Below are 57,671 nucleotides of genomic sequence, written 5' to 3' on the forward strand. Positions count from 1 at the left end.
AGGATGGTGAACATCCAGCTTTTGAGGCTGGTTCCGGGCGTGAAATGATCCAGATGCCCCAGGGCCCTCAAGACCGTTTCCTGTGCCAGATCCTCGGCGTCGGCATCCGATCTGGTAAATCGATGAGCGAAGGCCTGCATTACAGGACGTAAGGCAACGATTTCATCTTCAAGGGAAGGGCATTGCATGGCGGTTCCTCCGAGCACCAACCGTAATGGATACGCGCACTAATGGTTCCCGCTGTTCGCCCACCGTCCGATATCGAACCAAAGAAGGTATCAATCGAGTTTGATGACATCGCTCAACCGAACGACTTCTCTTCCACCCCCTTGGCCAGATCTCTCTTGAGCGCACGTTTTCGCTGGGAAGCCTGCTCGATTTTCAAGACTCACTGCTGGGGATTATTCTGGATTGGGCATACCTTTGGAGAGAACGTCACCCGTGGGCCTTGGCGATCTCGGAAGCGTTGTGGAGAGCTAGTCCGAGGCCGTCCTGCCTGGCGCCGGCTCGCCGCCGCGGAAGAGGGGCTGGAACAGCCGCTCCATCGTCTCCGGCGGAATGGCGTCGCCTTCGTTCGAAACCGTGATCGTCAAGAGTCCTTGCCGATGCGTGCCGCCAGGCCGAGGGGTAGATCGGGCGAGCCATGCGCAGCGCGTCCCTGCGCGAGGTCGTCCGCATCTGACGCGGATCGTTCAAACGTCATCGCGAACCTTGACGGCGGGTATCAATGCGAGCTGATCTTCCAGGGTGGCGCATGCCAGGACAGCCTCGTTCATGCCGTTCTTCCCTTGGGCGGCAACAGGGGAATGAGCGGAAATGCTATGCGTTCCGGCGTCGGCCTGTTATGGTACGAAGTTCATTACATGCCGGCGTGAACTCCTTGCGGTTGCACAGTCACGTGCGGATAGTACGATGGCGGTCCCAACTGTAATAGCGCAGACGATCGGAATGCTCTGCGCTCGCTGTACTGGAGAACCGCGATGCTTCAATCCGCTATCCGCAATCACCTGTTGTCAGGTCTGTCCGCCGACGCCTGGAATGCGATCCGCCCAAGGCTTGAACCCATCGATCTTCCCCGAAACTTCCATATCGCCGGTTTCGACGCTCCTATCGCGCACCATTACTTTCCCGAAGACGGAGTGGCGTCGATGGTCGCCGTGTCTGCGGCCGGCGAACGCACGGAAATCGGGCTTGTCGGAAGGGACGGTGTCACGCCGCTCGTAGCGATACTCGATGCGGAGCGGCATCCCTTCGAATTCATGATGCAGGTGTCCGGAAAAGGTCATCGGATAAAGCGCGAGGCCCTTCAGGAACTCGTGGCGGAAAACGTCGAGGTCAGACGAATCCTGGAACGCTTCGCTCTTAGTCTGTTCACCCAGACCGCCTATACCGCGCTGTCGAACGCCGTCCAACGCATCGACGCTCGCTTGGCGAGGTGGATTCTCATGATCGACGACCGGGTCGACGGCCACCGGATCGACGTGACGCACGAGTTCCTCGCCGTGATGCTGGCCGTCAGACGACCGGGGGTGACGAACGCTCTTCATGTCCTTGAGGGGCAGAATCTCATCTACTCCGACCGGGGTGTCATCAGAATTCGGGATAGGGGTGCGCTGGAGGCTTTCGCCGGTGCCGCCTACGGGACGCCCGAACGGGTGATGAGCAGAATGACGATCGAAGGTGGATCCTGAACGCACGTGCTCCACCGTAAGAAGGCCCGGTGGCGCGGAACAATGCGAAGATCACGAGGTTCGACCGTTATTCGGACAGCAGGAGGCTGCTCATAGCGCGCTACTTTTTTCAGCGTAAGAGCGGCCGGGTAAAAAGGGTTGATGATTGCGGTTGATTGGTCGCCGGCTTTGGGCCGGCTTCGGCTCTAACAGCATCAAACACCCGTTGCACCAACGCTAAGTCCCGGTTGAGAAGCGGCAAGTCCTTCGGATGAATATGTTATTTGCAGCATCGCATGCGTTGATTTAGGTCCCGGGTCGGCGCGCCATAGTGATCAACCGACCTCGTTGGCGCACCTCCCGTTTCCGTCACCACGCGCCGGCAATCAGGCGGCCTGCGCGTTGACGGTTGCTTTGGCGATCTCGGTAAGCCGTTCGTCTGTCGTTTCTTCTTCGTCAAGAGTCTCCGCGAGGAGGTCAGCTACGTCATCCAAACCGAGCGTCTCGGCCCAGGTGACCATCGTGCCGTAGCGGCTGATCTCGTAATGTTCCACAGCCTGCGCAGCGGCGAGCAGGCCCGGATCGAGGGCGGCCGTCCCCTTGAACGCCTCCATGACTTCCTTGCCATCGTCGATGATGCCGAGGATGGCATTGCAGGTCTTCGGCTGCGCTGGCTTGCCTATCAGTTCGAAGGCCTGTTCGAGGCGCGCTACGTGATCTTCGCTCTGACCGAGATGTGTTTCGAATGCCTCCTTGAGATCAGGCGATTGCGCGGCTTCAGCCATCTCGGGCAGGGCCGTCAGTATCCGCTTTTCCGCGAAGTACATGTCCATGAGGGTCTCATAAAGGAGATCGCTAAGATTTTTAGGTTCTGCCATGTTCGTGTTCCTCGTGTTGAGATGATTATAGGTTTCGGCCGCGTGTATATTCTTCAAGGATGGGGCCTGGTTTCGTGCCAGCTACCCCCCCGAACCAAGCTGCAATCACGCCGAGAACGAGTGCGACGAAGCCGAGCAGGGCGCCGCTGGACACGACCTTCGTCGTGGTTTCTGCCGCCTCCAAAGCCTGCTGCTTTGCCTGATCGACGGATGCCCTGTAGTTTGCCTCGTATTCATCCACCTTCGCCCGCGCCTGGTCGACAGGGATATTCTGAGCTTTCGCCAGAGCGTCGGCGGCCCGTGCCTTGGCGTCCTCGACCTTGCTCGGGTCGCCCGTTGCCACGGCTTTCATCGCCGTGACTGCCGCCGCTTGAAGGGCTTGCGGGTCGGAGCCACCGCTGGCCTCGCGAATTTGCCGTTCGATATCGGCCATCGGATCGGTTGCTGCGGCAATCGAAGACACTCCGGTGGTCGCCGCAGTTGCTGCAGTCTTGCCGACACCGCCGACCACGCTCGAAAGGCCGCTGAAGGCGCCGCCGACGAGTACGCCAACCGAGGTGGTCAGGAGGTAGAGAATGACTAGCGTCGTAACGGCCCAGGAGGTGATGCCGTGGAAACCGCCTGTGGACTTGCTGGGACGGCCGGACAGCCGGCTTGCAGCATATGCGCCGATAAACGAGGCGACGATGCCGGAAACGACGAACCAGAGGCCGCCCATGATGGAGAAACTGGTCGCTGTAGGATTGTCCGACGTGGTAGGGTCGAGAACTGCAGCGCCAATCCCGACACCGAGAAGATTAAGCAGGAACTGGGCCGCGAGTGCGAGAACGACGCCGGCGAACACTGCACCCCATGATATCTTGTTGATGGTGGCCGTAATACGCGGGTCTACCGGGTTAACCGCATACGGAGTATCGCCCGGCAGGCGGGAGATGGATGGTTGGGACATGGTAGAAGCCTCCAGAGATTTTTTTCACCGTTCTTTGAATGCGCTCCCAACTCCCGCTTCACCCGAATGTTCCAGAAGTATTTTCGCTTCGGCTAGCTGTCCCTTGAGCGACACCGATGATGCTGTGCAGGACGCAAAAAACGTGTCGAATACCCTGAAACCTCGTGCCTGATCGCGAAGAACCTGGCCACAATCGAATTCCGGAGCAAGACAGTGAGAGGCCCACCGCCGTTTAGGCGATCGACTCCGCGCCACATCCTGTCTAACTCGGATGTTCACGCGACGGCTCGCCCTCATAGCTGTCAGAAACCGCTCCATCTCGGCCTTCCTCGCACCGATCCTTGGTAGCGGTTGCCGCTCTCGTTCATAGGTAAAATCGGTCTCGTGGAAGCGCAGTTGAAGGAACGGCACAAAGACCCCGCAGAGTTGACCGCGGGGTTTCTTCGATGAGCCAGATTTTACCGGCAATTGCCGGCGGCATCTTTGACTTGGCCCTGAATGCAGTCGGAAGAGTCTTGCTTGCCGGTCGAATCTTTGTCTTTATCGGAAGCGCCCGTGCCGGAGGTGGAAGTGCCGGATCCGCTATCCGACATGCTACCGGATCCTGAAGCGCCGCCGGACTGGCCAGAACCACTGGTTCCACCTGTGCCGCCGCTGGCCTGAGCCATGGCCGAAGTTGCCACACCGATCGAAAGTACCGAGACCGCGATGAGTTTCAGAAGCATCGGATTCTCCTATTTTGCTTCGTTTCACCTATCCCGAACCTCGTTTATCTTTTGATGTTCCAGATCTAGTGTAAGAAAAGTGGTCGACGTTGAGCTGCGCGGCTGTGTCGTCGGCCTCCTTGCGGGACAAGCCGCTGAGTTCGCGTCCGGATGCCTCTAGGCACGCCCCTTTCCTTGTCGAGAACGGACTAGGAGCGATCTGCCTGTTGCACGGACCTGGCCTTCTAAGCTGTCCAACTTAATGGGGTCAGTTCATTCGGCGGGGCTTCTTTTGTCCGTACGCTAGATGAAGGGAACGCCCGTAACTGGCTCGCTGAAGGATGTGCCGCGCGGCAGTCTTCCTGCTCAACCACCAGTGATGAGGCGCACTGCATTCTGATGCCGCGAGGTCACGGTTTCCCGAACATCGTCGGGAGTCGGCAACGAGTGATCCTGATCGATATTCTGGAAACTCGACTTCGCGGGGTTGCCGACGCATCATCTTGATTTTGCTGGGGTTGGCGTCCAAAAGCGAGCACGTTCAGGCCGCACTGAGGCACGCCATTGCACTTGTTAGCGCAGGCATCCAGTCGCCGGATGCTGTGGTCGTAAGGCCCGACGAGGTTTGCGCGCCACCCGCTGGTCACCGTTCGTCCGTTAGGGGGAGCTAAGAGCGAACCAACGACAGCCGGTTTGCGCGGAAATTCGGAACTTACCGACACCGCCGGTGTTAGCCGCTCATCAGGTGCGGCTATGGACGACGGAGCCTGGACCACCATTGTTGAATTTGCAATTGCGGCCGGATGGCGTTGCCGCCGCGCTGATATCGTCGGTCGTCCCGTACATGTTGAAAACCGATCCCGACGGTACGCCTCCGAACGTATTCGATGGGTAAAGAGCGATCGCCGGATCAGCCACGGAATCGATCTTGTGAAAGTAACTGCAAGGAATGGTCTGCGGCATGGGTGGACGGAGTGGCGTGAATTGAACAGGGAATATTTAACCAAAAAGCGTCTTGTCGTTATCAGCGACTATCAGGCCGGCTGGTACGAGCCGTCCTCGCCGCTTTCTATCGAGGAATTGCGAGGTCAGTGGGCCAGCGGAGCGCGGGGAAGTCCTTCTACTGCCGAACAGCCAATCCAGGATGTAATGGTGCGGGGCGGCTACATTGAACGCCTGCCCCTTGCTTGCTTGAAGATGGGCATAGTCGACATCGTCGAAATTTGGTCGCATTGGCGCGGCGCCCGCCCGCCCCCAGAGGATCTGACAAATCCGTTTCTTGTTCACCGTTCATTCGCAATGAACGGCCCAGAGGCGCCATTCGCGTCGAATGATATGCTGGCCCACATCATTACGTTTGGTGCTCCCGATATTCTCTGCGTGTGGGGGCTTGGCGTTTCCGAAGATGTACTTGTCGCATGCAAGAGCAGCTATAAAATCTACAATTCTATCGATGCTCCCACGTGGCGAGTTCCACGTTCAATCAGCCAACATTTCGACCTCGTGCTTACCGGCGCCTTGTGGCAGTCGCAGGAGGTGAAGCGGCGACATCCGAAAATGAAGACGGCGGTCCTTCCGATTGGACCGGAATTTGCCTCTGACAGCACATTTTATCCACTCGATGGCCCTCGGCGATATGACGTTATCTATGTCGCCGCCGCTCAAGCCTACAAGCGCCACGATATCCTTTTCGATGCGCTCGCTAAGCTTCCGAGTGGTATCCGTGCACTTTGCGTCTGCGGCTATGGGGAACTCGGGGATATTCTGCGTGCACAAGTGCAAGCCTTGGGAATTGCCGTCGACTTTGTTGGTCCGCCCGGCGTGCGATATGCAGACGTCAACCGTCTAATGAGCCAGGCAAAGATCGGTGTGGTCTGCGGCATCAATGACGGTGCGCCGGCGATCCTAACCGAATACATGCTCGCTGGCCTGCCTGTTCTCGCTAATAGCGCACTCGTGTGCGGCCTTCAGTATATTACGCCACGAACTGGAGCGACTGCAGCAGCGGATGACTTTGACCATGGCATTTTGAGCATGCTTGAAAACCTCTCAAACTATTCCCCGCGGAAGGCTGTACTCGACAATTGGACGTGGCCACATTCGGTCCGCAAGCTTTGCGAAGTCATGGATTCGCATGCGGGGCAGAAATGACTGCGGAACAAACCGCCGGAGTGGAGGTTAGAAGGCCTCTAATAAAACGGCGGATCCGCAATGAATCTCTCCAGCTCATTCACCCAAGGGCTCCATAAAGCCCTGCAACGCAAGGCGCCGATCATATGTTTTTCCCATTTGCGCTGGGATTTTGTGCTGCAGCGTCCGCAACATTTGATGGAACGTTTCGCCCGCGATAGACAGGTCTTCTATTTCGAGGAATTCATCCCCACAGATCATCATTTAGCCTATCTGGAGATCCATCCGTTTGAGGGGACGGCGGTGAAAGCCATACGTCCTCGAATTCCTCACTGGTTAGGCGAGGACGAGAGGGAGCGCGAACTAAGAAAACTGTTGGATGAACTGCTGTCGATCTATGGCGTGGCCCGCCCGATACTGTGGTTCTATACGCCGCTCATGTATGGGTTCGCTCGCCACATCGATGCGGCGGCGGTCATTTACGATTGCATGGACGAGTTGGCCAACTTCAAGTTTGCGCCGCCAACTCTCAAGGACGCCGAGGCTGCACTCCTTGCACGCGCCGATGTGGCCTTCACGGGCGGCTACAGCCTGTATGAGGCTAAGCGGCATCTCCATGACAATATTCATCCTTTCCCGTCTAGCGTCGATGCAGACCATTTCCACGCTGCTCGTGGAAACCTCGAGGAGCCGGCCGATCAAAGGTCTATCAGCAGTCCAAAGCTCGGATATTACGGTGTCATCGACGAGCGCCTTGACCTCGGCCTAATAAGCGCTGTAGCCAACGCTAGGCCGGACCTCTCTTTCGTATTTATCGGGCCAATCGTCAAGATTTCACCCGACGACCTCCCCAAAGCGGCGAACATCCATTACCTCGGCCGAAAAGCATACGGCGAACTGCCAGCGTATGTGTCGGGCTGGAACGTCGCACTGATGCCGTTTGCTCTGAACGACGCAACACGTTTCATAAGCCCTACCAAGACTCCGGAGTATCTTGCTGCCGGTCGACCAATCGTATCGACGCCTGTCGCTGACGTAGTGCGTCAATACGGGGGCGTTTCCGGTGTTGCTCTTGCGCGAGATGCCGAGGGGTTTGCCACAGCGTGCGACGACGCGCTTGCTCTCAAAGAATTCGACAGCGCCTGGCTGAGATCAGTTGATATCCTTCTCGCCGCTTCGTCTTGGGACGACACGTTTGATGCGATGAACGTGCTGGTTGAGGAAGCCATCATCCGTCGGTCCGCATCTCCGCATTCCCCCACACAGTTCCCCTGTTCACAGTCAAGCGTCAGGTCAAGGCCATCCTACGACTACCTGATCGTCGGTGCGGGCTTTGCGGGCTCGGTGATGGCAGAAAGATTGGCGTCCGATGGGAAGCATGTACTTTTGTGTGATAAGCGTCTGCATATCGGCGGCAACGCGTACGATTTTCACAACGAAGACGGCATCCTCGTTCATCGATATGGACCGCATATTTTTCATACCAACAGTCTGGAAATTTTTGACTACCTGTCACAATTTACGGCTTGGAGACCGTACCAACACCGTGTGCTCGCCGATATTGGCGATCGTCGATTGCCTGTTCCCATCAACCGAACGACCCTCAACGGGCTCTATTGCCTCAATCTGAAGGACGACGCAGAGGCCGCCTTATTTTTGGCCGCTCGTGCGGAACCTTGCGATCCGATCGAAACGGCGAAGGATGCGGTGGTCTCCCAGGTCGGTGACGATCTCTACCGCACGTTCTTCCAAGGATACACCCGCAAGCAATGGGGTCTCGATCCGACCCAGCTTGACAGATCGGTGACGTCGCGTGTCCCGGCACGGGTTAGCGACGACGACCGATATTTCCTCGACACCTACCAGGCCATGCCGTTGCATGGTTACACTGAGATGTTCGAGAAAATGTTGGACCACGAGTGCATCACTGTATTGCTCGGCACGGAATTCGCGGACATCCGAAAGGACAATCTGGCGGCGCATACGATTTTCACAGGCCCGATCGATGAATATTTTGATTTTCGCTTCGGTCGTCTTCCATATCGTAGCCTTGAGTTCCGCCACGAAACACATGATGCCAGACGGCTGCTACCAGTCGGCGTGATCAACTATCCCTCGGAGACGGTGCCGTATACGAGGATTACCGAATACAAGCATCTGACTGGTCAGATCCATCCGAAGACTACCATTTCCTATGAGTTCGCCGGTAGAGAAGGGGAGCCCTACTATCCCATCCCTCGACCGGAAAATCAGGCACTCTACAAGCAATATGAAGCTGTTGCGCGACGTTGTAGCGACGTAACTTTTGTCGGTCGGCTCGCGACATACAAGTACTATAATATGGATCAGGTGGTGGGCCAGGCTCTGGCAACATACCGGAAGATGTCAAAGGCGCGCGCGAGCACCATTGCTGCGAGCGTGAAATGACAAGTCAATTGCACCACATCGTTATCGCCACCGACAGCCGCGAGCCGTCCGGGATGGGCGAGCACATGCTTACGCTCGGGCAGGCGCTTGGAACACACTACAAAGTCACGCTAGCGGCTCCGCCGAATTCCGCGTTGCTGACCCGCGCCGTCTGCCGCGGCTTGGCGATCAAGGACGCCGATGATCCCGCGGCATTTGAGGAATGGCTGTGTTCATCAGGTGCGTCGCTGCTTCACATCCATGCCGGCATCGGGTGGGAGGGACACGAGATCGCCCGTGTAGGATGCGTTTGCGGAATTCCCGTCATACGAACGGAGCATTTGCCATATTTGCTGACAGATGCCGAGCAAATCGCGCAATATCATAGATCGATTTTGACAGTTGCCCATCATATCGTAGTTTCCGAGGCATCTCGCAAGAGTTTTGAAAGAAATGGTGTGGATCCGGCTCGGCTGACGGTTGTCCGCAACGGGATATATGCGTTGGAGCGGGGGGAAAGCGACGCAGACGGCATCGGCGAACGCGCGCTTCAATCCCGACCAACCCTGCTTACGGTGGCGCGCTTTTCAAAACAGAAGGATCACGCTGCTCTCGTAAGGGCAATGCCAACCGTTGTTGCAGCCCATCCCACCGCCTTGCTTCTTCTGGTGGGGGAGGGCGAGGAAATGAATGCTATCCAAGATCTGGTCGACGGACTGGCACTTCGCGATCATGTCCAGTTTCTAGGACACCGAAACGACGTTGCCAACCTCATGATGAATGCCGACCTCTTTGTCCTGCCCTCGCGCTTTGAGGGCCTGCCGTTGGCGGTACTCGAAGCAATGTCTGTAGGCCTGACGGTCGTCGCAACCCGAATTGGGGGGACCATCGAAGCCCTTGGCGAAGATCACCCATTCTTGGCTGAGACAGAAAATCCCTCCTCCTTAGCTGATGTTTTGATCGACGCGCTCTCTGACCCCATTCGCGCCAGGTCAATAGGTCAGTCTGGCATGGATCGATTTCACAGCGCCTTTTCAGCGGATCGGATGGCCACCGAAACGGTTGCCGTCTACCAACGGTTTCTCCCCGCCAAAACAGAAGTCGAAAGAGGACATCCTTTCATGGAGAAGACACGGATTGGCTTCATCGGCGTCGGAGGAATCGCGCGCCGCCATCTCGACATTCTTACCGGATTTGACGATGTGGCGCTCGTCGCTTTTGCGGATCCTGATTTAGGTCGCGCAAGCGAAGCTGCATCGCGCTTTGGTGCGAAGGCGTTCACCAGCCACCAGGCAATGCTGGACGACGAAGCGCTCGATGCAGTTTATATTTGCATACCTCCCTTTGCGCACGGCGACGCGGAAAGGGAGCTGATCCGACGCGGCGTCCCGTTCTTTGTCGAGAAGCCTATCACTCTCGATTTGGCCCTAGCTGAAGAACTTGCAGCCATGATTACGGGAGCGAAATTAATCACGGCCGTGGGCTATCACTGGCGGTATCTCGATACTGTAGAGGAGGCCCGCCGGTTGTTGGTGGAAAACCCGGCGCAACTTCTCTCCGGCTACTGGTTGGACCAGACGCCTCCACCCCAATGGTGGTGGAAGATTGATCGATCAGGTGGGCAGATGATCGAGCAGACCACTCATATCATTGACTTGGCGCGTTACCTCATTGGCGAAGTAACGGACGTATATGGTCGTGTTGGCTTTAAAGATCGGTCAGAATTTCCTGGCCTCGATGTGCCCGCAGTTGCGACTGCGACAATGACCTTCGAGTCCGGTGTCATCGCCAACATTTCGTCGACCTGCCTTCTCGGCTGGAACCATAGGGTCGGGCTCAACATCTTCGCCGATCGTCTTGCGATCGAATTGACAGATCATGACATCATGGTCGATGTCGGAGCAGGACGTCCGGTGCGTCAAGCCGAAGGCGATCCCGTCTGGCGCGAGGATCGCGACTTTGTCGACGCCGTGCGCGGGCAAGAAAACCACATTCGCTGTGCCTACTCGGACGCGCTCGCAACGCATCGCATCGCGCTGGCTGTCGCAGCCTCAGCCCGACAAGACGAACCCGTAAAACTCGATCCTCCTGTCTTCGAGCGCAGGCCAATGGCTCCTCTTCAGCATCAATCCCGTAAAGAGGAGCCGCAGAGCCCGCCCCCCGGCCATCGGCGAATTCGTTCGCTGGGCATAGAACGTGCTGGGAAAGCATTCTTTTTGGAATACGAAGAGGGCCCGCCCGCCGACGGCCATATCCGGTTGGAGACGCTGTATAGCGGATTTTCAGCAGGTACCGAACTCACGTTCATGAAAAATACCAACCCCTACTTCCGTTCGAGGTTCGATGGGGAGAGAGGCGTATTTGTGGAAGGCGAGGCTGACCTTCACTATCCAGTTCCCTTTCTGGGCTACATGGAGGTGGCGCGCGTTTCGGAGACACGGGCTGCCGGCTTCGCGAATGGCGATGTTGTCGCGACGACTTTTGCGCATAAGAGCGGTCACACTGCAGACCCCTGCTATGACTTGCTGGTGCCGCTTCCCATCGATATCGATCCCGTGCTTGGAGTGTTCGTCGCTCAGATGGGACCGATCGCGGCTAATGGAATTTTGCATGCCGATTCAGAGGCGTTCGGAAGCAGCGTGCCCTACCTGGGCGCTGGCATTGAGGGACGCAACGTCGTTGTCCTGGGTGCGGGAACGGTGGGTCTGATGACTGCGCTGTTTGCGCAGAAGTGCGGAGCTTCCAACGTCATTGTCGCCGACCCGTCGCAATTCCGTCAGAACAGGGCGCACGATCTTGGCCTCGCCGCGATGGAGGAGGAACTAGTGTGGCAGTACGTGAAGGCGCGTTGGCACAACGGCGGCAGAGACCGCGGTGCCGATGTAGTGTTCCAGACGCGTGCGCAGGCGACCAGCTTGCATACTGCGCTCAAAACGTTGCGCCCGCAGGGAACAGTCATCGATCTCGCCTTTTACCAAGGTGGAGCCCAGGCATTGCGGCTTGGCGAAGAGTTTCACCACAATGGTCTCAACATCAGGTGTGCACAAATCAATCGTGTGCCGCGCGGATTGGGGGCGTCGTGGGACCGATGTCGGCTTGCCGAAGAGACAGTTGGCCTTATGCGGAGCCACGGCTCTGCTATCCGGGACCACATGATCACGCACGTCGTTCCATTTGATGATGCGCCGCAATTCTTGGCCGATCTCGTTACGAACCGGCCGGAATTCCTGCAGATTGTTTTTAAGGTTCAGGAATGAGCTCGCGCAAACAACCAGTCCGAATCCTTTTCGTATTCGCATGGTTAGTCGTTGGCGGTGAAGAGACGGAAGTGCGGCTCCTTGCCCGAAATCTCGATCGAAACCGCTATCGCATTGACGTCGTGGCATGTTTCCACAAACCGAGCATGCCCGATCAGACACACGAGCAGTTAACGGCGTTGGGCGTGGATGTCGATACGACCCCTTACACATTGTCGTTCAAGGATACGATAACCTATCTGGCAACGAAGATCCCAGGCTATGACGTCGTGGTCTCCTGTCAGAATGTCGCCGATATTTACCCGGCGCTTGAACGTATCCACCTCCGCCCGCCGCTGATTGAACATGGCGGGCTGGTGTCGGAGGCGCTTGCGGGGCCGAAGCACTTCACAAGTCGCTACGTCGGCGTCTGTCGATCAATCCGCGATGCCGCAGCCTCCGTGATGCCCGGTCGTGAATTAAGTGCTCTTGAAATCCCGTCGATGGTCGATTTCTCGGAATTTGACGTCACCCGGCGTGCCGAAACCCGTTCGTCACTCGGCTTGGCCGAGGATTCGGTCCTTGTCGGCTGGGTCGGACGGCTTGATCCAAAGAAGAACGTCGAAGACTTCATAGAAGCTGCGGCGATTGTGCACAAGGACGTTGCGTCTGCGCGTTTTGTGATTGTAGGGGGGGCCGACGCGTTCCACCCGGAATATGCGATACAGTTGCATTCGCTTGCTGCTCAGCGGGGATTGGGTGGCGTGCTTTCCTTTCTCGGAGATCGAAAGGATGTTCCCAACCTTCTGTCAGCCTTCGATATTTTTACCTGGCTCTCGCGCGACGAGGGGATGCCGCACGTTCTGGCGGAGGCGGGTGCAGCAGGTCTGCCCGTAATCGCGACGCCTGATAACGGGGCGCTCCAGCAGGTCGAGGAGGGGACTTCGGGTCTCTTCGTGCCCTACAACGATCCCGCCGCTGTCGCTCAGGCCATGATGAAGCTGATCATGTCAGCCGAACTGCGTGCCCGGCTGGGCAAGGCCTTGATGTCAAAAGTTGAAAACGACTACAGCGCCGCTACTATCGTGCCGCGATGGGAAGGTCTTTTTCTGGATGTTCTCAAAGATCGAGCGCGAGCCGGGCCATCTGGTTTGTTCAAATCCTTCATTCAGGGTGGTTTCGAGTGTTCAACGCACCGCCTCCGTCCAGGCGAGGGCGAAACTGCTGGGACGCGTCTCGATGTCCTCGCCTCTACTGGCCACGACTCGCATGCGCGACAGGACTACGATCAACTGAAAGCGCACCGGATCGAAACCGTGCGCGACGGCCTCCGCTGGCATCTTATAGAGCCGTCATCTGGCCGCTATGATTGGTCTAGCTTTCTTCCGATGCTCGAAGCAGCGAAAGAGGTGGGCGTTCAGGTCATCTGGGACCTTTTGCACTATGGCTGGCCAGACGATATCGATATTTGGGGGCGGGATTTTGCGCCTCGGCTTGCAAATTTTGCGGGTGCTGTGGCAGCAGTGGTGCGGGAAAACACGAGCGAGGTTCCGTTCTATTGTCCCGTAAACGAGATCTCGTTTTTGTCGTGGGGTGGAGGAGACGTCGGCTACCTGAACCCTTTTGCAAACGGACGCGGCTTCGAATTGAAAGTCCAGCTCGCGCGCGCTTCTATCGCCGCCATGGATGCCATCCTTCTGGTCGATCCCCGGGCACGTTTTGTGCACTGCGATCCCGTTATCAACGTCATCCTAGATCCGTCGCGACCCTGGGAGAGGCAACTTGCCGAGGGACATCGCCAGTCGCAGTTCCAGGGGTGGGATTTACTAGGTGGAAGGCTATGGCCCCAAATCGGCGGTGCAGATCGCTATCTCGATATCGTTGGGGTGAACTACTATCACAACAATCAGTGGATCCACGGTGGTTCACCGATCGACGAAACCAACGCGCTTTACAAACCATTTAGGACCATTCTGATCGAAACCTATGCCAGATATGGCAAGCCGATATTCGTTGCCGAAACCGGTATCGAAGCTGAAAGGAGACCTGGTTGGATCATGTATGTTTATAGCGAGGTCGTTGCTGCGATGGATGCCGGGGTCCCGATCGAAGGTATATGCTTGTACCCCATCGTAAACCATTCCGGATGGGACGATGATCGACCCTGTCAAAACGGTCTTCTGTCAGCGGAGATTTCTGACGCAACTCGTGTCGTATATCAACCTTTAGCAGAAGCGTTGGAACGTATACAACAAGACGTTATCGGAAGGAGCGGGCGTTCCTAAAGTTAACTTGATAATCGAGGACGGCGCCATCGTCGGTCACATCGAGTTCAGCTTTGTAGCCACGATGGCCACCCAAGACCCCAGAGGCGCGGAGAAGAGGACCGGCCCCACGGTCATACGGGCAGAAGGACGTTCGCTGGAGGTTGCGTTAGTCGTCGAGCCAGGGGTGTGTTTTCCTGAACGGTGATTCGATGAGTCGCAAAGGCTCCGCGCTCAACCGTTCGTGACAAATAGCACTAGCTTGCCCTCTCGAGCTCGCCTACCCGCTCCCGGGCCTCCACGAAGATGCGGCCGTCCGCCGGACCGGCGCCGTGTGGTAGCTTCAGCAGCGATCCATAATCGAAGGACTACCCTCCAGAGCAGCCGGATCGGCATGCACGCTCGTCTGCAAGGATTCCCCGGCTGTTGGAATTTTCACCGACGGCAAGGATTCCGTCCCGCCAGATTGGAAATACCGTTCCGCCGGTCATCGGTCAGGCATCGGGCTTGCGCCATCCCGGATGACGACGTGGTTCCGTCGCGCTTCGATCCTATCTTGCCCATCTTTCCACCTGTTGCTGCCAAGATCGTTGATCGCGTCATTCGTCCGCACTCGGGAAGGCCGGAAATGCGGCTATAGCGTCTGCGCGCATGCCGACGATCAAAATCCGGCTTTGTTCCTGTGGGATGCCGTGTCCTTCGGTTTCCACGCGATGGATCTGTACCATCAAGCGGCCGAACGGGTAGCCCTCCGGACGGGGCGCTCGCGGTGAGTACGCCTCCCAAGGCCAGCGAGAGCTGCTGCCACAGCGTGTCCTGCTAAAAATCGGCTTTCGAACGGCCAGAACGTCCGCGATGCTGTCGCGGTAGCCGGTCGCGGACTCCGATGGAATCTTTCGGCTACTCAGCTCGATGACTTTGGCTTCTGACTGTCGGCCGGAGCTTGCGGGTTGCCGCTGATGCAGACGCCAAGCATTCAAACGGCATCAATCGCTCTTTCTCATCTGGCGTCTGGCTCATTGCTTGCTGCTCGCCGGCCCCTTCGATCGCAGCTCCGATCCTGGCGCTTTTCGCCGTCCCCGCTGGCCGCATTTACTATCCGGAGCAGACCCACACGCCAGGGAGAACTCGGCGCCTTTTCGAACCTTTCTTTCGTTAAATGGGAACAGTTGCGCCAAATCGAGGTTGAGGAGCAGAGAGCATTTCCTTTTCATAAAGGAGCTCAAAATGCCACCTACAAGCGGACCACAGACAAGCAAAGCCGGCTCGAAGTCTGGCGGCAGCAAAAGTGCTTCGACAACAGCTCGAGTTCGACCGGCAGCACGGCTATTCATACGAGCCGCATGCCAAAGCTGGCGAACAGAGCCATAAAAATTCGAAGTGAGATGGCCAGAGCATTCGCGGGCTCTGACTCGCTAGCGGATCGGCCGATGCCACCGTACGACAGGATTTAGGTGCTGAAGGACCCAACCAAGTCGACCAAGGGGATGAGCTTGGCGGAAATGATATTGGACGATATCGAGAGACGACGGGCGCGCCGCGCGGAGCGCCGAGAAAAACAGCGGCTAGCGAATATCGATCGCGCAGTGAAAATGCATCAAGTCCGGATCGCGAATGAGCACAAAGCGGCAGTAAGACCCGCCGGCGGGCCATCGAATGCTGTCCATATTGGTTGTTCGGGTTGGTATTATTGGCATTGGAAAGGCCAGTTCTATCCAGCAGACGTTCCTTCCAGCGAGTGGTTTTCGCTGTATGAACAACAATTCAAGTCTGTTGAGTTGAACGCTCCCTTTTACTCCTGGCCGACCATTGGGACGGTCAAAACCTGGCTGCGTCAGGCGAAGAGCGACTTCATTTATACGATCAAGGTGTGCGAGCTCATCACCCATATCAAGCGGTTTGAGAACACGGGCACCCTCATTAAAGATTTCGGTTACATCGGCGATCTTCTTGGGGACCAAATGGGATGCTTTCTCTTTCAGCTCCCGCCAAGCGTCCGCTTCAGCCCGGAAACCTTACAATTGATCTTAAGCCAACTCGATGAGCGCCGACGCAACGTGGTTGAATTCCGGCACAAGAGTTGGTGGAACGACGATACCTTCAAAGCGTTTCAAGCCGCCGGCGCGATATTTTGCTCTTGCAGTGGTCCCCGCCTTCCAGACGAGCTGGTAAGGACTGCCGATGATATCTACATTCGTTTCCACGGGACGACGCGTTGGTATCGTCACGACTACAGTGAAGCAGAGCTTAGAGTATGGACCGACCGCGTAAGCCAAAGCGGCGCGAAAAGAGTTTGGGCATACTTCAACAACGACCGTGATGGCAATGCGATCAGGAACGCAAAGCTCTTTACGAGGCTTCTGCACCCCTCGGGTAGCTAGCTTCCAAATCGACACTCCCGAGGCGGGGTTCACGTCCATTCCACGAAGTGGGCCGGCTCCGTGCCACTGTTCGCTATTGCCTTCAAGCTGACGGACCTTCTCAAAAAGCTCGCCATCGATGATCGCCGCACATGAATAACCTTGACCATCAATTTTGGGTTTTACCTCGTAGTCACCACCGGAAAGCGTCATTTCTCGTTGCCGCTCGGGGTCGTGATCTGTGTAGATACGCCACCCTTTCCTGTAGGGATCGGGTCGCGGTCGGAGGGGGCGACGTTCCGATGCTGGATTACTGTTAAACGTTCCACTTCCTGCCGGGATGTTAGCGACGGGTCAGCGCTTGTAGAAGCTGTTGGCTCCGCGTCGCCATGAATGCTTTCCAAAAGGTTCACGGCATCCTCTTCCGGGGTGGTGTTTCGGATGCAGTTTTGACGCTCGTTTGGCTTTCTTGCTTACTCACTCAACGTGACCAATCGGCGGTCCGCGAAGGCACGACCACCCCCTCGCGGACATCAATGTCCGATGTGCCACACCGGGAAGCCTAGATCGTTTAACGAGACTTCTTGTACAGCTTCTCAGCGATCTCGAACATCTCCTCCGGCGCGTAGTCCGGGGTGAAGGCTGATGGCACTCCTACGAACTGCTGGATCTTACCGCCTTCCGGCATGCCTTCAACAACTTCGAGCTCGCCGGGCGGATCGCCAGGGAGCGCGACTTCGTCATTGCTCCAGATGCCGGCTATCTCCTTATAGTCCTTGGGGCTCCAGGTGTAGAGGCGGCGATGCGATCCCTCGTCAAGGTACTTCTGGCATTCTGGAATGTTGGCCAGCGGAATGTTCGGGCACGGTAGGAACTTCTCTATCTCGACGCCCGTGATCTTCTTCAGCGCAAGAGCGTAGGCGTGGGCATGAACCGAACCGCGCACCAGCAGGTAGCCGCAGACTTCGCGGCCGGTCGGATCGTTCAGCGTCTCGAAGACACGCAGCTTATGAAGGCGTGCGCCGCATTCCAGGTGGAAGTTGTGAAGCAGGTCGACGACAACGTTACCCGTCGTGGTGATGAAGTCGTTATTCCAGGACACGCCGTTGCTGTTGACCGGCATCGCACCGCCGCCGCCCGAAAGGAAGGCCGCTGCCAGACGGATGTCTTTCATATCTTCGAAGGGCGCTCCGGAGATGTCGCCGCCGTCGCCGGCGTCTCCGTCAGGGATGTCAGGACCATTGTTAAGCATGGCCACGCCGTTGCTGACCAATTCGACGTGGCCAAGCTCTTCGGCGGTGATGCTCGCGACCAGGCTGTAGAAGGGCTGGAGCTTTTCTTTAGAGCGGAAATTGAAACTCTGGAACATGTAGTTTCCGAGTGTGGACATCTCGCCATACTTTCCGCCAAGAAGCTCTTGAAGAGCGGCGGCGGCGTTCGGATCGGCCCGTTTCGGGGCAGGCAGCTCGGCCTGGAGCTGGTCGACTCGCATAAACATAGGATCGTCCTTTTGTTGGAGACCTACGGCGAACCACAACCAGAGCCGATTGTTCCTTTAAGTTTTTTCGATGGTGCCTCTGACGTCGGTGTGCTGGATAAAATCTGCATCTACCGCAAGAAGATCAACGTCTCGACCGTGCTGACCGGACAGAAACTGGGCTCGGCAACTTCATCACTAGGATCTGGGATATATCGAGTTGTAGCAAGGGACTTTGCAAACCATCGACAACCCGTTCGGCACGAGATTGTTGTTGCGCCTATTGATTTCTAAGATCACTTCCCGGAGCCGAGTGTCTACTTTGCGCCCCATATCTGGGCTTTCGCGGTCAGTGAAACGAAGGTCGCGTCTCGGACCCTTTGAGACGTTTGTCATTCGTGGCCGCCATTTTACGGCGAAGCACACTCCGGCAGGCGCAGCGGCTTCTTTATCTTCGCGAGCTCTTCCGCCTTGGCGCAGTCCGGGAAGGCGGCGAGCCGCATGGTTTCGATCAACCGCTGGCGCTCCGCTTCATTGAATCCGGGAATATTGACAAATCCCTCGACCGTCAAATTGGGAAACCGCCTGAGTGCGTCCGTTACTGAGACCTTCGCCTCTTCAGTTCGGCCAAGAGCCGCAAGCGCGCCAGAACGCATCACCCAGTGTTTCCTTCCATAGTTTTCCGGCGTCAAGCGGTCCAGCATCCGCAGGGCATCCTCATACCGGCCCGCCATGAAGTAGGCGTAAGTGAAAATCCTGGCGCTCCACATCGGAAAAGCGGGGTTGAGACTGACCGCCTTGTCGACCAGTTGCGCGCCGCGCTCAGGCTCGCCGAAGGTCGAGGCCCAACCGATGTAAAAAGTCAGAACCTCGAACTGGCCGGGAGCAAGGCGCAGCGCTGTGTCGAACTCTGCCTTGGCGCGCTCGAATTCGCCTCTGTCACCTAGAGTGATGGCATAAACAGCATGCGCCTCGGCATCGCTCGGATCGAGCTGGACGGCGCGCTCGGCAGCGTCGGTAGAGAGAGCCCGGTTATTTTCGGGTTCGACGCCGAAGTTGAACAGGAACCCGTGGGAATGGCTAAGTTCGACCCAGGCACGGGCAAGGCCAGGGTCCAATTCGACCGCGCGGGTGAGCAGCCTGACGGCCTCCTCGACATCCGCCTGATTGACTTGCTCGAGTTTTTCGGTGCCGAGCAGATAAAGTTCGTAGGCATTGAGATTCTCGGGCGGCTTCCGGTGGGCGGTGATGCGGCCCGCCTCCTGGACCAAACCTGCGCCGCCGCCGAGGCGGTTAGAAATCTGCTCGGAAATTTCGATCTGGATTGCGAACAAGTCCTCGTCCGGCCGGTCCCAGCGCTGCGACCAAAGATGTTTGCCCGTTTTGGCGTCGATGAGCTGCGCCGTAATTCTTACGCGGTCAGACTGACGCTGGATGGAACCCTCGACCACAAATCCTGCGCCAAGCGCCTTACCCACTTCACTCGGCACGGCGGGTTTGTCCCGGTATTGTTCAGTCGAGTTACGGGCGATCACCTGGAATTCAGGGAACCCCGCCAGATCGGTGATTATGTCCTCAATGAGGCCATCGGCGAGGCGTCCGGTCGCCTCGTCGCCGCCATAGTTATCGAACGGCAGCACCGCTACCGACGGTTTGCCGCTTACTGTCGCAGTCGGCCACAATTGCCAGACCGTTCCGGCCAGAACCAGAATAAGGACTGGCACGGCTGCTGCTGCCCAAACCCAGCGCGGAGGCGATGACCGCGCTGGTTGGCGTGGGGCTTGTCCCTCAAAGATGACGCGGAAGGCCTGCACCGGTTCGGCGATATTCTTCACCTTCTGCTCGCCCATCGGCTCGAAGCCGAAAGCCAGCTTCTTCTCAACCTCCCTGGCGACCTTCGCCGAGACACAGATGCCGCCCGGGTCTGCCAGTTGCTGAAGCCTGGCCGCGACATTGACGCCCTCGCCATATCGGTCCTCGCCCTCGACGATCACCTCGCCGAGATTGATGCCGATCCTGACCCGAATCCGCTGGTCCTCGGGAACGGCGGCATTCCGTTCTGCCAGCCCGCGCTGCAGCGAGACGGCGCATTCCACGGCGTCCACCACGCTGCCAAATTCAGCGAGCATCCCGTCGCCCATAAGCTTGAAAATCTGGCCGTGATGGCGGGCAATCTCCGGCTCAAATAGTTCCTTGCGCCCCGCACGAAGGCGCTCGAATGTGCCAGCCTCGTCGCGTTCCATCAGCGCGGAATAGCCCACGACATCAGCAGCGAGGATGGCGGAAAGCTTGCGGTCCATTGGCTCGGCCCACCTCACAGGATTATAGGACTGGTCGCACTTAAATGATACTCCCGACCTCAACAGCGCTTCAGGGGAACCCGTGTTTCATCCAACACTTCTACTGAACGCCGCAGGCAGTCCCTCGGTGTGGAATGCCCATGCGAGCCCGATTGTTCGTGTGCCTCCCGCAAGTCGCTTGCAATGTGAGGACCGTCGTCGAACGCAGCCCCACGGACCGGTGTGGGTGGCGAAGCGGCGCATGGCCTAGCCTTAGCCTAAGTCCATTTCCGCAAGTTTCGAGACATTCGAGCTTGCCTCCGGCTTGACGCACGATGGGACGTCGTCGAATGAGCAGTCCACTTCCTCGCCTTGTCGAGCACTTTTTCACGCAGCGGCTTATACGTTAGCGCAATGTTAGCCCTCATACGGTCGCTTCCTACCGAGATACTTTCAAGCTCCTGCTACGTTTTGCGCACCGCAGAACCGGAAGATTTCCATCGTCCCTCCGGCTCGAGGATTTCGATGCGGATCTGGTGGTCGCGTTCCTGAATGACCTCGATAGCGAACGACAAGCGAGCCCTGCGACACACAATCTTCGCCTCACGGCCATCCGCGCCTTCTTTCGCTACCGTGCTTTTGAGGAGCCAGCCTATAGCGGGCAGATACAGCGCGTTCTCGCGATCCCCGGTAAGATCGGATCGAAGCGCGAGGTCCAATTCCTTGTCCGCAGCGAGATTGAAGCAATTCTGGTATCTCCCGATCGGCGCACATGGGCAGGTCGCCGTGATTACGTCTTGTTGCTCACCGCCGTGCAGACCGGCATGCGCCTCTCGGAACTCGTCGGCCGCGATCGCAGCGCGGTGACGCTCGGAACGTCAGCCAGCATTCGGTGCTTCGGCAAAGGTCGCAAGGAGCGAGTCACGCCAGTCACCAAGATGTTGAACTCTGCGTTGACGATCTGGATCAACGAGCTACGTGCAGGTCGTTGCGACATCCTTTTTCCGACAGTGCATGGGTCGCGGATGAGCTCGGATGCAGTTCAATATTTGTTGGCGAAGGATGTTAGGAAGGCGTCTGAGCAATCCCTGAAGGCGAAGCGCGTTTCACCGCATGTACTCAGGCACAGCGTGGCAATGGAGTTGCTCGACGCCGGCGTGGATAGCACGGTGATCTCGCTCTGGCTTGGCCATGAATTCACGCGATCAACGCAGCCGTATCTACATGCCCATCTGGCAATCAAAGAGGCGGCAATCGCGAAAGTCGATCCATTCAATGATCGACCCTACCAGCGGTTCAAGGCAGACGACAAACTTCTATTGTTTCTTGACCGGCTCTGACGAGGGTTTCGATGTCGCGGCGCGTGCCGCGACATCGATGATCTGGCGCACCTAGTTCCGTTCAAAGCACTTGCCAACTGTCGGCCCAAAGCGGCCAATCACTCAGCTAAATATAGTGTCGGCTTCGCGCCTTGTCGGCCGTTCGAAGGCGGCGATAGACATTCTCAGAAGCCGACGTTCGTTCAGCTTTGCTAAGATTATCCGTTACGTCATCGTGTCGGTCGCTCGAAACAATGATTTTGTCTTCACTTTCCGGAGAACGGAGGTTCTAATTTTATGGGAGCTGCTTCGAAGTCGGTCCTGGATCGCGGAAGGGGACGTGACATGGTGGATTCTGATCGGATCGACAACCTGATCGCAGCGGTGCCCCCCGCCTTGGCGCTTCGCGCCGGGCTAGACCTTGGCATCTTCACCCAACTTGGTGGCAGCGCGGTGACTGCTGACAGCCTTGGGGCCGTGCTCAAAGTCGAGCCCGACCGTCTGTCGCGGCTCCTCTACGCGCTCGCCAGCATCGGTCTCCTCGAAGTCAAGGATGGCCAATTTCGCAACGGAGCCGAAGCGTCCGCCTTCCTCGACGCGTCCAAGCCGACCTATCGCGGCGGCGATCATGCGCTCCTGCGCGAGCTCTGGGGAGCCGACCTGCTAACCGCAGAGTCGCTGCGACAGAACCGGCCGGCTGCGCTGCACGACTTTTCCGAAGCGGGGCCTGAGGCCGCGGCGGCGTTCAGCCGCATGCTCGCACCGGGTGGGGTGATTTTCGGCCGACATCTGGCCCAGGAGATAGACCTCTCGGCGATCGGTTCGGTGATCGACATCGGTGGGGGGCCCGGGACCATTCTCGTTGGCCTTCGCGAGCGGCGGCCGCAGATTGCGGCGACGCTGATGGAACTCCCAACGGTCGCAGCGGTCGCGCCAGATATCCTGTCAGAATACGGTGCCAACGACGTGGTTGTCGAAGAGGGGGACATAACTGTCGCGCCATCGAACGGTCGGCACGATCTGGCGATCCTGAAGGCCGTCGTCCAGGTCCTTCCGCCGGACCAGGCGCGCAGTTCGATCCTGAACGCGGCGCGTTGCCTCACACCCGGAGGCGAGATCGCAATTGCGGGGTGGGGTGTTGTCGATGACGACCGCCTTGGCCCGCCTGAGGGTGTCTTTCTGAATCTCACCTTCTTGAACCTCTATCGCCACGGCGAATCGTACACTGAAGGTCAGTATCGTGCGTGGATGACCGAGGCTGGATTGCGGGATATCTCCAGGTCGCGCCTGACGGACGGCTCCACGTTGTTTCGTGCGCGCCTCACGGGCTGATCGTGGCTGAATGGTTGGTTTCGGACGCAAGGCACTCCGAGGCGCGAAGCTAACTTTACCACACCAAACGCGCTGGTCTGCTTTCAAACCCGTCCAACTTGAAAGCTGACTATCCGATTGCGTGAAGAGTTTCGGGCGCCGACGGGCGTACGAAAGTCGCCGAGGAAGGAACCCGCGGGCCACGGGTGATGGTTATGGGGATTTCGGTTTTTGGCTGCTGTTCGGGATGCCGTAACCGCTGTCGGTTATCGCTGGGATTGGTGCGGACGGACCGCTGCGTCGCTCGATCAGGCGGTATTGTCGGTTCGGCTCCCGGCCGGACACGGCGCTTTTGGCATCGATAATCACCATGGACGCACGTGGGTTTGGCACCGGAGGCTGGGGGCCTTTGGCTGGAGAGTGAATCGAACCATGCCGGGTCATGGGGTGGTCTCCCGGTTCGTCGTCGTCCTGTCTGGTGGTCCGCGCGGCTGCCTCCAGCGTTCGAATACCTCGATGATGATCATGCGTCCGCCACAGCAGGGACATGGCGGGCGAACGTCAGCCAGTTCGTCCGCTGCATCGTGATCGGGCGGCGCAGCGACGTTCAGGAGTTCGCGAGCGCGTGCGAGACTGTCCTTGCGGGCGGCGCCGGCGAGCAAGCCGTAGTGACGAATGCGATGGAAGCCCTTTGGCAGAATATGGAGCAGGAAGCGGCGAATGAACTCGTGGTGGCAAGCGTCATGATCTGCTGCCGGCCCGCGCCATCGCGGCGGTAGTCCTTGTAGCGGAAGGTGACGCCGCTCCGGTCGAAGCGGATGAGGCGAGTGTTCGAGATTGCGACCCTGTGCGTATAGCGCGACAGATAGGCGAGTACCGCTTCTGGTCCCGCGAAGGGTGGCTTGGCGTAAACCACCCAGTGCTTCTTGCGCACCGGTGACAGGTGCCGCACGAATGCCCGGCGGTCGGTCAGATGTGCCGCCGTTCCGAAGAAGGCGAGCCGGCCGGCGTCGTGCAGCGCGAGCAGACGCGCGAGGAACAGGCGGCGGAACAGCTTGCCAAGCACGCGCACCGGCAGAAGGAACGCAGGGCGCGACGATATCCATCGGTTCCCGTCGAGGGCAATGCCGCCGCCGGGCACGATCATGTGCACGTGGGGATGGTGCGTCATCGCCGAGCCCCAGGTGTGGAGCACGGCGGTGATGCCGATGCGGGCGCCAAGGTGTTTCGGATCGGCGGCGATCGTCAGCATTGTCTCCGATGCGGCCTTGAACAGCAGGTCGTAGACCAGCGCCTTGTTGTGGAACGCGACGTCGGCCACCTCGGCGGGCAGCGTGAAGACGACATGGAAATAGCCGACCGGCAAGAGGTCGGCCTCCCGCTCGGCAAGCCAGGTGCGCGCGGCAGCACCCTGGCACTTCGGACAGTGCCGGTTGCGGCAGGAGTTGTAGGCGATCCGCCATTGGCCGCAATCCTCGCAGGCCTCGAGGTGACCGCCAAGGGCTGCGGTGCGGCAGTGTTCGATCGCAGACATGACCTTGAGCTGGGCGAGGCTGAGGTGCCCTTCACGGGCGCCCCGGTAGGCGGGCCCGGCAGCGCGGAAGATGTCGGCGACCTCGATCGAGGCGTGCACGGCTCAGCCGTCGGGCGATATCTCTTCCATCTTGAAGAGGCCAAGCTTGTCGAGTGGACTGATCACGGAACGTACCGTTCGGGTCGCCACCTTTGCGTAAAGGGCCGTATTGTTGAGCTTGGCGTGTCCGAGCAGGACCTGGATGACCCTGATATCGGTGCCGTCCTCCAGAAGGTGGGTGGCGAAGCTGTGGCGCAACGTGTGCGGGCCGACTCGCTTGGCGATATCTGCGGCCTGGGCAGCCTCGACGACGATGCGATGGAGCTGCCGGGTGCTGATCGGCTTCAACGGGTGCTGCCCCGGGAACAGCCAGCCGTCGCGGTGCATCACACCCTGATGACGCCCGACGATCCACCACTGACGCAGAAGAGTGAGCAGATCGGCGGAGAGCATGGCGTTGCGATACCGCCCGCCCTTGCCGCGCTCCACGCGCAGCAGCATGCGCTCGCTGTCGACATCGGCGACCTTCAGCGCCGAGACCTCGGCGACGCGCAAGCCCGCGCCATAGGCAACCGACAGCGCAGCTTGGTGTTTGAGGCAAGTCGTCGCGTTGAGCAGACGAGCGACCTCGTCACGGCTCAACACGACCGGCAGATTGCGGGGCTGGTTCACACGAACCAGCCGGCGCGCGAGATCAGGCCGGTCGAGCGTGTGGGTGAAGAAGAAGCGCAATGCCGACACGATGCTGTTCATGGTCGGCACGGGAATGCCGACCTCGTGCTGTTCGATCTGGAAGCGTCGCAGCTCGTCCGCAGTCGCCGTGTCCGGCGATCGCCCGAGGAACGTCGCGAAGCGTCCAATGTCGCGGATGTAGTTGCGCTGCGTCGCCATTGAGAAGTGGCGCATGTTCATGTCGTCGATCAGCCGCTGGCGTAGCGGACTGACAGGGGTATCGGGCAGGATCGGCGTCATTGTTCGGCTCCTCTGGGTTGAAAGGAGCCAAGATGGTCCACCCGAACCGGACCGCGCTCAATCGAGCTGCAACGACAGAGGCCTTGCCGCTACCTCGCCGCGTGCACCCTCCCGCGAAGCGGGTTCGTTCCCCGGCCTCATTTGGCCGGAGAGACAATGGTGCACAATGACTGGTGTTGGCCGATACTGTTGAAAAACTCGTCATTGCAGGCACTTGGGACGCGTGATTCAATCCTCTGAGTGATTTGGCAGGGGATCAGGCGATGATGGGATTTCAGGCGGCTCCGGCGCAGCTCTTTTACGATTTCAGTCTCGATGAGCACGTACCAGCCGACCATCTTCTGCGCCGGATCGACAACCACCTGGACCTCGATGGCGTTCGCGCGCAGTTGAAGCCCTATTACAGCAGTACGGGTCGACCCTCGATCGATCCGGAGCTGATGATGCGCATGCTGATCATTGGCTACAGCATGGGCATCCGGTCGGAGCGCCGGCTGTGCGAGGAGGTTCATCTCAATCTCGCCTATCGTTTGTTTTGCCGGCTTGGACTGGACGGCAAGGTGCCCGATCATTCCAGCTTCTCGAAGAACCGCCATGGACGTTTCCGCCAAAGCGATATCCTTCGGCATCTGTTCGAGACGGTGGTTGAGCGCTGCCTGGCACAGGGTCTTGTCGGTGCTGAAGGCTTTGCCGTCGATGCCAGCTTGATCGCCGCGGATGCCAACAAACAGCGCTCGGTATCTGGCGCAGAATGGAACGCGCAAGAGGCGAAGGAGAATGCAGGCCGCTCCGTTCAGGAATATCTGGCGGTGCTCGATGACGCTGCTTTCGGTGCGGCTTCGCCGGTAACGCCGAAGTTTATTTCCCCGTCAGACCCGGCAGCCCAGTGGACGGGTGCTCATAAAGGCCATGCCTTCTTCGCCTACGCCACCAACTATCTGATCGACACCGACCATGGCGTCATTCTTGACGTGGAAGCCACCCGTCCATTCGACAGGCTGAAGTTGGCGCTTCACGCACCATGATCGACAGAACAGAGAACCGCTTTGGCCTGAAGCCGGGTTATCTGGTCGCCGACAGTGCCTACGGCTCCGCTGACAATCTCGCCTGGCTTGTGAAGGAAAAGGAGATCGCGCCGCACATTCCTGTGTTCGACAAGTCCAACCGCACAGACGGGACTTTCTCGCGTGCCGACTTCAATTGGGATGGCGAGGGAGATCGCTACATCTGCCCGGCGGGCAAGGAGCTGGTTCAGTTCCGCCGCACCTACGCGACACCCCGATCCGGCATCACCAGTGAGGGCACCCGGCTCTATCGGGCCAGCAAGAGGGACTGCGACGCTTGCGAACTCAAACAGCGCTGCTGCCCGAATGCAGTTGCTCGCAAGGTACCCCGTGATCTCAATGAGGATGCCCGTGACGTCGCCAGAGCCATTGCTGGCACGCCCGATTACGAGCGTTCACGGCATCGTCGCAAGAAGGTCGAGATGCTCTTCGCTCACCTCAAGCGCATCCTGCGGTTGGCCAGGTTGAGACTGCGCGGTCCATGTGGTGCACGCGATGAATTCCTGCTCGCAGCAACGGCACAAAACCTCAGAAGGCTGGCAAAGCTTAGGCCTTCACGCCTCCCAACCGCCGCCATGGCTGCATAATGGCCCGCGGCTTGGAGCTTCCAGTCGTCCGGGTCAGAGCACCACACCCCTGAAAACCTTGCGCAGAGCGTCGCCGAGGCTCAAACTCTGAGTTTTTCAACAATATCGGCTATAAGCGGTCATTTCAAAAGCTTTGCCATAAGAGGATTAGGCCGGTGTGCATCGACAATTTCCCAGCCAATTTTGTAATAGAAACCCACTGCGTCGGGCGCTGCGTGGGCTTCTAGCCTGACTGCCTCGTGAGCCATGGCTAGTCTCTCGACGGCGGTCATCATGGCTCGGCCGATACCTTGCCGCTGGCGCTCCGCAACGATTGCAACCGTGCGAACCACCCCATTCCCGTTCCCAGTGAGATCAAGACGGACGGCACCGACGCACTCATTGCCATCGACAAAAATCAGCGGAAGATGCTCCGGCTTTCTGTCGTCAGGATGGTGATCGTCGTATCCAGACAATCCGCGCAGATCGAACAGCACATGCCGTCGAATCTGATGATACGCCTCCCATTCAGATTCGCTCGATACCCGTACTAGCTTCAAATCAGCAGCCTCTCGCAGTAGAACGATTATAGGGGCGGTCCATCGGGGCGCAATGACCGCAATTGGCGCGAAGCCGCCAAGGTACCAAGGCCTTCTATCACCCCTTGGTCGGCTGGGACCTCAAACTATCGCGGGAGGGAACCAGCCTCGTACATCTCCGCGTACTGGTCGCTCGGGGGGATCGGCTTGATGATATCGATAAGGACCCCATTCGGGTCGGCTGTTATAAAATGCCTCTGGCCAAATTCCTCATCCCGAAGCTCAAGACGGATGGGCAGGCCCGCTTTCAACAGCCTCTGATATGATCCGTCTACGTCCTCAACCTCGAAATTGAGTAGCAACCCCGACGCTTTGCCTCGAGCCCCTTCTGGGATCGTGCTGTGACTGCCGTCGAGCACAGCCAGGGCCACATGTTCGCTGTCTTTGGACTGCAGATGAACATACCAATCTGCTGAAAACTGCGCTTCGAAGCCAAAGTGTTCGATGTAGAAGGCTGCTGTCGCGGCGACGTCGTCCGTCATAATGACCGGGTAGTAGCTCGTTGTCTTCATGGCTTTCGCTCCTGATCAACATCAATTACATTCAATCTGCATGTTTATAGAAACATTCTGCCTGTATGTAAAGGAATGCCGATGGCACGCAACAATCGAGAACGGACAGATGCCACTCGGACAGCACTGCTGGATGCCGCCAGAGCCGTCTTCGTGGATAGAGGCTATGCCGAAACCGCGACTCCGAATATCGTCGCTGCAGCGAACGTGACGCGCGGCGCACTCTACCACCACTTCCCGGACAAGAAGGCGCTGTTCACCGCAGTGGTCGAAAGGGAAGGCGCTGCCGTAGCTTCCGAAATAGAGAAGCGCTCGTCGGCAACGTCCTCTGCGCGTGATGCAATCCTCGCTGGGGCGGCCGCATACTTCGACGCGATGGCCGTGCCAGGGCGGACCAGGCTTCTGCTGCTGCAGGCTCCGGCTCTCGTCAACGAGGATCAGGTCGAGAGCACTCTCAGGAGCGGGCTCTCGGCACTCTTGGCAACTTCAGGGTCGCTGGGCCTCGTCGACCCACTGACGGTCCTTCTTTCGGCCGCGTTCGACCGGGCGGCACTCGAAATTGATAGGGGCCGGAAGAGGTCGGACTACGAGGAGGCGATCGTAACGTTGATCGACGGCCTCGTGGATTGAACGTCCGCGTACGGCGCATTGCTGTCGAGACGTTCGTCTGCAGTCGGCCCTCTGCGGACATCAGCTTTCGTTATCCCGTTGTCGCTCTGTCTTTGGGAGACCAGCCTTCCCTTGTGGTGACATAGACGAGATTTTTTTGGGCGTTTTCAGATACCCGAGGGATTGCACCGATTCTTTTTGCGACGGCGATGGAGGCATAATTTTCAGGATGAAAGATGTGGACTGCTTCCATCCAACCAAGCTCTTCAAACGCCCAAATTAAGCAGCGAGTTGCCGCCTCAGTGGCGTATCCTTTGCCCCAAACGTCGCGACTGAACGCCCAGCCAATCTCAGGGCCTACCCATCCGGGAGGGAACCACGCGCCCGCGCGGCCTATCCAACGACCCGTCGCCTTCTCGATTACCGAGAAATTGCTATACCCCTGAACGCTCCAAGCCCCTGCGAAAAGGCATAGATTGCGCCACGCACCTGTAGCATCTTGCGGGCCGCCGATGAATCTAGTGACCTCAGCGTCGGAGAGAAACACGGTCCAAGCAGGGAGATCAACCGCGCTGGGATGCCGCAACAGAAGACGCTCTGTTTCTATCATTTTGTCGCCTTTGGGAGTTGCCGTGAACGACCGCATACCGCCGCTACAAGACATAACGATGACCGCTCATGGCGCTTTCCGGAAGAAGATGGTGCTCCCCTTTCGCCAGCGGGAGAAAGGTCCAACAGGGCAGAGTCCTCATCCCATCAATAGTGGTCTTAGCGTGTTGAGGTGATCCACGGTATAGTCGAAAAAGGCAATAATCCTTGGCGTTTTTCGTATGTCCGGATGGGTCAGCAGATACCACCCGCGGTTCAGCTCTTCGACCGGTGCGGAGAGTTGAACAAGGGTCTCATGCATGTTGGCGATCGTGGTAGGCAATGGAGAGATTCCGAGGCCAGCCATTACGGCATGGAGGACACCGAGAACACTGTTGTTCGTCGCGGCGGTCTCCGCATCGGGAGCTATCCGTCGGAGCCACTCTGCAGCACGATGGTTTGACAGCGCGCCTTGAAATCCGATGATTGTATGGTTGGCGATGTCATGGAGGCCATTCAACGTCCCATGGCGATGGACGTAGTCGCGACTGCCGTATACAGCCCAGACTGAGTCGCCGATCCTTCGTCCCACCAGCTTTTCATCTGCCTGTTCGCCTGATCGGAGAGCTACGTCTGCTTCGCCCTTGGACAGGTCGAGATAGCCGTCGCTCATCACAAATTCCACCCGGAGGCTGGGATAGAGTTCGTAGAAGTCACTCAGGAACTGCGAGTTGGAAATTCGTGACACGAGGGGCTCAGGGCAGGTTAGCCGAATGATGCCTTTTAGTTCGTTGGCGTAGGCCTTCGCCTGCCGTTCGATGGCGATCATCGCTTTCTCGGCGTCTTCTGCCAATGGCAGGAGTGCAAGGCCAAGTTCCGTTAGCTGGTATCCCGACGGATGTCTTCGGACGAGGCCATGCCCGATCCTCCCTTCCAGTTCGGCGACGCGGCGATGAACCGTCGACTGATTGACGCCCATCGCTCTTGCCGCCGACAGGGTGCTCCCGTGCCTGGCAACTGCGATGAAGTATCTGATGTCGTCCCAGCCGAGCATAGGACCACTATGCGCTTTTGCGCGCAACCTTTGCAATGGTGCTGCTCCCGGTCGAACCGCCACTTGTCTAGTGTGGCGCAATTGGAAATGGAGGCAATCATGCAAGACATTAACGGACAGGATGCGATCTCGGCTCTTTTAGTCGGAGCAACGACATCCGCCGCGCCCACCGGAATGGCCAAGTTAAAGGTCCTTCACCGAGAGGCGACCCAGAGCCTTCCCCAACAGGAGGCGCAGGAAATAAGGGTACTCCTTGCGACGTTGGAGCCGGGTGATCGCACTCCATATCACTCTCATCGGTTTCCGGTAACGGTCTTTATGCTGAGCGGCGAATTCACGTTGGAACTCGATGGTCGAGACCCGGTCATCCTGCACGCGGGGAACGTCTTTGTTGAACCGTCCCTCGTTGCGATGACCGGACATAATCGGAGTGAAAGGCCCACGACAATGGCCCTGTTTTATGTCTCTGATCCCGACACGCCTTTCGCCGATGCGATCAGCTAGGCGGTCCCTGACTGGATTTGCGCGGAGCGGAAGAGAGCTATCTTCCGCTACCGGCCAGAGCTGCCCTGTCTTTGGAATTGCTCGGAGATGGCAATAGGATAGTCGCGACGACGGTTCTTGAGCGAGTGACGCCAATCCTCCGACTTCAGCAAGACCACCTGTCGGTCGTCATTATTGGCCAACCATAGGACTGTATAGCGTTGCAACTTCAAGCTAGCGCGTCTTGGCACATACTCGTTTGGGCTGGCTTGAGGCCAATGCCGCTTTCGGCCCGAAGTGGACCAACGGAAGCGGCTGGAGATAGCGCAACATATCGATACTCCCGAGGCTGCAACCGCCGACCGTTTGTTCAACTTTAACAGAACCCTGATTTGATCGCCTCATGGCAACTAATCTGACCTGGGCATCCTTCATCGCATTTTTCGTGCTGGCGCTATTCAGCCCATTCCTACCGCTGTTCCTTATGTGGAGATCGGTCGCTCTCTCGGCTCTCGCATTCATATCATTCCGGTTGCTTCAGGGCCTTATTCATTGGTCCGATCAGGACGCGGGCTATGCCATTGGAACGGCCTTTCTGACGTTGTTCATTTCGGCTGTATTCGTCGCTTTGGCACTCCGGCTTTGCGTTGCTGCTTATTACGATTGGCTGAGATCAGAAATCCTGCTCGGCGAGAACACGCACTGGATTGACAGGGTCTTGCTTGCAGTCATAGGTGCTGTGGGGGGGCTTGCGTTGACGATCGGCCTAGCTTCCCTCCTCGGCGGCAGCTCAGGCGGGCGCATGTTGGATCTGGGCATCGGCCTAACTGCCAGCGCAGTCATCATCTTCATGGCCGTCCACCGCGACAGTGGCCTCGCGATCCCGGTTACGGTTCTCGCGATCGTGCTTGCAACAATTTCGTTCGCCGGTTCTGAGCAAACCCGCCGAATCATTGAGGGCGCGGAGGCGCCCTGGCAGACGGCCGCTCGTGGTGCCTCGTCGTGCCGAAATGGCGTTACCAAGAACCCGCGATCTCTGATCTTGGTTTTTTCTCCCTCCCAAAAAGAAGCCTTCTACCGCACCTCGTCTTATTCGTCCGCGACGGCAACAAAGACACAAAGGCTCATTGGTCGATCCGGCAGCAGCGCTTCGTGAACGGTGCAATAGCCATAGATGCGACCTGCAATTCTCACGCTGACTATTAAAGATAGCCTCCGAGGCGGATTGAAGGGCTAGACTAATGAAACAAGAGACCTTCCTCGGCAATGAGCGCAATTGCGCATTGTCGAGGATCCCGCCAGATACTATGCCGAGCGTATTGTCGGGATTTACCGAAAATCGCGGGCTTTGGGGAATGGACTCGGCATAGCCTCCGGCTCGGGATAAATCCCGGATCTCCATATCGACACCTTGAAGGTGAAGGCGCGAAATTTCCACTAGCTTCGTGTGTCGGTGTCGGATTGTCGTTCCCCCGTTCGTCCTCTGCTTGAACAGCACAGGAGAACGGCAATGAACAACGAAACCAAAGTCAATATCGAAGAAGAGGCGATTATCGCCATGCTAACGATGCGCGCTTCCGCGCTCGGCGAAAAAGATGCCAAGGGCGCGCTTTCCTACGAAACCGATGATTCTGTCGAGTTTTCGCTAGCACCGCCGCTCGTCTATCACGGCAAGGACGAGGCAGGCCTGCAGGCGTGGTTCAATACCTGGGAAGGTCCGATCGGTGGCGATGTTTGCGATGCCAAGCTAACGGTCGGCGGAGACGTTGCTTTCTGGAGTGGTCTGACGCGCATGACGGGAACTAAAACTGACGGCACCGAGGTCGATCTTTGGTTTCGTCAAACCCTTGGCCTGGTGAAGCGCGATGGCCGCTGGATGGTGTCCCACCAACATGCATCCGTGCCATTCGCCATGGATGGAAGCGGTCGCGCTCTGCTCGATCTCAAACCTTAAACGGCTGGCCTCAGGGTATCGATGTCCCCAGGCCGCCAACGGGGGAGCTTTACTTTGTTCGATGAGGTCCAGGCTCTGATGCCAATCTCAGCGCCTCTTCGCGACGTCTCTTTTCGCTCTCATTGAGAGGCGCACCGATCATCGCGATGGCTTCAAGCTCGGCTGCAGTTGCGGTCCGCCATCGTATATTCACTAGTGTAACGGCCTCCCTGCGCCGCACGGACGATTATACATTCAATCAGGAGTGCTTTTCTGCGCTGAAATGCGCTTCCGCCTGCAATCGCGTGGATGAGTGAGGGTCGTTCACAAATCCGTGATCGGCCAAAATTTTGATCCCTTGTCGCGATTTCTCCTTGGCGCACGTTGTCAACATTTACCGAACCGCAAGGGATGGTGGGCGCGCCTGTTGTCAACTTTTCGATCAGACAATGGATTCCGGAGGCGCCAGTCCGCGCTTATGGTGGTCATAGTCCGAGAACTGCGGGTGCGAGTCCGCGCTTATGCGGTGACACAGAATGGACCGAACGGAAATGGCGCACCCGACAGGATTCGAACCTGTGACCTTTGGAATCGGAATCCAACACTCTATCCAGCTGAGCTACGGGTGCATGCCTGAGGCGGTTTGAATCGCCTGTCCGATGGCAGGTTCTTAGCCTAGCTTGCGCTGCGCTTCAATCTCCAAAATTGAAAAGTCCGCCGTTCTTGCGAGCGGCGGGACTTTGGTGTTCACGGGTCCATTCGTTCAGACCTGCATGGCGCCGGGGCCGGGGATCGCCTTTGGCGGCACCTTGCCAAGGATGATCATGCCGAGCACCTCGTCCTTGGTGACGTCCTCGGTGCGGGCGTGTCCGACGACCTGGCCATTCTTCATGACCGAGACGCGGTCGGCGAGGTCGAAGACGTCATGAATGTCGTGGCTGATGAGGAAGATGCCGATGCCTTCTTTCTTCAGCTGCTTGATGAGCTCGCCGACCTGCGCCGTTTCCTGGGGACCGAGGGCTGCCGTCGGCTCGTCCATGATCAGGATACGGGCGTTGAAGAGGATCGCGCGGGCGATCGCCACCGACTGCCGCTGACCTCCCGAAAGCGCCTTTACCGGCTCCTTGAAGCGCTTGAAGTTCGGGTTGAGGCGCCCCATCACCTCGCGGGCCGAGGCCTCCATGGCGACGTCGTCGAGCGTGCCCCACTTCGTTCGGATCTCGCGGCCGAGATAGAGGTTTGCGGCGGCATCGACGTTATCGGCAACGGCGAGCGTCTGGTAGATCGTCTCGATGCCGTATTTCTTCGCATCGCGCGGGTTGCGGATGTCGGCGGGTTCCCCGTTGATCAGGATGTCGCCGCCGTCGCGCTTGTAGGCACCGGAAAGAATCTTGATCAGCGTCGACTTGCCGGCGCCATTATGGCCGAGGAGGGCGACGACTTCGCCGGGGTAGAGGTCGACCGAGGCGTTGTCGACGGCGTGTATGCCACCGAAGGAGATCGAGATGTTTTTCAATTCCACAAGGGGAGTGCTTTGGTGTGTCATGGTTTGGCCTCCTCTTACTTGGCGCGGGCGCGGTAGACCGTGTCGAGCCAGACGGCGACGACAAGGACGACACCGACAACGATTCTCTGGAGCGGGCTGTCGATTCCGAGCAGTACCATGCCGGACTGCAGCGACTGCATGACGAGCGCGCCGAGCATGGCGCCGGCGATGGTGCCGGTGCCGCCCGCAAGCGACGTGCCGCCGATGACGGCAGCGGCGATGGTATAGAGTTCGTCCAGCTCGCCCTGCGCGTTCGTCGCGGCATTGAGGCGGGCGGTCGAGATTGCGCCGGCGATGGCGCAGAGCAGGCCCATGAGCGCGAAGATGCGGACCGTGACCCAGCGGGTCTTGATGCCGGCGAGCTCGGCTGCCTCCGGGTTGCCGCCGATGGCGAAGACGTAGCGGCCGAAGCGCAGGCGCGTCGCGACGAAGGTCATGATCGCGCCGACGATGACGGCGATCAGAACCGGCACGGCAATGCCGTAAGGAATATCGAGGCCGGACTCCGGCCAGGGAATGCTGTTTGCCTCCGCATATCTCTTGGCGATGTTTGTCGGCCAGTAATAGTTGTTGGCGACGGCGATGGCGCCGAGCACGAGCACGCAGCCGAGGGCCGAAAGGAAGTATTCGGCCCAAAGCGGGCGCCGCGGGAAGCCGAAGCGCCGGCGCTGGCGGCGGGAATTGATGATGCTGGCAATGATGGCGAGGCAGGCGATGACGCCGACGATCCAGCTCCAGGTGGCGCCGATCGAGCCGTCCGTGCCGCCGCCCATGATGCGGAAATTGATATCCATTGGCGCGACTGTCTGGCCGCTGGTGACGAACCAGGTGGCGCCGCGCCAGACCAGAAGCCCGCCGAGGGTGACGATGAAGGACGGCACGTTCAAAAAGGCGATGATCATGCCCTGGAGCATGCCGATCGATCCGCCGACGATGAGGCCGGCAGCAAGCGTGATGATCCAGGTGGCGGGGCTGTTGAAGCCGAGATATTGCGGCAGCACCTGCGCCTGCAAGACGCCCATCACCATGCCGCAGAAGCCGAGCATGGAGCCGACGGAAAGGTCGATGTTGCGGGTGACGATCACCAGCACCATGCCGGTCGCCATGACGGCGACGGACGAGGTCTGGACCGAGAGGTTCCAGAGGTTGCGCGGCGTCAGGAAGAGGCCGCCGGTCATGATCTGGAAGCCGATCCAGATGATCAGCAGCGCGCCGACCATGCCGAGAAGCCGGGTGTCGATCTCCGTCGCGCGGAAGAAGCGCGCCACCGGATTGGCTTCCGCGTTGCGCGGCCCGTTGGAAGTCGTGGAATGTACCGTTTCGGCCATGGGTTTGCCGTTCCCCCATCGTTTGGGCAGGCTGCGGCGCTTTTCTTAGTCAACCGCCACTTACGCCCAGTTCTTAAACTATCACCATCACCGATCTCTGCAGATCCGGTCTCAGCGGCCATGACGGCATCGGGTCGGGATGGGTAATGGCGGTCGATCAGCGGTCGCGACCTGGGCTGGCGCCGGATCTCGATCCGCATCCGGCGCCGCAACGGTTTGCCGTTGCGGCGCCGGCACTGTTTTCAACCTGTCGGCAGCGATTTAGTTGCAGGCAGCAACCGAACCGGCTTTGACGCCCTGGCAGGCTTCCGCCTTGCTGATCCAGCCGGCGTCGATGACCACGTTGAGGTTGTCCTTGGTGATCGGCAGCGGCTTCAGGAAGACGGACTGCATGGCGACGCCCTTCGGGCCGCCGTTGAAGGTCTCAACGCCTTCGATCTTGTCCATGGTCTTGCCGGCGGCGAGATCGAGGGCGATTTCGGCAGCGCGCTTGCCGAGCTCGCGCGAGTCCTTCCAGACCGAGACCGTCTGGGTGCCGAGGGCGACGCGGTTGAGTGCTGCCTTGTCGGCGTCCTGTCCGGAGACCGGGACTGAACCAGCGAGACCCTGTGCATCGAGAGCGGCGATTGCGCCACCGGCCGTGCCGTCGTTCGAAGCAACAACGGCGTCAACCTTGTTGTCGTTGGCGGTGAGGAACTGTTCCATGTTGCGCTGCGCGTTTTCCGGCTTCCAGCCGTCGGTATAGGCTTCGCCGACATTCTTGATCTTGCCGGCGTCGACTGCGGCCTTCAGCACTTCCATCTGGCCCGAGAACAGGAAGTCTGCGTTCGGGTCGGACGAGGAACCCTTGATGAAGACGTAGTTGCCTTCAGGCTTTGCGTCGAAGACGCCCTTTGCCTGCATGCGGCCGACTTCCTTGTTGTCGAAGGTGATGTAGAAGGCTGCCGGATTTTCGATCAGGCGGTCGTAGCCGACCACCGGGATGCCTTCGGCGGCGGCCTTTTCGATGGCGGGAGCGATGGCATCGGAGTCCTGCGCAAGCACGATGAGGGCGTTCGCGCCCTGCGAGATCAGCGATTCAACGTCCGTCAGCTGCTTTGCGGCAGACGACTGGGCGTCAGCAGAGATGTATTTTGCGCCCTTGGCCTCGAGGGCCTTCTTGATGGCGGCTTCGTCGGTCTTCCAGCGCTCTTCCTGGAAATTCGACCAGGAAACGCCGACGACGAGATCGGCAGCCATGGCCGCCGTGTGCACGGAAATGAGGATGGCCGTGCCGGCCATCAGCTTCAAAATAGACTTCATATTGTCCTCCCGAATGAATTGCGGTCGACCCAGCCCGAATGTTTCCTCCGGCCGCCGCGGATCGCTGTCCAGAAATCGATGAATTATTTTCTCGACAGTCGAGAAATTTAGTGTCAGAGATTTTTTCAACTGTCAACACCGCACTACCGGCTAAATTCCATTGCGAAAATCGGCTGGAGATTCGGTGTGAAAGCGGGGCGGAATACGGGGAGAGGGCGGCATTCATGCTGACCAAATCGAGCACGGAGCTGGTCCGGCAGAGGAATAGCGTGCTGGTGCTTTCCGCTCTTCGCCGCCACGGTGCGGTCGCGCATACCGAGATTTCCGACTACACGCGCCTGTCCTCCGCGACGGTTTCTGCGATCACCGCCGATCTCGAAAAGGCGCAGATCATCGAGAAATCGGAGCACCAGGCGGCAAGCGGAAGAGGACGGCCACGGGTGCTTTTCCGGCAGCGGCGGGACTGCGGCTATCTGATCGTGGTCATAATCTCGTCGGACGCCGTGCAATATTCGCTGGTGGATTACGCCGGCAAGCTGATCGATCGCTTCAGCGAGGAACGTTCGCATGACCCTGCCGGGGCGGCGCGCTTCGCGGCTGCGGTCAAGGCGGGTCTGTCACGTATTCTGGAGCGTTCCAGGATCAGCCGCAACAAAGTCTTGCTGATCTCAATCAGCAGCAAAGGGCTAGTGAATTCGCTCGAGCCCGTGCTCGTCTGGTCGCCGATCTTCGGCAGCGAGCAGATCGATTTCGAATCGGCGCTGCGTCCGGAATGGCAGGCGAAGATTATCCTGGACAATGAAACACTGCTCGTCGCCGCCGCGCTCGGCGCGCGCGAGGAGAATGTAAAGGGCGAGGATTTCCGCTCGCTTGGCGCACTCTCGCTCGGCCACAGCATCGGGCTCGGCATTGTCAGGCGCACGCCGCATGGCGGCCACGAGATATCGGCGCCGAATTTCGGGCATATGCTGCACATGGCCAATGGCGGTCTCTGTCGTTGCGGCGCCAAGGGATGCATTGAGGCGCATGCCGGGTTCTATGCGATCCTTCGAACGGCCTTCGAAGTGCCGCTCGATACGATCCCGGCAAAATTCGTGCCGGTCGCCGAACTCGACAAGATCGCCGCGCAGGCTCGCCAGGGGCATCGCATGCCGGCCTTCGCCTTCCGCCAGGCGGGCCTTGCGCTCGGCAACGGGCTGTCGCGCGTGCTGAGCCTGACGGAGCGCATGCCGATCGCAATCACCGGGCCGGGCACGCGCTACTACGATCTGCTGCGGCAGGGGATTGAGGAGGGCCTTGGGCAATCGCATATAGTGCGCATGGAAGGCATGCCGGAATTGCGAGTGGTCGCAGACGAGCAGAACCTTGTCTTCGAAGGACATCTGAACCGGGCGCTTGGCGTGATCGACGAAGATATCGTCAATGCAGGCGGACCGGGGCACGGCTGAGCGATCGGCCCTTGCGGGCGCACTCCACGCAAGGTCCACTGGCGCGATTTGCCTCGACGGGGCGGGCGGAAAATAATCACATGCCCACTTTTTGGTCGTGCTCGCTCGACCGGCCGTCCAGGCCCTCGCGATGCAGCCGCCTAAATGCCCGGTTTTTCGGCTGTTTTTGGCGCCGAGGGGGATTTTAGGAATCTTCTCTTCGAACTGTGCATGGTTCTTGCATTGCCTTTTGCATTGTATTCAAATGAACAAAAAGAAGGGGAGCCACACCTTTGGCATTTGATGAAATGATCACACCGGGGATGAAAATCCCCGTCAGCCATATGAGAAATATTTCGAGTGGTACAATGCCCAGGACAGGGCGCATCTGATTGCCAAATCTCGCGACGCGGAAAACATCTTCCGGAAAACCGGCATCACCTTCGCAGTTTACGGACATGCGGATTCCTCCGAGAAGCTCATTCCCTTCGACATCATCCCGCGCATTATTTCCGGCCGCGAATGGCGGAAGCTCGCTCAGGGCATCGAGCAGCGCGTGATTGCGCTGAATGCCTTTCTGGACGACATCTACCACAAGCAGGAGATCATCCGCGCCGGCCGTATTCCGCGTGAGCTGATCGAGAAGAACGATACGTTTCTTTCCGAGATGATCGGCTTCCGCCCGCCCGGCGGCGTCTATACGCATATCGTCGGCACCGACATCGTGCGCACCGGCGAGGATCAGTTCTACGTGCTGGAAGACAATGCCCGCACGCCGTCCGGCGTCAGCTATATGCTGGAAAACCGGGAAACCATGATGCAGATGTTTCCGGAACTCTTCCACGAGAACAAGGTCCAGCGCGTCGAGGACTACCCGTATCTGCTGCGCCAATCGCTTGCCTCGCTCGCCCCTCCCGGCTGCAAGGGCAAGCCGCGCGTCGCCGTGCTGACGCCCGGCATCTACAATTCCGCCTATTACGAGCATTCGTTCCTCGCCGACATGATGGGCGTGGAACTGGTCGAGGGGGCGGATCTGCGCGTCATCGACGGCAAGGTGAAGATGCGCACGACCCGCGGCTATGAGGCGATCGACGTGCTTTATCGCCGCGTCGATGACGACTTCCTCGATCCGCTGACATTCCGTGCCGATTCCGCCCTCGGCATTCCGGGCATCATGGATGTCTACCGCTCCGGCAACATCACCATCGCCAATGCGCCGGGCACCGGCATCTGCGACGACAAGGCGATCTATTCCTACATGCCGGAGATCGTCGAGTTCTATACCGGCCGGAAGGCGCTTCTCGAAAACGTGCCGACCTGGCGCTGCTCGGAGGCCGACAGCCTCAAATATGTGCTGGAACACCTCGAAGAACTCGTCGTGAAAGAGGTGCATGGCTCCGGCGGCTACGGCATGCTGGTCGGCCCGACGGCCTCGAAAAAGGAGCGGGCCGATTTTGCCGAAAAGCTGAAGGCCCGACCGAACAACTACATCGCCCAGCCGACGCTGTCGCTCTCCACGGTGCCGATCCTCGTCAACAAGGGCATCGCACCGCGCCATGTGGACCTGCGGCCCTATGTGCTGGTTTCCGACAAGGTGCAGATCATTCCGGGCGGCTTGACCCGCGTCGCGCTGAAGCAGGGCTCGCTGGTCGTCAATTCGAGCCAGGGCGGCGGTACCAAAGACACTTGGGTATTGGAGGATTGATGCTCGGAAGAACTGCAAACGGACTCTACTGGATGTTCCGTTACATCGAGCGCGCCGAGAATATCGCGCGTCTTATCGATGCCGGCCTGCGCATGTCGCTGACCCGAAGCGGCACAGGCGACGACGACTGGGATGGCGTGCTGCAGAGTGCGGGTGTCCGCGAAGCCTACGACGAAGGGCACGCCAAACTCACCAGGGTCGATGCGATCGACTATCTGCTGCGCGATCATTCGAACCCGTCGAGCGTGATGTCGTGCATCGATTCCGGCCGCAACAACGCCCGCATGGTTCGCACGGCTCTGACGCGCGAGACCTGGGAGGCGACCAACGAATGCTGGATCGAGCTCAAGGCCCTGCTTTCCAAGCGCCTCAAGGCGGCCGAAATGCCCGAGGTCATCGATGTCATCAAGCGGCGCGCGGGCCTTATCCGCGGGGCCTTTCATGGCTCGATGCTGAGAAACGAGCTCTATAACTTCGCGCGCATCGGCACCTTCATCGAGCGGGCGGACAATACGAGCCGCATTCTCGACGTGAAGTACTACGTGCTGCTGCCATCCATCTCGCAGGTGGGGTCCTCGATCGACAATGTGCAGTGGGAATCGATCCTGCGTTCGGTTTCAGCGCACCGTTCCTATAGCTGGGCCTATGATGAGGAGTACAAGGCGGCCAATATCGCCGACTTCCTGATCTTGAATGGCCAGATGCCGCGGTCGCTGGCCTATTGCTACGAAAAGATCGTCAGCAACCTCGGTTATATATCGAGCAGTTACGGTGGTGAACGGCTGTCGGCCCACGATACCGCCGACGCCATCCGGACATCATTGCAAACGAGGCAGATCAAGGACGTCATGGACCAGGGGCTGCACGAATTCCTTGAGGATTTCGTCAATCGAAACAACCAGCTGGGCATGGAAATTTCCGACGGCTATCGGTTCTACGTATAAGCGGGGCATGAGATGAGACTGAAGATTAGCCATGTCACCGAATACCACTACGACGAGCCGTCGCAGTTCTCGCTGCAGCGGCTGCGCCTGACACCGCCCTCAGCCTTCGGTCAAAGCGTTTTGAACTGGTCGTTGCATGTCGAAGGCGCCAAGCCAGAGGTGGAGTATGACGACCAGTTCGGCAACCATGTGAACCTCGTCTCGCTGCAAGGCGAACAGCAGGTGACGCGCATCGTCGCCGAGGGTGAAGTCGAAACCGAAGATCGCAATGGAGTGACCGGCCCGCATACAGGCTTCTGCCCGCTTTGGCTGTTCCTGCGCGACACGCCGCGCACCAAGCCCGGCAGGCTCATCAGGGAACTCATACGGACAGTAAACGGCGACAATGAACTCGCGCTGATGCACGCGCTGATGGGGGCCATTCACGAAGCGGTCGACTACAAGCCGGGAACTAGCAACACGGACACGACCGCCGAACAGGCGATGGAGAAGAAGAGCGGCGTTTGCCAGGACCACGCCCACATCTTCGTTTCGGCGGCCCGCGCACTGCAGGTGCCGACGCGCTATGTCTCCGGCTACCTGATGATGGAGGGAAAGGCGGAGCAGGCCGCGACGCATGCTTGGGGCGAAGCGCACATTCCTGGCCTCGGCTGGGTCGGCTTCGATCCGGCAAACGACATCTGCCCCGATGCCCGCTACGTCCGCGTCGCTTCCGGCCTGTGCTACCGCGACGCAGCCCCTGTTTCCGGCATGCGCATCGGCACGCCGGGCGAGAAACTCTCGGTCATGGTCAAGGTCGAAGATCAGGGCCAGATGCAAAGCCAGAGCTGATGGCCAGCGTGGCTTAAAACTATTCGCAGAAAAGAAGATCGGAAGATTTTCATTTTGGCGTTACTTAGATTTCGGCTCAAAGCCGTGCTATAATAAGCCATGGCTTATTCTTCGAAAGATCTGGAGCTTTCCCGCCGGCGCGTGGCGGAAGACAGAAAGCACATCGCGGCGCAGGAAGCCCATATTGCGGGTGTTTTACTGAGGGGAGAACCGACCTCGCTGGCCACAGAACAGCTCGTCGATTTCAATCAGCAACTGCGTGCCCACACTTTTGAATGCGATCTGATCGCTGCAGCTCTTCGCGCTGACCGCGCTCATTTGGAGGACTAACCGAATGACGCTTATCTTTCCCAACAGAAGCCGTACTTTCGACGAAACGAGGAAGGCTGTACGCTTTACCGGCTACGACGGCATGTTCGAAATCAGGTTTCTCGTCGAAGCAGCCGCGCTTGGACAATCCGCTGCGGCGAACGCTTCGGAGCTTGCCTGTCTCAATGCCTTTGACGCCGCACGCTCTACGATCCAGGAAGCAGCCGCCAGAGCCTATGCAAATCGGCGCGGAAACAATCTGACGCTCACCGCACGGGATTTCCGCTGATCGTGAAAATGTTCAGGAGATGGCGTCGTTATCGCTGGGCACCTCTTCCGTCACGACATCGAACTGCTTCAATACAGCCGGGCCGAAAGCGGTCGAGATGGCCACATCCGTCGCATCGCGGCCGGTTCCCATCAGTATGCGGCCGATGCGCGGAACGTTGTGCCGGGCATCGACCGTATGCCAGTGGCCGCCCAGATAGACTTCGAACCAGGCACTGAAATCCATCGGCGCGGGATCGGGCGGCACGCCGATATCGCCGAGATATCCTGTGCAATAGCGCGCTGGTATGTTCAGGCAGCGGCAGAGCGTTATGGCAAGATGCGCGAAGTCGCGGCAGACGCCGGTCTTGTCGCAATAGCCACCATGCGCGGTACGGAGTAGATCGGCTTTCAGGTAGTCAAATTCGATATGGCCGTGCACGAAATCGGCAATGGCCTGCACCCGCGGCCAGCCGGGTTTCGTCTTCGAGAACGTCGCCCAGGCGAAATCGCTCAACCGGTCCGTATCGCAATAACGGCTGCCGAGAAGGAAAACGAGCACGTCGTCCGGCAGGTCCTTGATCTCGTGTTGCTGCGCATCCAGCGGCACCGCATCCGGCTGGCCGCTGTCGTAGATCTCGAACACGGTCGAAATCGTGGTCAGTCCCGGCGGGGCGACGATGCGTGTGCAGGAATTCCCGAAACTATCCGTGTAGTTCCACGCCGCGATCGGCTGGCTGAACGACAGCACCTGATCCGTCAGAAGGTCGGGACGCCGCGAGGGGTGGACATTGAGGACGAGAAGCATTGGCGTTGGCTGCACACATTCATAGCCGATCGTGAAACCAGCGCGAATCTTCATGGAAGCTCCTTCGTTCAGCAAGCCCGCAGGCCATCAAGGAACGCCAGCAGAACCTTTCGGTTCCACAGGGAAGAGACCCTTCGCCATATTTTACTGTTGGGTGGTGACGTTGACCTGCACAACCAGGTCGTCGAAATCGTCCGCCGCTCCGTCATAGCTGCCCCAGAGCGGAACCGCCTGGCGAGGATCGCGCGCAACGCCGACGCGGATCAGATCGTGGTTGCCGACGATGCCGTTCGTGGGATCGAATTCCACCCAGCCGGCGCCCGGGAGATAAACCTGGCACCAGGCATGCGTCGAGCCGCCGCCGAGCGTCGTCGAGCCGTCGCGATCCGGCACGTAGATATAGCCGGTGACGAAACGGGCGGCCAGGCCAAGCGAACGCGCCGCTTCCATCATCAGCAGGGCAAAGTCGCGGCAAGTTCCCTGCCGCATCATCAGCGTCTGGATCGGCGCCTGCGTTCCATGTTCAGAGCGGCGGGCATAGATGAAACTCTCGTGGATCGCATAGCAGAGCGTCATCAGGACGTGGCCCGTCTGGCCCGACGAGCGTGTTCCGACGAACTGATGCGCCCAGTGTGCGACCGCACCACCCGGATCCTCGTAGTGGCGCGTGATCGTACAGGAAAGGTCCGCCATCTCCTCGTCGTCGTAGGAAAAAGGGTAGGTTAGCGCCTTTCGATCGATTTCGAGATCGAGCGGCACCTGCGGCGTGTGGTCGAGGCGAATATTGGTCTCGAACCGCAACTGATCGGCCGGCCGGTCTATATCCACGAGCGCAATGCAATTCCCGAAGACGTCGTGTATCCAGCGGATTCCTGCCGGTTCCGGATCGATTGTCATCGTTGCATCCAGAAGGCGCTGGTCGAAGCTGTCCCGCGGGCGGAAAAGCACGCGGTGCTGGCCAAAGGCAACAGGCCGTTTATAGGAATAATGCGTGATGTGCTTGACGGAATAAACGGTCATCCTGCCTCGCCCGCCCCGGAGCTTTGATACGATAAGGGCTATGGCTACTCGAATTCCGGCACCAGACCTGAGCGGAACAGGATCACCGATGGGCCTTGTTCGCCGATGGCATGGTTTTTCTCGCTGCACCAGACGACGACCCCATCATAATCCTTGACGAGCGTCTGTGCGATATAGACGGCCGTTTCTTCCCTCTTCATCTGCCGAGGCTCGAATGCCGGAATCAGGGTACCGTGCTCATCCTGGTTGAAGGCGCTGAGCACAATCGATTTTTGCACTCCAGGCATGGTTCCCTCCCTACCGCGGTAACGGCGGCGAGGCGAGAACGTTCCGGAAGAAATGCGGTTCGCAAAGAAAAAGGCGGAACTTTCGTACCGCCTTTTGACGCTGGTGACCGTTTGGCCCCAGGGCCTGCGCGGTCCATCGGGATCTTCGAGCCGCGCGGGCCGACCAGGAAATCGACGTCACCCTTATCGGCCTGTATGACTGTTTGATGTAAGCTGGCCATCGCCGCCCTCGAACGGCACTTGCGGCTTGAACCAGGCGGCGGCGCGTGGCCCGTTCATCGAAAACCTCGAGCTGGATGGTGGGTAAGGGCCTGGATCGGCGCCGCCATGGACAGTCGGCGACGCGGCGCTGAAGCGCCTTTTCTTTCCACCAACCAACGAAAAAGGCGGGCTTCACCCCCGCCTCATCGATTTGCTGTCTCGATGCGCTCCGCTAGTGGCTGTCCTTGCCGACCGCGTTTCCGCGACATCCCTTGAGGAAGTCGAGGTCGGCGCCGGTATCGGCCCCTTCGACATGCTGCTGGTGCAGCCAGGCATAGCCGGACGTCGGCAGATCATGGTTCGGCTGCCATTCGGCGAGCCGCCGGGCCAGCTCCTCCTCAGAAATGTCGAGATGCAGACGACGGTTCGGCACGTCCATCTCGATCATGTCGCCGTTTTTCACCACGGCGAGCGGCCCGCCGACCGCCGCTTCCGGGGAGGTGTGCAGCACGACGGTGCCGTAGGCCGTTCCGGACATGCGGGCGTCGGAGATGCGCACCATGTCGGTGATGCCCTTCTTGAGCACCTTGGGCGGCAGGCCCATGTTGCCGACCTCGGCCATGCCCGGATAGCCCCTTGGTCCACAGTTCTTCATGACCATGACACAGGTTTCGTCGATGTCGAGGCTGTCGTCGTTGATCTTGGCCTTGTAGTCGTCGATGTCCTCGAACACGACCGCCCTGCCACGGTGCACCATCAGATGCGGGGAGGCGGCCGAAGGCTTCAGCACCGCGCCCTTCGGCGCCAGATTGCCGCGCAGCACGACGATGCCGCCCGAAGAGGTCAGTGCCTTTTCGGCAGGCAGGATCACATCCTCGTTCCAGTTGACGACGTCCTTGACCTCATCCCAAATGGTTTCGCCGGATACCGTCAGCGCGTCCTTGTGCAGGAGGTCCGCCTCGCCGAGGCGCTTCAGCACCACCGGCAGGCCGCCGGCATAGAAGAACTCCTCCATAAGGTACTTGCCCGACGGCATCAGGTTGACGATGGTCGGGACCTCGCGGCCGCAGCGGTCCCAATCGTCCAGCGAAAGATCGACGCCGACCCGGCCGGCCATGGCGAGCAGGTGGATGACGGCGTTGGTCGATCCACCGATAGCCGCATTGGTGCGGATGGCGTTCTCGAAGGCCTCTTTCGTCATGATGTCAGAGGGCTTCAGATCGTCCTTAACCATCTGAACGATACGCCGGCCGGTGAGCTGTGCCATCACCTTGCGGCGGGAATCGACTGCCGGGATCGCGGCGTTGCCGGAAAGCGCCATGCCGAGCGCCTCGGCCATGGAAGCCATGGTAGAGGCGGTGCCCATGGTGTTGCAGGTGCCCGACGAACGGCTCATCGAGGCCTCCGCCTCGAGGAACTCGGCCTGCGTCATCTCGCCAGCCTTCACCATTTCGGAAAACTTCCACAGATGCGTGCCTGAGCCGACGCGTTCACCGCGGAAATAGCCGTTCAGCATCGGTCCACCCGTGACGACGATCGAGGGCAAGTCGCAGGAAGCTGCCCCCATGAGAAGCGACGGCGTGGTCTTGTCGCAGCCGACCATCAGCACGCAGCCATCGATGGGCTGGCCCCGGATCGCCTCCTCCACCGCGAGCGCGGCAAGGTTGCGATACATCATCGCCGTCGGGCGAAAGGTGTTTTCGGATGCAGAGAACACCGGCACCTCGACCGGGAAGCCGCCTGCTTCCCATACGCCCGCCTTCACCTTCTCGGCGAGCTCTCGCAAATGACCGTTGCACGGCGTCAGATCCGACCAAGTGTTGAGGATGCCGATAACCGGCCGTCCGTCGAACAGATCGTGTGGATACCCTTGGTTCTTCAGCCAGCCGCGGTGATAGATCACGTCTCGGCTCGTGCCGCCGTACCATTCCTGCGACCGCAGCTTACGCGGCCATTCAGCTTTCTTTTTCATAGTCTCTGTCCTTCACGGCTTCCAGTTCGCCTCGCGCGACCCGGAAGCCGATGATGTCGTTACGCCAGGGTGTAAGCGGTCTTGACGGTTGTGAAGAATTCGGCGGCGTATTTGCCCTGCTCGCGCGAGCCGTAGGACGAGCCCTTGCGTCCGCCGAAGGGAACATGGAAGTCGACGCCGGCGGTCGGCAGGTTGACCATGACCATGCCGGCTTCGGCATTGCGCTTGAAGTGCGTCGCGTGCTTGAGGCTGGTGGTCGCGATGCCCGACGACAGGCCGAACGGCGTGTCGTTGGCGACAGCCAGCGCCTCTTCGTAATCCTTGACGCGGATGACCGATGCCACAGGTCCGAAGATTTCCTCGCGGGAAATGCGCATCTGGTTGGTCGCTTCGGTGAACAGCGTCGGCTGCAGGTAGAAGCCGGGCGTGTCACGCGCGATCAGCTCGCCGCCGAAGGCAAGCTTGGCGCCTTCCTTTTTGCCGATCTCGATGTAATCGGTGTCGGTCTTGAGCTGTCTCTCGTCGACGACCGGGCCGATATGCGTGCCGGTCTTCAGCGCGTGATCGACGTTCAGTGTCTTCAGCTTCTCGGTCATGGCCGCCACGAACCTGTCGTGGATGCCTTCCGTCACGATCAGGCGAGACGATGCCGTGCAGCGCTGGCCGGTCGAAAAGAAGGCCGAGTTGGCCGCCGCTTCGACGGCGACGGAAAGATCGGCGTCATCGAGGATGACCATCGGGTTCTTGCCGCCCATTTCGAGCTGAATCTTGCGATTATGCTCGATCGAGGAAACCGCGACGCGCTTGCCGGTGCCGACGGAGCCGGTGAAGGTGATGCCGGCAAGGTCGGGGCTGTCGAGCATCGTCTGGCCGACGATCGAGCCCTTGCCCATGATGAGGTTCAGCACGCCCTTCGGCAGGCCTGCACGGTTGAGGATGTCGACGATCGCCCAGGAGCAGCCGGGTACGAGTTCGGCCGGCTTGAAGACGATGGTGTTGCCGTAGCAGAGCGCCGGGGCGATCTTCCAGGCGGGGATCGCGATCGGGAAGTTCCAGGGGGTGATGATGCCGATGACGCCGAGCGGCTCGCGGGTGATCTCGACGCCGATGTTCGGGCGCACGGAGGGCACGACTTCGCCGGCAAGGCGCAGCGCTTCGCCTGCGAAGAATTCGAAGATCTGCGAGGCGCGGATCGTCTCGCCGATGGCTTCCGGCAGTGTCTTGCCTTCTTCGCGGGCAAGCAGCGCGCCGAGTTCGTCCTTGCGCGCCATGATCTCGTCGCCGGCCTTCTTGAGGATGACGTGGCGTTCCCAGATGCCGGAACGCGACCAGGCCGGGAAGGCGGCCTTGGCGGCGGCGATCGCGTTCTTGGTGTCGGCGGCGGAGCCGCTGGCGTAGAGGCCGACGACCTCCTTCGTATCGGACGGGTTGATGTTTTCGACGGCGTCGGCGCCGGTCCATTCGCCGGCGATCAGGTTTTGATAAATGGTCATGGGCTGAACGAGCCTCCTTTACCCTTTACAGAGTGGTCCGGCCGCAGATCGCGGCCAGCCCAGCGCAAAATTCAAAGCTGCTTCACAGCGATATTTTCCTCGGCGGCAACCTTCAGCGGATTGCGCAGCGGCATGCCGAATTCGGCAACCTCGATTTCGAAAACATCGCCTTCTTCCGTCTTGACGCCATCTGCGAAGGAGAGCGTCGCCGTGCCGAACATGTGGACGTGAACGTCGCCCGGGACGCGGAAGAGGCCATACTTGAAGTGGTGATATTCGAGGTTCGCGAAGGTGTGCGACATGTTCGCCTCACCGGAGAGGAACGGCTTTTCGAAGATCACCTTGTCGCCGCGCTTGATGCGCGAGGTACCGCGAATGTCTTCCGGGGCAACGCCGATGCGGATTTCCGGACCGAAGCTTGCGGGACGCAGCTTGGAGTGGGCGAGATAGAGATAGTTGATCCGCTCGGTGACGTGGTCGGAAAATTCGTTGGAGAGCGCAAAGCCGATGCGGAACGGGGTACCGTCCTTGGCAATCACGTAGATGCCGGCCATTTCCGGCTCTTCGCCGCCGTCAAGCGCGAAGGAAGGGGAGACGAGGGGAGCGCCGGGCGCTGCAGCGCCGTAGCCGTTGCCCTTGTAGAACCACTCGGGCTGGACGCCCTTTTCTCCAGCCTTCGGCTTGCCGTTCTCGATGCCCATCTTGAACATCTTCATCGAGTCCGTGAGCGTTTCTTCCGCGGCCTCGGTGGTCTTCTTGTGCATGGAATCGCGGGTCGCCGCTGAGCCAAGGTGCGTGAGGCCCGTACCCGTCAGATGCAGGTGAGCAGCATCCGGATGCGTGATCGGCGGGAGGAATTTGCCTTCGGCATAGGCCTTTTCCAGATCGACGGCATCGCCATAGCCATGCGCCTCGATGATGGAAACGAGCGACTTGCCGGCGTCTGCAGCTTCCATTGTCAGCGCGTATACGCTGCCTGCATTCTTCACGGCTTTCGCTGCACCGCCCGGCTCACGCACGGCGACGATGATCTCTCCGTTCGAACCCTTGATCTGCGAAATAAGCACGGCTTTCATCCTCTTTAGCTGGGTGCGGAAAAGCTCCGCCTCTCCGGCTCCCGAGGGAGCCGGAACTGGTCGTTCTCATGACTGCAAATGCGAGGACTGGCGCCGGAGCGCTTAGCCCTTATTCTTGTTATAAACGTCGAAGAAGACGGCGGCCAAAAGCACGAGGCCCTTCACCATCTGCTGGAAGTCGATACCGAGGCCGACGATCGACATGCCGTTATTCATGACGCCCATGATGAACGCGCCGATGACGGCACCGGTGATCTTGCCGACACCGCCGGAGGCCGAAGCGCCGCCGATGAAGCACGCCGCGATGACGTCGAGCTCGAAGCCCACGCCTGCCTTCGGCGTTGCCGAGTTCAGTCGAGCCGCCACGATCATGCCTGCGAGACCGGCAAGAACGCCCATGTTGACGAAGGTGTAGAAGCTCAGGCGCTCGGTGTTGATACCGGAGAGCTTGGTGGCCTTTTCGTTGCCGCCCATCGCATAGATGCGGCGGCCGATCGTCGTGCGGCGCGTTACAAATGCATAGGCTGCGATCAGCACGAGCATGACGACGAGAACGTTCGGCAGGCCTCTGTAGGTCGAAAGCTGATAGCCGAGGAAGAGGATCGCCAGGGAAACGACGGCGTTCTGGGCGATAAAGAAGCCCATCGGCTCGACATCGATGCCGTGGCTCTCATTCACCTTGCGGCGGCGCCAGGCAAGGTAAAACAGCACGACCGGAATAATGAGTGTCAGGATCAGCGACGTGGATTGCACCGGCGTTCCGGCGATGTCGATCATGCTGCCCGGCAGGAAGCCGGTGCTGATGATCTGGAAATCCTTCGGGAACGGGCCGATGTTTTTGCCCCCGAGTACGAAGAGCGTCAGGCCGCGGAAGACCAGCATGCCGGCAAGCGTCACGATGAAGGACGGGATGCGGTGATAGGCGATCCAGTAGCCTTGGGCGGCACCGATGATGCCGCCGATGATCAGGCAGAGAATGCCCGCCACCACGAAATTCATCTGCCACGTGACCATCATCATGGCGGCGAGGGCGCCGACGAAGGCGACAATCGAGCCGACGGACAGGTCGATATGGCCGGCCACAATGACGAGCAGCATCCCGAGCGCCATGATGACGATGAACGAGTTCTGCAGAACGAGGTTCGTCAGGTTGACCGGCTTGAAGAGAATGCCGCCGGTGTAGAACTGAAAGAAAACCATAATCGCGACGAGCGCAATGAGCATGCCGTATTCACGGATATTGCCACGGATATAGTCGGCAACGGAAACGACGTTGCTTTCCTCGGCGGCTGGAGGGTTGACCGGAGTCATTGTTTCTTCTCCCCTGAGCGCATGATAGCGCGCATGATGGTTTCTTGGCTCGCCTCTCCCTTTGGCAGTTCCGCAACGATACGTCCTTCATTCATGACATAGATGCGGTCGCACGTGCCAAGCAGTTCCGGCATTTCCGATGAGATCATCAGAACGCCTTTGCCGTCGGCGGCGAGCTGGTTGATGATAGTATAGATTTCGTATTTTGCACCGACATCGATACCGCGGGTGGGTTCGTCGAGGATCAAGACATCGGGATCGGAGAACAGCCACTTGGACAGCACGACCTTCTGCTGGTTGCCGCCCGAGAGATTGACTGCTTCCTGGAAGATGCTGGAACTGCGGATGCGCAGCTTCGAGCGGTAGTCCGATGCGACCTTGGATTCCCTAATGCTGTCGATGACCGTGGCGTTCGAGACCCCGGCTAGATTGGCGAGCGTGGTGTTGTGAACGATGTTCTCGCCGAGCACGAGGCCGAGATGCTTGCGGTCCTCGGTCACATAGGCGAGACCGGCGTCGATCGCCTTGCGGACGGTGCTGACATCGACCTGTTTGCCATGCATCAGCACTTCGCCGCTGACCTTGTGGCCATAGGACTTTCCGAAGACGCTCATGGCGAATTCAGTGCGGCCGGCACCCATCAGGCCGGCGATGCCGACGACTTCGCCCTTGCGGACGCTGATGTTGACATTGTGCAGCACCTGCCGGTCGCGGTGATGCTGGTGATAGGCATTCCAGTTCTTGACTTCGAGGATCGTTTCGCCGATCGGCACGGAGCGCGGCGGATAACGATCGGCAAGCTCGCGGCCCACCATGTTCTTGATGATGATATCTTCGCTGATTTCTTCGGTGTGACAGTCCATCGTCTTGACCGTCATGCCGTCGCGCAGAACCGTGATCTGGTCGGCAACCTTGCGCACTTCATTCAGCTTGTGGGTGATGATGATCGAGGTGAGGCCCTGGTTGCGGAACTCGATCAGCAGGTTCAGCAGCGCATCTGAGTCGCTTTCGTTGAGCGATGCCGTCGGTTCGTCGAGGATCAGGAGCTTCACGCTCTTCGACAACGCCTTGGCAATCTCGACGAGTTGCTGCTTGCCGACGCCGATGTCGGTGACAAGCGTGTCCGGAGATTCGCGCAGGCCGACTTTTGCGAGCAGCTGCCGTGTGCGGTTGAACGTTTCCTGCCAGCTGATGATGCCACTCTTGGCATTCTCATTGCCGAGGAAGATATTCTCGCCGATCGACAGAAGAGGCACGAGCGCCAGCTCCTGATGGATGATGACGATGCCGATTTCTTCCGAATCCTTCAGGACCTTGAAGTTGCGGACGTCGCCTTCGTAGACGATCTCGCCATCGTACGTGCCGGCCGGGTAAACGCCGGAGAGAACTTTCATGAGGGTCGATTTTCCGGCCCCGTTCTCGCCCACCAATGCGTGAATTTCACCCTGACGAACCTTAAGGTTCACGTTCTCAAGCGCTTTTACGCCCGGGAACGTCTTGGTGATGTTCCGCATTTCGAGGATTGTATTGTCCATAGTCAAAATCCAACGCCAACAGCCGGAAATTCGGCGCGACGATCATAAAAGTGAAGACCGGAACCCGCAACCAGCGGATTCCGGCCAACTTGGTACAGTTACTTTAGCTGGTCAGCCGTGTAGTAACCGCCTTCGACGAGAACCTTCTCGTAGTTGGTCTTGTCGACCGCTACCGGCTTCAACAGGTAAGACGGAACAACCTTGACGCCGTTGTCGTAGGTCTTCGTGTCGTTGACTTCCGGCTCCTTGCCGGACATGACAGCGTCAACCATTGCAACGGTGACCTTGGCGAGTTCGCGCGTGTCCTTGAAGACTGTCGAGTGCTGTTCGCCGGCAATGATCGACTTCACGGACGGAACTTCAGCGTCCTGGCCGGAAACGACCGGGAGCGGCTGATCTGGGGTGCCGTAGCCGACGCCCTTCAGCGACGAGATGATGCCGATGGAGAGACCGTCGTACGGAGACAGGACGGCGTCGACCTTGGCGTCGGTGTAGTTAGCCGAGAGCAGGTTGTCCATGCGGGCCTGGGCCGTTGCCGCGTCCCAACGCAGCGTGCCGACCTTGTCCATGCCGGTCTGGCCGGACTTCACGACGAGCTTGCCGCTGTCGATGTAGGGCTGCAGGATAGACATTGCGCCGTCGTAGAAGAAGAAGGCGTTGTTGTCGTCCGGCGAACCGCCGAAGAGTTCGATGTTGAACGGACCCTTGCCATCCTTGAGGCCGAGGGCGTCAACGATGGAGGTTGCCTGCAGAACGCCAACCTGGAAGTTGTCGAACGTTGCATAGTAGTCAACGTTGGCCGAGTCGCGGATCAGGCGGTCGTAGGCGATGACCTTGATGCCGGCGTCATGAGCCTTCTGGAGAACGTCGGAAAGCGTCGTGCCGTCGATGGCGGCGATGACGAGAACCTTAACGCCCTTGGTGACCATGTTCTCGATCTGAGACAGCTGGTTCGGAATGTCGTCGTCTGCATACTGCAGGTCGGTGCCGTAGCCCGCTGCCTCAAGCTGCTTGACGATGTTGTTGCCGTCGTCGATCCAGCGAGCGGAAGACTTCGTGGGCATTGCGATGCCGACGGTCCCCTTGTCCTGCGCGAGTGCCGGCATAACGAATGAAGCGACGCCGAAGGCGGCCGCAGCCATCAATGAGATAATGGATTTCATTTCTCTCTCCCTTGTTAATAGACGGCGGACGAATAGTCGCCCGCCACGAAACTGTGGCAGGTTCCGTAGATTGGATAGTTACTTCAGATGGTGAGAAACGAAGTAGGTCTCCTCCACGATCTCACACGTGTTGAGTGCCAACCAGCACACGGCCGCAAACTCGTATGGAATCTTATAACTGTCAAATAGAATAAGTGGTAAAGTGCATAACAAATTTGGTATATCGTTAAAAAGTATTACTTTTGATGGAAGGCGGATGGGAGGCCGCAACCATGGCGATTGTTTCCGGGTCGATTTCCGAGGAGCGGATCGATATCCACAGCGATAATATTGGCGATGATGCCTTTCTGCGTGCGGGCTTGAAGCTGAATCACCTGCGCATAATCGTCGCAATCGAAGATAGCGGACAGATTTCCGCGGCGGCGGAGATCCTGAACATCTCCCAGCCTGCCGCCTCCAGAATGCTCGCTGAAATGGAATCGATCGTTAAGACGCCGCTTTATGAACGAATCGCCCGCGGTGTCGTGCTGACGACTTTCGGACAAGCACTCGCCAAGCGTGCACGAAAAATTCTGCTGGAATTGCGCGAGGCCAGCCGCGAGATCAGCGAATTGAAGAGCGGCAAGGGCGGTTCCGTCTTCATCGGCGCGGTCACAGCGCCGGCCATGAGCCTTGTTGTTCCGGCCATCGACAAGGTTCGCAAGGCGTTTCCGGGCATCGAGATCAACATTGAGGTCGAGACCAGCAACGTTCTCGCGCGGGAATTGCTCGCCGCCAGGCACGATTTCATCATCGGCCGCATTCCCGACGACGTTAATCCGCGACTCTTCGAAGTGCGCGAGATCGGCATCGAAAAAGCCTGTCTGATCGTGCGCAGGGACCATCCGCTCCTCAAGAAGAATGCGAGCAGCCTCGCCGATCTCCATGGTTACGGGTGGGTCTTCCAGCCGCCGGGCACGCTGCTCCGGCGGACGCTGGAGGATATCTTTCTGGCGGCGGGCGTGCCGTTGCCGGAAAATATCGTCAATACGTCTTCCTTGCTGCTCACCTGCGCGATCATCTGCGAGACGGACGCGATCGCACCCGTGGCGCTGGATGTTGCCCAGTTCCTCGCCGGCCAGGATGCGAAGGCATCCGACGTGCGCGTGCTGCCGACCGATTTCAAAATCGACGTAAAGCCCTACAGCCTCATCACCGCACGCGAGCGCGCCCTGCCTCCGAGCGCGCGGCTTCTCTACGACCTCATCCTCGACGAAAGCCGGAGGCAGGGAGGCTGAGCGCAAGCCCGGCGCCATGCTGGCGGTGTTCAATGCGCCACTTCGAAGGGAAGGGGCATGTTGTTCGGGCAATCGGTTTTTCAATCCGTTCTGGAGCGGCTGAAAGCAGAAGAAGAGAACGAAGACGAGGCAGAGGCGTCCGTCGCGCATCGCGTCCATGGCTTTACCACCGGTCTCGCCTTCGACGTGATGGAGGGCGTATCAGCGGCCTCGCAACGGGCGGGCCAAGCCTATCTCGATAATCTGGAACTGGAGACGCCTGTTGCCGGGGCAGACGAGGACATCCAGGCGCAGCCCCTTGCGGAGCCTGAGCCGGAACCCGTCATGCCGGAACATCTTGCGCGCACTGCGCCTGCCGATATCGCTGCGGAGCTCTCCATCACAGCCGCCGATACGCTGCAGACGCTGAACGAAAAGCGCCGTGCCTTTGCCAAGTCGAACCATCCCGATCGCGTCGCGCCTGCATTCCGGGAGAATGCAACGAAGCGCATGATGCTCGCGAACCTGCTGATCGATGAAGCCGTGCGCCGTCGCGGCCGCTGATTATTCGGGGTCCGTCTCTTCCGGTTTGGGAGGCTGGGCGGGTTCGGCGGGTGGCTGCGGCTTGAAAGTCCAGAAGAGCATGTAGAAAGCATAGACGCCGGCGCCGGCCGATAGCACGCCCCAGAACGGGTCGCCGGTAATGAATTCCAGCGCCGCCCAGCCCAGGCACAGGCCCACGATCAGCGCCCGCACCCAGACGCGGCGGTAGGCCGGATGGTTTGGATCGATCAGCTGCATGTGTCCCCCGGTCATATTTCGATCACTTGTCTTTAGGATGGATTTCGAGAATGTGAAAGGGCAACGGGCTTGACGGCTCGAACAGAAAATGGAATGAAAATTCCACAATTGTCACAATTCGGTTTATTTGTTCCGAATTCCAGGGAGGTTCTCATGACAGTCAGATTTGGTCTTCTCGGCGCCGGCCGCATCGGCAAGGTTCACGCGAAAGCCGTGAGCGGCGACGCGAATGCGAAGCTCGTTGCCGTCGCCGACGCGCTTCCTCAGGCGGCTGAAGCGATCGCTTCCGCTTATGGCTGCGAGCTCCGGACGATCGAGGCGATCGAGGCGGCCAAGGATATCGACGCCGTCGTCATCTGCACGCCGACCGACACGCACGCGGATCTGATCGAGCGCTTCGCGCGGGCCGGCAAGGCGATCTTCTGCGAAAAGCCGATCGATCTCGACGTTGCCCGTGTCAAGGCCTGCATCAAGGTTGTCGATGAGACTAAGGCGAAGCTGATGGTCGGTTTCAATCGCCGCTTCGACCCGCATTTCATGGCCGTGCGCAAGACAATCGACGACGGCCGCATCGGCGAGGTCGAGATGGTGACAATCACCTCGCGCGATCCCGGGGCCCCGCCTGTCGACTACATCAAGCGCTCTGGCGGCATCTTCCGCGACATGACGATCCACGACTTCGACATGGCCCGCTTCCTGCTTGGCGAGGAGCCGGTCTCGGTAACCGCAACGGCCGCTGTCCTTGTCGACAAGGCAATCGGCGAGGCGGGCGACTATGACAGCGTTTCGGTCATCCTGCAGACGAAGTCCGGCAAGCAGGCGATCATCTCCAACTCCCCGCCGCGCCACGTACGGCTACGACCAGCGCATCGAAGTGCACGGTTCGGAGGGAATGGTGGCGGCCGAGAATCAGCGTCCGGTCTCGATCGAAGTCGCCAACAGTGACGGCTACACGCGCCCGCCGCTGCACGACTTCTTCATGACCCGTTACACGGAAGCCTATGCCAACGAGATCGCAAGCTTCATCGCCGCAGTCGAGAAGGACGCAACGATTTCGCCCTCCGGCGCCGACGGCCTTGCCGCGCTGGCGCTCGCCGATGCGGCGGTCCAGTCCGTCAAGGAAGGCAAGCTCATCAAGATCGGCTGACGGCAACTCCCGGCCGCAAGCCGCGCATGAGATGGCCGGGCAGACGCCCGGTCATTTCCGCTTTTTGCGCCAATCATCAGCGAAACTTGAAATAAGTATCAATGCTTCGCCTTTGACGCGAGGGCGCTTGGGGGCTATCAGCGCCCGATACCGCATTGCCCCCAGGCCTCCCATGACCCTTGACCGTTTCGCTCCCGCCATTTTTGTCCTGCTTTGGTCCACCGGCTGGGTCGTCGCGAAATATGCAGCACGCCATTCGGAGCCCTTCACCTTCCTCGGCATCCGTTATGCGCTTTCGGCGCTGGCGTTTTTCGGTCTCTGCTGGGTGCTGAAGGCGAAATGGCCGGATCGCGCGACGGTTCTGCGCGCGATCTATTCCGGTTTCTTTCTGCACGGATTCTATCTTGCCGGCCTGTGGTGGGCGATTGCCAATGGCGTTGCGGCTGGCATTTCCGGGATCATCGCCGCGCTGCAGCCTCTGCTGACGGCGATGGTGGCGCCCTTCCTGATCGGCGAACGCCTGCAGCCCACCCAGAAGTTCGGACTTCTCCTCGGCTTCTTCGGCATAGCGATCGCCGTTTCCCCGAAACTGTTCGATCCAGCCTCCGCGAGCCTCGTTCACGCTGCGGTGCCGCTCGCGATCAACCTAATCGCCATGGTCTCCGTGACATACGGCACGATCTACCAGAAGAAACACTTGCAGACGGGTGATCTCAAGACGATCGCGACGATGCAATATGTCGGGGCGCTTATCGTCACCCTGCCGCTCGCGCTCGCCTTCGAGCGCCTGCATTTCGATGCAACGCCAGAGGCTTTCGGCGCGCTGATCTGGTCGGTCTTCGGCCTGTCGATGGGCGGGATCGGGCTGCTTCTTTACTTGATCCGCCGCGGCCAGGTCTCGCGGGCCGCATCGCTGATCTACCTGATGCCGCCAACGGTCGCGATCGAGGCCTTCATCGCTTTCGGCGAACCGCTGACCGTGCCGCTGATCATCGGAACGATCGTG

At 59.2% G+C, this 57,671-nt stretch carries 44 protein-coding genes, 1 tRNA gene and 5 pseudogenes (2 of these 50 cut by a window edge); 24 read left to right on the forward strand and 26 right to left on the reverse strand.

What is annotated here, in order from left to right; all coding sequences use genetic code 11:
• Positions 1 to 206, reverse strand: partial view of a sigma-70 family RNA polymerase sigma factor gene (locus tag ACZ9DP_RS20080; protein WP_476205423.1) — the start only. The gene continues 322 nt to the left of window position 1, outside the view; the window shows 206 of its 528 coding nt (coding positions 1-206); it begins with the start codon at positions 204 to 206; its stop codon lies off the left edge, out of view.
• Between the two features lie 774 nt (positions 207 to 980).
• Between ACZ9DP_RS20080 and ACZ9DP_RS20085 the strand changes: the two genes are divergently transcribed.
• Positions 981 to 1,691: a Crp/Fnr family transcriptional regulator gene (locus ACZ9DP_RS20085; protein ID WP_476203374.1), complete on the forward strand. Its 711-nt coding sequence runs from the start codon at positions 981 to 983 to the stop codon at positions 1,689 to 1,691.
• A 365-nt stretch (positions 1,692 to 2,056) separates the two neighbouring features.
• Here the strand turns inward: ACZ9DP_RS20085 and ACZ9DP_RS20090 are convergent, their stop codons facing one another.
• The 3 genes from ACZ9DP_RS20090 to ACZ9DP_RS20100 all read right to left on the reverse strand — a co-directional run bounded on the left by ACZ9DP_RS20090 (position 2,057) and on the right by ACZ9DP_RS20100 (position 4,222).
• A complete protein-coding gene (locus tag ACZ9DP_RS20090; protein WP_476203375.1) occupies positions 2,057 to 2,548 on the reverse strand; it encodes a YciE/YciF ferroxidase family protein in 492 nt (163 codons plus the stop codon).
• A 25-nt stretch (positions 2,549 to 2,573) separates the two neighbouring features.
• Positions 2,574 to 3,497, reverse strand: coding sequence for a PhnA-like protein (locus ACZ9DP_RS20095; protein WP_476203376.1), 924 nt, complete (start codon positions 3,495 to 3,497; stop codon positions 2,574 to 2,576).
• Positions 3,498 to 3,955: 458 nt separating this feature from the next.
• Entirely contained in the window at positions 3,956 to 4,222 is a 267-nt protein-coding gene (locus ACZ9DP_RS20100; RefSeq protein WP_476203377.1) for a hypothetical protein, read from the reverse strand.
• 732 nt (positions 4,223 to 4,954) lie between these two features.
• Between ACZ9DP_RS20100 and ACZ9DP_RS20105 the strand changes: the two genes are divergently transcribed.
• The 5 genes from ACZ9DP_RS20105 (at position 4,955) to ACZ9DP_RS20125 (ending at position 16,618) form a co-directional block, all read left to right on the forward strand.
• Entirely contained in the window at positions 4,955 to 6,352 is a 1,398-nt protein-coding gene (locus ACZ9DP_RS20105) for a glycosyltransferase (RefSeq protein WP_476203378.1), read from the forward strand.
• A gap of 60 nt (positions 6,353 to 6,412) precedes the next feature.
• Positions 6,413 to 8,758 (forward strand): UDP-galactopyranose mutase, encoded by a 2,346-nt coding sequence (glf, locus tag ACZ9DP_RS20110; protein WP_476203379.1) that lies wholly within the window; start codon positions 6,413 to 6,415, stop codon positions 8,756 to 8,758.
• A gap of 65 nt (positions 8,759 to 8,823) precedes the next feature.
• A complete protein-coding gene (locus ACZ9DP_RS20115) occupies positions 8,824 to 11,994 on the forward strand; it encodes a glycosyltransferase (protein ID WP_476205424.1) in 3,171 nt (1,056 codons plus the stop codon).
• Positions 11,991 to 14,258 carry a glycosyltransferase family 4 protein gene (locus tag ACZ9DP_RS20120; protein ID WP_476203380.1) on the forward strand — a complete coding sequence of 756 codons (2,268 nt, stop codon included), beginning with the start codon at positions 11,991 to 11,993 and terminating at the stop codon, positions 14,256 to 14,258. Before ACZ9DP_RS20115 ends, ACZ9DP_RS20120 begins: the two co-directional genes overlap by 4 nt.
• Before the next feature lie 1,481 nt (positions 14,259 to 15,739).
• Entirely contained in the window at positions 15,740 to 16,618 is an 879-nt protein-coding gene (locus ACZ9DP_RS20125) for a DUF72 domain-containing protein (protein ID WP_476205425.1), read from the forward strand.
• Between the two features lie 550 nt (positions 16,619 to 17,168).
• On the opposite strand, the gene ACZ9DP_RS20130 is transcribed toward ACZ9DP_RS20125, so the two are convergent.
• A complete protein-coding gene (locus ACZ9DP_RS20130; protein ID WP_476203381.1) occupies positions 17,169 to 18,095 on the reverse strand; it encodes a manganese catalase family protein in 927 nt (308 codons plus the stop codon).
• A 12-nt stretch (positions 18,096 to 18,107) separates the two neighbouring features.
• Here ACZ9DP_RS20130 and ACZ9DP_RS20135 point away from each other — a divergent pair, with 12 nt between their 5' ends.
• Complete coding sequence (locus tag ACZ9DP_RS20135) at positions 18,108 to 18,368, forward strand: hypothetical protein (RefSeq protein WP_476203382.1); 261 nt, start codon at positions 18,108 to 18,110, stop codon at positions 18,366 to 18,368.
• A gap of 116 nt (positions 18,369 to 18,484) precedes the next feature.
• Here the strand turns inward: ACZ9DP_RS20135 and ACZ9DP_RS20140 are convergent, their stop codons facing one another.
• Positions 18,485 to 20,374, reverse strand: coding sequence for an adenylate/guanylate cyclase domain-containing protein (locus ACZ9DP_RS20140; RefSeq protein WP_476203383.1), 1,890 nt, complete (start codon positions 20,372 to 20,374; stop codon positions 18,485 to 18,487).
• Between the two features lie 329 nt (positions 20,375 to 20,703).
• On the opposite strand from ACZ9DP_RS20140, the pseudogene ACZ9DP_RS20145 reads away from it, so the two are divergent.
• Together ACZ9DP_RS20145 and ACZ9DP_RS20150 are read left to right on the forward strand one after the other, a co-directional pair.
• Positions 20,704 to 21,693 (forward strand): annotated as a pseudogene (locus tag ACZ9DP_RS20145) (tyrosine-type recombinase/integrase).
• A 324-nt stretch (positions 21,694 to 22,017) separates the two neighbouring features.
• Complete coding sequence (locus ACZ9DP_RS20150; RefSeq protein WP_132662313.1) at positions 22,018 to 23,004, forward strand: methyltransferase; 987 nt, start codon at positions 22,018 to 22,020, stop codon at positions 23,002 to 23,004.
• Positions 23,005 to 23,423: 419 nt separating this feature from the next.
• Here ACZ9DP_RS20150 and ACZ9DP_RS20155 read toward each other — a convergent pair.
• Positions 23,424 to 24,616, reverse strand: a pseudogene (locus tag ACZ9DP_RS20155) (IS91 family transposase).
• 3 nt (positions 24,617 to 24,619) lie between these two features.
• Complete coding sequence (locus ACZ9DP_RS20160) at positions 24,620 to 25,528, reverse strand: tyrosine-type recombinase/integrase (protein WP_476203384.1); 909 nt, start codon at positions 25,526 to 25,528, stop codon at positions 24,620 to 24,622.
• Between the two features lie 263 nt (positions 25,529 to 25,791).
• Between ACZ9DP_RS20160 and ACZ9DP_RS20165 the strand changes: the two are divergent.
• Positions 25,792 to 27,179, forward strand: a pseudogene (locus tag ACZ9DP_RS20165) (transposase).
• Positions 27,180 to 27,298: 119 nt separating this feature from the next.
• On the opposite strand, the gene ACZ9DP_RS20170 reads toward ACZ9DP_RS20165, so the two are convergent.
• Both ACZ9DP_RS20170 and ACZ9DP_RS20175 read right to left on the reverse strand, forming a co-directional pair.
• Positions 27,299 to 27,718: a GNAT family N-acetyltransferase gene (locus ACZ9DP_RS20170; RefSeq protein ID WP_194729623.1), complete on the reverse strand. Its 420-nt coding sequence runs from the start codon at positions 27,716 to 27,718 to the stop codon at positions 27,299 to 27,301.
• A 125-nt stretch (positions 27,719 to 27,843) separates the two neighbouring features.
• Positions 27,844 to 28,269: a VOC family protein gene (locus ACZ9DP_RS20175; RefSeq protein WP_476203385.1), complete on the reverse strand. Its 426-nt coding sequence runs from the start codon at positions 28,267 to 28,269 to the stop codon at positions 27,844 to 27,846.
• A gap of 81 nt (positions 28,270 to 28,350) precedes the next feature.
• On the opposite strand from ACZ9DP_RS20175, the gene ACZ9DP_RS20180 reads away from it, so the two are divergent.
• Positions 28,351 to 28,899, forward strand: coding sequence for a TetR/AcrR family transcriptional regulator (locus ACZ9DP_RS20180; RefSeq protein WP_476203386.1), 549 nt, complete (start codon positions 28,351 to 28,353; stop codon positions 28,897 to 28,899).
• 70 nt (positions 28,900 to 28,969) lie between these two features.
• Here ACZ9DP_RS20180 and ACZ9DP_RS20185 read toward each other — a convergent pair whose 3' ends face one another.
• Together ACZ9DP_RS20185 and ACZ9DP_RS20190 are read right to left on the reverse strand one after the other, a co-directional pair.
• Positions 28,970 to 29,488, reverse strand: a complete 519-nt coding sequence (locus tag ACZ9DP_RS20185) for a GNAT family N-acetyltransferase (RefSeq protein ID WP_476203387.1) — start codon at positions 29,486 to 29,488, stop codon at positions 28,970 to 28,972.
• A 138-nt stretch (positions 29,489 to 29,626) separates the two neighbouring features.
• Complete coding sequence (locus ACZ9DP_RS20190; protein WP_476203388.1) at positions 29,627 to 30,520, reverse strand: LysR family transcriptional regulator; 894 nt, start codon at positions 30,518 to 30,520, stop codon at positions 29,627 to 29,629.
• Between the two features lie 99 nt (positions 30,521 to 30,619).
• Here ACZ9DP_RS20190 and ACZ9DP_RS20195 point away from each other — a divergent pair, with 99 nt between their 5' ends.
• The 3 genes from ACZ9DP_RS20195 to ACZ9DP_RS20205 all read left to right on the forward strand — a co-directional run bounded on the left by ACZ9DP_RS20195 (position 30,620) and on the right by ACZ9DP_RS20205 (position 32,957).
• A complete protein-coding gene (locus tag ACZ9DP_RS20195; RefSeq protein ID WP_476203389.1) occupies positions 30,620 to 31,024 on the forward strand; it encodes a cupin domain-containing protein in 405 nt (134 codons plus the stop codon).
• A 733-nt stretch (positions 31,025 to 31,757) separates the two neighbouring features.
• Positions 31,758 to 32,159: a hypothetical protein gene (locus tag ACZ9DP_RS20200; RefSeq protein ID WP_476203390.1), complete on the forward strand. Its 402-nt coding sequence runs from the start codon at positions 31,758 to 31,760 to the stop codon at positions 32,157 to 32,159.
• Positions 32,160 to 32,513: 354 nt separating this feature from the next.
• Positions 32,514 to 32,957, forward strand: a complete 444-nt coding sequence (locus ACZ9DP_RS20205) for a YybH family protein (RefSeq protein ID WP_476203391.1) — start codon at positions 32,514 to 32,516, stop codon at positions 32,955 to 32,957.
• A 531-nt stretch (positions 32,958 to 33,488) separates the two neighbouring features.
• On the opposite strand, the gene ACZ9DP_RS20210 is transcribed toward ACZ9DP_RS20205, so the two are convergent.
• The 4 genes from ACZ9DP_RS20210 to xylF all read right to left on the reverse strand — a co-directional run bounded on the left by ACZ9DP_RS20210 (position 33,489) and on the right by xylF (position 37,112).
• Positions 33,489 to 33,565 (reverse strand) — tRNA-Arg (locus tag ACZ9DP_RS20210).
• A 134-nt stretch (positions 33,566 to 33,699) separates the two neighbouring features.
• The gene (locus ACZ9DP_RS20215) at positions 33,700 to 34,482 is read right to left on the reverse strand and encodes an ATP-binding cassette domain-containing protein (RefSeq protein ID WP_074069166.1); all 783 of its coding nucleotides are present in this window, start codon (positions 34,480 to 34,482) and stop codon (positions 33,700 to 33,702) included.
• 14 nt (positions 34,483 to 34,496) lie between these two features.
• Positions 34,497 to 35,810: a sugar ABC transporter permease gene (locus ACZ9DP_RS20220; protein ID WP_022717107.1), complete on the reverse strand. Its 1,314-nt coding sequence runs from the start codon at positions 35,808 to 35,810 to the stop codon at positions 34,497 to 34,499.
• A gap of 261 nt (positions 35,811 to 36,071) precedes the next feature.
• Positions 36,072 to 37,112, reverse strand: coding sequence for a D-xylose ABC transporter substrate-binding protein (gene xylF / locus ACZ9DP_RS20225; protein ID WP_074069165.1), 1,041 nt, complete (start codon positions 37,110 to 37,112; stop codon positions 36,072 to 36,074).
• Between the two features lie 224 nt (positions 37,113 to 37,336).
• Here xylF and ACZ9DP_RS20230 point away from each other — a divergent pair, with 224 nt between their 5' ends.
• The 6 genes and pseudogenes from ACZ9DP_RS20230 to ACZ9DP_RS20255 all read left to right on the forward strand — a co-directional run bounded on the left by ACZ9DP_RS20230 (position 37,337) and on the right by ACZ9DP_RS20255 (position 42,617).
• Entirely contained in the window at positions 37,337 to 38,560 is a 1,224-nt protein-coding gene (locus ACZ9DP_RS20230) for an ROK family transcriptional regulator (RefSeq protein ID WP_283068821.1), read from the forward strand.
• A 272-nt stretch (positions 38,561 to 38,832) separates the two neighbouring features.
• Positions 38,833 to 40,244, forward strand: a pseudogene (locus tag ACZ9DP_RS20235) (circularly permuted type 2 ATP-grasp protein).
• Positions 40,244 to 41,188, forward strand: a complete 945-nt coding sequence (locus tag ACZ9DP_RS20240; protein ID WP_183922188.1) for an alpha-E domain-containing protein — start codon at positions 40,244 to 40,246, stop codon at positions 41,186 to 41,188. Before ACZ9DP_RS20235 ends, ACZ9DP_RS20240 begins: the two are co-directional and overlap by 1 nt.
• A gap of 12 nt (positions 41,189 to 41,200) precedes the next feature.
• The gene (locus ACZ9DP_RS20245) at positions 41,201 to 42,019 is read left to right on the forward strand and encodes a transglutaminase family protein (RefSeq protein WP_074069161.1); all 819 of its coding nucleotides are present in this window, start codon (positions 41,201 to 41,203) and stop codon (positions 42,017 to 42,019) included.
• A 99-nt stretch (positions 42,020 to 42,118) separates the two neighbouring features.
• On the forward strand, positions 42,119 to 42,349 hold the full coding sequence (locus tag ACZ9DP_RS20250; RefSeq protein ID WP_194727671.1) for a hypothetical protein: 231 nt from the start codon (positions 42,119 to 42,121) through the stop codon (positions 42,347 to 42,349).
• Between the two features lie 4 nt (positions 42,350 to 42,353).
• A complete protein-coding gene (locus ACZ9DP_RS20255; RefSeq protein ID WP_074069159.1) occupies positions 42,354 to 42,617 on the forward strand; it encodes a DUF1488 family protein in 264 nt (87 codons plus the stop codon).
• Between the two features lie 12 nt (positions 42,618 to 42,629).
• Here ACZ9DP_RS20255 and ACZ9DP_RS20260 read toward each other — a convergent pair whose 3' ends face one another.
• The 9 genes from ACZ9DP_RS20260 to chvE all read right to left on the reverse strand — a co-directional run bounded on the left by ACZ9DP_RS20260 (position 42,630) and on the right by chvE (position 53,461).
• Complete coding sequence (locus ACZ9DP_RS20260; RefSeq protein ID WP_074069158.1) at positions 42,630 to 43,457, reverse strand: transglutaminase-like domain-containing protein; 828 nt, start codon at positions 43,455 to 43,457, stop codon at positions 42,630 to 42,632.
• Positions 43,458 to 43,547: 90 nt separating this feature from the next.
• Positions 43,548 to 44,423: a transglutaminase family protein gene (locus ACZ9DP_RS20265; RefSeq protein WP_476203392.1), complete on the reverse strand. Its 876-nt coding sequence runs from the start codon at positions 44,421 to 44,423 to the stop codon at positions 43,548 to 43,550.
• Between the two features lie 44 nt (positions 44,424 to 44,467).
• Positions 44,468 to 44,710 carry a hypothetical protein gene (locus ACZ9DP_RS20270; RefSeq protein WP_476203393.1) on the reverse strand — a complete coding sequence of 81 codons (243 nt, stop codon included), beginning with the start codon at positions 44,708 to 44,710 and terminating at the stop codon, positions 44,468 to 44,470.
• Between the two features lie 433 nt (positions 44,711 to 45,143).
• On the reverse strand, positions 45,144 to 46,883 hold the full coding sequence (gene araD / locus ACZ9DP_RS20275) for an L-arabinonate dehydratase (protein WP_476203394.1): 1,740 nt from the start codon (positions 46,881 to 46,883) through the stop codon (positions 45,144 to 45,146).
• 59 nt (positions 46,884 to 46,942) lie between these two features.
• Positions 46,943 to 48,376, reverse strand: coding sequence for an aldehyde dehydrogenase family protein (locus ACZ9DP_RS20280; RefSeq protein WP_476203395.1), 1,434 nt, complete (start codon positions 48,374 to 48,376; stop codon positions 46,943 to 46,945).
• Between the two features lie 71 nt (positions 48,377 to 48,447).
• Positions 48,448 to 49,443, reverse strand: coding sequence for an AraD1 family protein (gene araD1, locus ACZ9DP_RS20285; protein ID WP_476203396.1), 996 nt, complete (start codon positions 49,441 to 49,443; stop codon positions 48,448 to 48,450).
• 111 nt (positions 49,444 to 49,554) lie between these two features.
• Positions 49,555 to 50,763 carry a multiple monosaccharide ABC transporter permease gene (mmsB, locus tag ACZ9DP_RS20290; RefSeq protein ID WP_022717091.1) on the reverse strand — a complete coding sequence of 403 codons (1,209 nt, stop codon included), beginning with the start codon at positions 50,761 to 50,763 and terminating at the stop codon, positions 49,555 to 49,557.
• The gene (gene mmsA / locus ACZ9DP_RS20295; RefSeq protein WP_074069151.1) at positions 50,760 to 52,298 is read right to left on the reverse strand and encodes a multiple monosaccharide ABC transporter ATP-binding protein; all 1,539 of its coding nucleotides are present in this window, start codon (positions 52,296 to 52,298) and stop codon (positions 50,760 to 50,762) included. The genes mmsB and mmsA overlap by 4 nt, the downstream gene beginning before the upstream one ends.
• Positions 52,299 to 52,396: 98 nt before the next feature.
• The gene (gene chvE / locus ACZ9DP_RS20300) at positions 52,397 to 53,461 is read right to left on the reverse strand and encodes a multiple monosaccharide ABC transporter substrate-binding protein (RefSeq protein ID WP_074069150.1); all 1,065 of its coding nucleotides are present in this window, start codon (positions 53,459 to 53,461) and stop codon (positions 52,397 to 52,399) included.
• A 272-nt stretch (positions 53,462 to 53,733) separates the two neighbouring features.
• Between chvE and ACZ9DP_RS20305 the strand changes: the two genes are divergently transcribed.
• Positions 53,734 to 54,738: a LysR family transcriptional regulator gene (locus ACZ9DP_RS20305; RefSeq protein ID WP_476203397.1), complete on the forward strand. Its 1,005-nt coding sequence runs from the start codon at positions 53,734 to 53,736 to the stop codon at positions 54,736 to 54,738.
• 57 nt (positions 54,739 to 54,795) lie between these two features.
• Positions 54,796 to 55,281, forward strand: coding sequence for a hypothetical protein (locus ACZ9DP_RS20310; RefSeq protein ID WP_476203398.1), 486 nt, complete (start codon positions 54,796 to 54,798; stop codon positions 55,279 to 55,281).
• On the opposite strand, the gene ACZ9DP_RS20315 is transcribed toward ACZ9DP_RS20310, so the two are convergent.
• A complete protein-coding gene (locus ACZ9DP_RS20315; RefSeq protein ID WP_194730171.1) occupies positions 55,282 to 55,518 on the reverse strand; it encodes a hypothetical protein in 237 nt (78 codons plus the stop codon).
• A 153-nt stretch (positions 55,519 to 55,671) separates the two neighbouring features.
• Here ACZ9DP_RS20315 and iolG point away from each other — a divergent pair.
• Together iolG and ACZ9DP_RS20325 are read left to right on the forward strand one after the other, a co-directional pair.
• A pseudogene (gene iolG, locus ACZ9DP_RS20320) lies at positions 55,672 to 56,665 on the forward strand (inositol 2-dehydrogenase).
• 172 nt (positions 56,666 to 56,837) lie between these two features.
• A protein-coding gene (locus ACZ9DP_RS20325; protein WP_074069146.1) for a DMT family transporter crosses the window boundary here: on the forward strand, positions 56,838 to 57,671 show its 5' portion. It continues 57 nt past the right edge of the window; only the first 834 of its 891 coding nucleotides appear in the window; the start codon lies at positions 56,838 to 56,840; its stop codon lies beyond the right edge, outside the window.

The sequence above is a fragment of the Rhizobium sp. USDA 4016 genome, from assembly GCF_056279705.1.

Excerpts from the sequence above, each read along its gene's own strand:
- araD (WP_476203394.1), bottom strand. The coding sequence starts at position 46,883 with ATGAAAAAGAAAGCTGAATGGCCGCGTAAGCTGCGGTCGCAGGAATGG.
- ACZ9DP_RS20205 (WP_476203391.1), top strand. The coding sequence starts at position 32,514 with ATGAACAACGAAACCAAAGTCAATATCGAAGAAGAGGCGATTATCGCC.
- ACZ9DP_RS20315 (WP_194730171.1), bottom strand. The coding sequence starts at position 55,518 with ATGCAGCTGATCGATCCAAACCATCCGGCCTACCGCCGCGTCTGGGTG.
- ACZ9DP_RS20230 (WP_283068821.1), top strand. The coding sequence starts at position 37,337 with ATGCTGACCAAATCGAGCACGGAGCTGGTCCGGCAGAGGAATAGCGTG.
- ACZ9DP_RS20250 (WP_194727671.1), top strand. The coding sequence starts at position 42,119 with ATGGCTTATTCTTCGAAAGATCTGGAGCTTTCCCGCCGGCGCGTGGCG.
- ACZ9DP_RS20180 (WP_476203386.1), top strand. The coding sequence starts at position 28,351 with ATGGCACGCAACAATCGAGAACGGACAGATGCCACTCGGACAGCACTG.
- ACZ9DP_RS20265 (WP_476203392.1), bottom strand. The coding sequence starts at position 44,423 with ATGACCGTTTATTCCGTCAAGCACATCACGCATTATTCCTATAAACGG.
- ACZ9DP_RS20245 (WP_074069161.1), top strand. The coding sequence starts at position 41,201 with ATGAGACTGAAGATTAGCCATGTCACCGAATACCACTACGACGAGCCG.
- ACZ9DP_RS20240 (WP_183922188.1), top strand. The coding sequence starts at position 40,244 with ATGCTCGGAAGAACTGCAAACGGACTCTACTGGATGTTCCGTTACATC.
- ACZ9DP_RS20130 (WP_476203381.1), bottom strand. The coding sequence starts at position 18,095 with ATGTTTATGCGAGTCGACCAGCTCCAGGCCGAGCTGCCTGCCCCGAAA.
- xylF (WP_074069165.1), bottom strand. The coding sequence starts at position 37,112 with ATGAAGTCTATTTTGAAGCTGATGGCCGGCACGGCCATCCTCATTTCC.
- mmsB (WP_022717091.1), bottom strand. The coding sequence starts at position 50,763 with ATGACTCCGGTCAACCCTCCAGCCGCCGAGGAAAGCAACGTCGTTTCC.
- ACZ9DP_RS20140 (WP_476203383.1), bottom strand. The coding sequence starts at position 20,374 with ATGGACCGCAAGCTTTCCGCCATCCTCGCTGCTGATGTCGTGGGCTAT.
- ACZ9DP_RS20215 (WP_074069166.1), bottom strand. The coding sequence starts at position 34,482 with ATGACACACCAAAGCACTCCCCTTGTGGAATTGAAAAACATCTCGATC.
- ACZ9DP_RS20185 (WP_476203387.1), bottom strand. The coding sequence starts at position 29,488 with ATGATAGAAACAGAGCGTCTTCTGTTGCGGCATCCCAGCGCGGTTGAT.
- chvE (WP_074069150.1), bottom strand. The coding sequence starts at position 53,461 with ATGAAATCCATTATCTCATTGATGGCTGCGGCCGCCTTCGGCGTCGCT.
- ACZ9DP_RS20150 (WP_132662313.1), top strand. The coding sequence starts at position 22,018 with ATGGTGGATTCTGATCGGATCGACAACCTGATCGCAGCGGTGCCCCCC.
- glf (WP_476203379.1), top strand. The coding sequence starts at position 6,413 with ATGAATCTCTCCAGCTCATTCACCCAAGGGCTCCATAAAGCCCTGCAA.
- ACZ9DP_RS20280 (WP_476203395.1), bottom strand. The coding sequence starts at position 48,376 with ATGACCATTTATCAAAACCTGATCGCCGGCGAATGGACCGGCGCCGAC.
- ACZ9DP_RS20085 (WP_476203374.1), top strand. The coding sequence starts at position 981 with ATGCTTCAATCCGCTATCCGCAATCACCTGTTGTCAGGTCTGTCCGCC.
- ACZ9DP_RS20260 (WP_074069158.1), bottom strand. The coding sequence starts at position 43,457 with ATGAAGATTCGCGCTGGTTTCACGATCGGCTATGAATGTGTGCAGCCA.
- ACZ9DP_RS20270 (WP_476203393.1), bottom strand. The coding sequence starts at position 44,710 with ATGCCTGGAGTGCAAAAATCGATTGTGCTCAGCGCCTTCAACCAGGAT.
- ACZ9DP_RS20220 (WP_022717107.1), bottom strand. The coding sequence starts at position 35,810 with ATGGCCGAAACGGTACATTCCACGACTTCCAACGGGCCGCGCAACGCG.
- ACZ9DP_RS20195 (WP_476203389.1), top strand. The coding sequence starts at position 30,620 with ATGCAAGACATTAACGGACAGGATGCGATCTCGGCTCTTTTAGTCGGA.
- ACZ9DP_RS20100 (WP_476203377.1), bottom strand. The coding sequence starts at position 4,222 with ATGCTTCTGAAACTCATCGCGGTCTCGGTACTTTCGATCGGTGTGGCA.
- ACZ9DP_RS20305 (WP_476203397.1), top strand. The coding sequence starts at position 53,734 with ATGGCGATTGTTTCCGGGTCGATTTCCGAGGAGCGGATCGATATCCAC.
- ACZ9DP_RS20095 (WP_476203376.1), bottom strand. The coding sequence starts at position 3,497 with ATGTCCCAACCATCCATCTCCCGCCTGCCGGGCGATACTCCGTATGCG.
- ACZ9DP_RS20090 (WP_476203375.1), bottom strand. The coding sequence starts at position 2,548 with ATGGCAGAACCTAAAAATCTTAGCGATCTCCTTTATGAGACCCTCATG.
- ACZ9DP_RS20105 (WP_476203378.1), top strand. The coding sequence starts at position 4,955 with ATGGACGACGGAGCCTGGACCACCATTGTTGAATTTGCAATTGCGGCC.
- ACZ9DP_RS20115 (WP_476205424.1), top strand. The coding sequence starts at position 8,824 with ATGCTTACGCTCGGGCAGGCGCTTGGAACACACTACAAAGTCACGCTA.
- ACZ9DP_RS20190 (WP_476203388.1), bottom strand. The coding sequence starts at position 30,520 with ATGCTCGGCTGGGACGACATCAGATACTTCATCGCAGTTGCCAGGCAC.
- ACZ9DP_RS20120 (WP_476203380.1), top strand. The coding sequence starts at position 11,991 with ATGAGCTCGCGCAAACAACCAGTCCGAATCCTTTTCGTATTCGCATGG.
- ACZ9DP_RS20175 (WP_476203385.1), bottom strand. The coding sequence starts at position 28,269 with ATGAAGACAACGAGCTACTACCCGGTCATTATGACGGACGACGTCGCC.
- ACZ9DP_RS20160 (WP_476203384.1), bottom strand. The coding sequence starts at position 25,528 with ATGACGCCGATCCTGCCCGATACCCCTGTCAGTCCGCTACGCCAGCGG.
- ACZ9DP_RS20310 (WP_476203398.1), top strand. The coding sequence starts at position 54,796 with ATGTTGTTCGGGCAATCGGTTTTTCAATCCGTTCTGGAGCGGCTGAAA.
- mmsA (WP_074069151.1), bottom strand. The coding sequence starts at position 52,298 with ATGGACAATACAATCCTCGAAATGCGGAACATCACCAAGACGTTCCCG.
- ACZ9DP_RS20255 (WP_074069159.1), top strand. The coding sequence starts at position 42,354 with ATGACGCTTATCTTTCCCAACAGAAGCCGTACTTTCGACGAAACGAGG.
- ACZ9DP_RS20125 (WP_476205425.1), top strand. The coding sequence starts at position 15,740 with ATGATATTGGACGATATCGAGAGACGACGGGCGCGCCGCGCGGAGCGC.